The following is a 57,671-nucleotide window of genomic DNA, read 5'->3' on the forward strand; positions in this document are numbered from 1 at the left end:
TGCTAACAAATAATAAACAGAAAGGCCGGAGTAGAAACACTGTGCGTTCAACAGGTTTTTCTACAGGCTCGTTATGTGAAATCAGGAATCACGAAATGGAACTAAAACTTGATGCTGACAAATTCGATGAACACCAAGCAATATTTATAGGTGAAATAATCGAGCAGATAAAAGGCAAACTTGAAGAGGCTGGTCTCACTGGTGAAAAACTAAAAGAAGTAACTGGTAATATAGCTTTTAGCATTGCGTGTACTATTGACGATACCGCTGGTATAGAGTTTGACGGTATTGAAGTTAACCCTTACTTAACGTTTCTTGCCGGTGAAAATGAGCTTATGCATTGTGGCGGAAATTCTTTTACACATGAATATGTCTTCGGCATACTTGATGAAGTTTTCGGTGAGTAATCACATAACAATCAGCTCCACCGGACTCCGTAATGTTTGCACCTTTCCTGCAAAGTCACGCAGTAAAGTCGCCAACATTACTGCGCGCGGTGAGCTGGGCGTTATACAACCTCGGTAGAAAGGAGTTCGAATTGAGATATTTTTTACTAATTCTAGTTGGTGCCATTTCCTTTGGAGCCGGTGCATTTTGGTACAAATGGCAGTTACTAGAGTCTGATCCTGTATCCTTAACTCAAACTCTTTCGGTACAAACGTCGCCAGAAAATATTGGTATGTTGCCAAAAGGTACAGTTCTTTACCCATACTCAAATGGCCCCGACATTGAAACTTACATTATTTTTGTAAATTCAAAGTATTTAAATGCTATAGAACCTGTGCAATTCGAACACAGGCTTACGGTTGCGCCGTTGGATGGTTACAGTGAATAGGTTGTATAACAAGTTACTTAATTTCGTTCCGGCCACACACAGCGTGACCTCCACTGGACTGCCTACGCTACGCTGCGGCAGCCAATTAGTAATGCGTTATGCGCCCAATCAACAATGGAGTGTTCCGATGAAATATTTATATATTCTACTGACGCTGATGACGTTCAGTATCAATGCTACAACTTGGGGGGCGTCAGAAGTTGAAGACCCAATAAATTCAGACGCAAAGTGTAAAGTTAATGAACCAGTAAGTTCAGGGAGTTATATATATCAATGGCCTTCAAAATATGATCAAGTCTTTTGGCCATTAACTTCCCCTGAAGGAATTTGGTATTGTGAAAGCTCAGGTTTTATTGCTTTCATTGGTGATTTTGATGATATAACTGAAGAAGAAAAAACAAAAATATCTGATTATCTGGCCGCCAAAGAAAAAAAGCATCCTGACAGCCTGATTCAGAAGCTTGAGTTACTTGAAGTTCTATATTCGTTTCGAAGTAAAGATGATGAATTCAATAATAGAATAATAAGAGTCTTTGCATATTTATATGAACAAGAAGGAAAGTTAGAGTTAGCTAATAACTACCGTAAAATAGCTTTAAGTCAAATCAACGAAGCCTTAAAAACAGAGTTACCTGAATACAAGAAACTTGAGTATCTGTTCGTAGCAGCAAACTACGAAAGGCAACTAGGAAACGTCAGCTCAAGTGAACGAAGGTTATCTGAATTAAAACAATCAATTAAAAGTATGAAAGACGAAAATCTTGAAGATTTTGGTAGTTATCTAATGGATTTAAGCAAAGACACATTACGCATAGATACTGGCGGAGTTTTAGCCCCCAGCACTGAAGATAAAGGCGCATAACAAGGTGCTGTTGTCGCCACTATCGTGGCTGGGACGGCTTATGCTGCGCTCCAGCCGCCCCAAAGCTTTGCGTTAAATGGCAATTATGAAATCATGTGCAATGCTGTCACTCCTACTTTTAATAGGGTGTAGTAGCTCAATACCGTACGACGAGATACGAAAGGATAGCTACGGTCATGATGGGCCAGGCTACGCCGATGAAAAATTATCTGAGGATTCATACAAGATCCGAGTGTTGGGTTACGATGATACTGATGAATCGGTATTTATGCTTTTCTTTCATAAAAGGGCTTCTGAGCTATGTGGAAGAAATACATACTTAGTTCTCGAATATAACGAGACCATAATTATTATATCCCACACTGCTCAGGGTTATGCGAGTAGAGGTGTTACCGGTATAGTAAAATGCATTTAACAAGGCCAGTCAGCAACGCCCACTGCGTGGGCTGGACCTCAAACCCGCTGCGCGGTTTTTTCGGCCGCTGCTGGCTGCGTTAAAAGGCATTCATGAACCACGAGCTAAATTTCAGCGGGAAAGCCCTAATATGCAATTTTGAATGGTACGAATGGCCTTATGGAATTGCTGTAAATGCTATCTTTACTGATAAAAATCATGAAGTTGGTGCTATTAAATTTTTGTGTGATGAATCGAATGAAAAATATAATGAAATTAGCAACCTTTCTGATGACGATATTCTAGATAGATTGGTTACAGCGCTAAAAAATGGGAAATTGGATTCTTCTATTCAAAATATGTTTACGTGGCAGAGTGAAGTTGCTAAGAATGGTTTTAATAAAATATCACCAATCATTGCTCAGCTTTCGGATGCCTTTTAACAAGCAAAGGCATCTGACGCGTGCCGCGCAGCTGCTTTGAGCGTTATATGGCAAAGAGGATTCAGTGAAAATTTCTGCCAAAGTTACCTTTTTGGTTATCGAAAGACCACCGCATGGTTTCAGATATAAAGGGCAAAATACTTGGCCTAGAATTCACTATCTTGGTGACGTGAATACAAGTTGTAGATTGCTTTTTAACGAGGGATGTGAAGCCTTTGACGGAGATAGTATTGAATTACTTATCGAATTTCTAGACGATGAAATACACGAAGCGAGAATGTATGAAGGCATGCCATTTGAGCTTTTTGTCACGGATATAAAAATTGCCGAAGGGCAAGTATTAGGTTTGGTGAAATAAACATATAACAAACAAAGGCATCTGACGCGTACCGCGCAGCTGCTTTGGGCGTTAGGCTGAAGAGCAAAGAATGAACAAGGAAGTTATGCGTACAAATAACAATTGTCTTTGCCAGTCTGAAAGTTCGCGTCGTTCGTTCGAGTCCGCGTCGAAACATGTGCACCAACACACTCAAATACGCGTCGAGGTAGTAGGGCATTCCGCGTATGTCGGCATTTTGCATTCCCATGCGCTTTTACCGGAAGCCTTGCACGCGTATGCTCAAAGCCCAATACCCAGCAACGAGTCGTTTCGTGCTTTGCGCTTGGCGTGGCACCGAAGCCTAACCAGGCATTCAAGCCACTCGCTGCGCTCGTTGGGACGGGCTAAAGCCCGCCCCTTAATTTAGCGTTATGTTGAAAAAGGAATTTAGATGGTATTTCCATCACTAGAAACTGATCGGCTATTACTTACGGAACTTCGTGTTGATGATGAAGCTGATCTGTTCAAATTGTTTTCCAATCCATCTGTGGTTGAATATTACGATTTAGATGTGTTTCGCGAACATAGCCAAGCAGCCGATTTGATTAGTCTTTTTAAATCAAGATATGAGGAGCAGCAAGGTATCAGGTGGGCAATCCGGTTAAAGTCATCTGGTCGATTGATCGGCACCTGCGGCTTTAACTCGTGGAGCAGCAAAATGCATAATGCCGTCATTGGTTATGACCTGCTTCCTGAATTTTGGCGACAAGGTTATTCCTCAGAAGCTGTTCGCGCGATTATTAGTGCTGGATTTGCAGGAAAGCTTCCGTGTGGTGAATTGCATCGAGTTCAAGCAGATACAGTTCCAGGTAATCGTGCCTCTGAATCATTGCTTCGTCAGCTTGGATTTAAAGAAGAAGGGCTTCGGCGTGAGTGTGGATATTGGAAGAATAAGTTTCATGATCTCAAATGTTTCGGCTTGCTCCGTTCAGAGTTCAGTACAACATAACAATCCGCGTCATTCGGGGCCTTCGGCCCCTGCGACGCTCACAAGTTCGCGCGCATGCGCGGGGCGTTATAAAGCATGAATCAGTTCACGAGTGAAGAATTAAATACACTGAAAAATGCGATTCAATATTGGATCGCGAATTGGGATTTTGAGTGCCCAACATTATTTGGTTTAGAAAAGTCCGATTTAGAAGAGGTCAGTGCTAATTGGCCCAACGCACTTAATGATGATACAGAGCGGGCATTAGTAAGTTGCCTGGGAAGTTTAAGAGAAATGTTATACGGTGCGAGTGCAATTAATGAGCAAGCAGTGGCGGCTACACTTGGGGTTTCTTATGGTCAAGCATCAGTTCTATGTTCAGTGATCCACAGTCAGTGTCAGCATGCTTTATAACAAGCGCAGTCACAAACGGCCACTGCGTGGCCTGGACCTCAACCGCTGCGCGGGTTTCGGCCTGTGCTGCGAGCGTTATGTGCGGTAACTCTGCAGGTGTCGGCTTACTGTCGGGTAATTTACGTACCTGACAGATGAAAATATAAGTAACACTCTTGGTTCGGGAGTACAGGAGCTATCTGATGATTATAAAAGAACTGCGACTTAGTAGACATATTTCTCAAGAGCAATTAGCGCAAATGTCGGGATTAAATGTCCGAACAATTCAGCGCATTGAGAGTGGTCATAACGCTAGTTTCGAATCATTAAAATGTCTTGCTGCGGCTCTTGATGTCGATGTGACAACACTAAACCAGGAGACTTTTATGATTGATAAAAACACTGCTAATTGGCAAAGATTACCGTTATTTTTGAAAATTTGGTTTTCGGTAAATTTTTTGCAGATTAGACCCGCTCGAAAAACGGCTGAGAGAGTTGAAAAATTATCACACTTTTTTGGCTTTCTATTTTGCTGTTTTGGGTTTGTTAGCGAAGCGGCTTTAGCTGGCGGTATTATCATGCTTGCAACAGCCTACTTGTTTTACTTCTTGAAGTGGCAAGGTGACAAATATGGTATTTGGTATGAGCCTGATGCAATATCTACCAAATAACAATCGCAACCAAAATGGGCTATCGTACTCGACTCGCTGCGCTCGCATTTGTTGCGTGCATTAGCCAAAATATGAGTGCCCTATGAGCCCTAAGAGATATATCGTTGTCAGCTCACATAAGAGTGAGTTTCCTAAGCCAATAACCTTTAAAAAAGGTGATCCTCTGCTCGTTGGTGAAGAATACAAAGGTGCCGAAGACTGGAATAACTGGTACCTGTGTACTACGCCAGGCCAAGAGCCTGGTTGGGTTCCTGATCAGATTATCGAGCGATTTGAGCACTCACAGGGTAGAGCACTTGATGATTACACGGCAAAAGAGCTAAATGTGCAGGAAGGAGAGCTGCTGACTGGTTCCAGGGTTTTAAATGGCTGGCTATGGTGTGAAAAAACGCTCAGTACAGAATCAGGGTGGTTACCATTGGAGAATGTTAAAGAGATCGCGCAGTAGCAACCGTGGCTAGGCGGACGCAGGCGGTAAAAACGTAAAAAAGTAATGAAGTAAGTAAATAGTACTGGCGGGCAGTGTCGCTAATCTCAACTATGATATAGGTTTCAGGAACGGAGGAACTATGCTTAATAGCTACTTAGTTGTTAATACTGCACGCACATCTTTTCGTTATCTATGGCTGGCTGTTTGGGCGTTGTTGCCCTTTGTGGCATCTGCAGATACCAGCCAGAAACCGCTTAACAACCCGCAGCCTGTAACGGCGCAGGCGCAATGGCAAACACAAAATACCAAAGGGACAGCTGCTGAGCGGCATGAGAATGGTTTTGTTGCTGTGGCGGGCCGCCTATATTTGCTGGGCGGGCGTGGCGAACGGCCTTTAGATATTTTCGACCCGGCAACCGGTCAATGGCAGCAAGGAGCAAAGCCACCGTTTGAGCTGCACCATATGCAGGCAGTTGCCTATGATGACAAATTGTATGTATTAGGCGCCTTAACCGGTGGTTTCCCGGAAGAAAAATCTATTGCCAATATACTGATTTATAACCCGGCGACTGATACCTGGCAAACCGGGCCAGAGATCCCGGCGCAGCGGCAGCGCGGGGGCAGTGGCGTGGTAGTGCACAACGGGCTTATTTATCTTATTGGCGGCAACAACCGCGGCCATATGAGTGGTTTTGTCGCCTGGCTGGATGTGTTTAATCCGGCAACCGGACAATGGACCGCATTGGCTGATGCGCCGCATGCCCGCGATCACTTTCATGCCGTTGTTATTGATGATCAAATCTATGCGGCGGCCGGGCGTATGTCGTCACATGATACCGGCGAGACGATGTCACTGACAGTTGCAGCGGTAGATGTTTATGATATTAAAACCCAGCGTTGGCATACGCTGGATACGCCGCTGCCCACGCCAAGGGCCGGCACCGCTGCAGTGGTAGTTAACGGGCAACTGGTTGTTATAGGCGGCGAAAGCCTGCGCCAGGTAAGTGCGCATAATGAAGTTGAAGCTTATAACCCGGCAACGAAGCAATGGCAAAAGTGGCCGGCGTTACCAACAGGGCGGCACGGTACCCAGGCTACGCTACTAAATGGTGTTGTGTATATTGCTGCTGGCAGTGCCAACCGGGGGGGCGGGCCGGAATTAAAAGATTTGTTGCTATTGCCTATGGCTGCTTTTTAGCTTGTTAACATTGCAAAAACGCGGCTTTCTGTTTAGATTGAATAGCGATGAAAGTGGAATAACAGGAAGTCATAATGAAAAAATGGGTGAGCGCCGCTATTGCTGCGGTGGCAATGTCAACAACAGCCGCTGCTAATGCACAAGATTATAAACTGATAACCGTAGCCGGTTACTTAAACTTTTATCTGCTGAACCTGAATGCTTGTCAGGATTTTCATCCGCCGGTGCGCCAGAGTGCTTATGATGCCGAAAAGACGTTGTATCCTTATCTGGATAAACTGTACGGCAAAATGGGTGGTGCTGAAGGTGCTAACCAGAAAATGATCGCAGATATTGTTATGAAACGCCGTGCCATATTAAATGGCCAGATTGCAGAAGGTGATTTTACCGTGGAGCATTGTCAGGCTATTGTGAAAATACTGACAGAAGATGGTTTAGATAAAACCTTGCTCAGTGCATTGGAATAATACATCTGCTACCGCCAGCCTGATGCTGGCGGTTTCATTTTTGATTGCCACTATTTAAATCTGCTACACTGCGCCTGCTTTGGTGCGGGATAACTCCCGCTTAAAAGGGAAGCGGGTGTAAAGCCCGCACTGTACCCGCAACTGTAATAAGCGCTGCAATCAGATGCCACTGGTTATACTCCGGGAAGGCGATTGTGGGTTACCGCTTTAAGTCAGGAGACCTGCCATAGCTTAATGTCTTTTTTACCTGCGTGCGGGAATTCACTGCAGTGGCAACTTACTGTTTTCAGCAAGTTGGCTGCTGCTATTGCCAGGAGTCAGTGTTGCTTGAACTTTCAGCGGTGTGTTTGCGCTTTGGTGCGAAACAGGTTCTGCATAACATCAGTTTCTCACTGCAAAAAGGTGAGTTTGTTGGCATTATCGGTCCTAACGGCGCTGGTAAAAGCTCATTGCTGCGGCTGATTCAGGGCGCGCTTAGCGCACACAGCGGGCATATATTGCTAAAGCAACGTGAGATTGGCCGTTTTACTACGGCCGAACTAGCCAGAACACTTGCCGTAGTAAGCCAGACGTCTGCGCCCTTATTTGCGCTGACAGTAGAGCAAGTGGCTACCATGGGGCTTTTACCGCATAAAAACTGGTTTGAGCTAAACAGCAGCTACGACACTGCCCAGGTTGCACTGGCGTTGAAAAAAACAGGCCTTAGCCATAAGAGTTCAGATGCTGTTGATACCTTATCCGGTGGTGAAATGCAGCGGCTTTATATCGCCAGGGCTTTGGTGCAACAACCTTCATTATTACTGCTGGACGAGCCGACCAATCATCTTGATGTACAGTACCAACACCAGATCCTGCAACTGGTTAAAGCGCTGGATATTCCGCTGCTGGCATGCCTGCACGATTTAAACCTGGCTGCGATGTATTGTGACAAGCTGCTGTTATTAAATAATGGTGAACAGGTAGCCTTTGGTACACCTGCTGAGGTACTGCAACCCCAGTTACTGCAGCAGGTATTTGGTTTGCCCTGCCAGATAGCGTTACATCCGCTGATAAATAAACTGCAGGTAACTTTTATTCCAGCCTCAACAGGGTTGGCCGCGGAGCAGGCTGCATGTTAAAGCGGCATTATTCGCTGGCAATGTCTGTTGCTTTACTGATGCTGCTGTTTAGCCTGCTGCTGAGTTTAACTATCGGCAGTGCCAGCTTAACACTGGCAGATATTGTCCGGGTATTGTTTGGCAGGGAAGGTGTTTCGCCGCTGGCCGAAACCATTGTCTGGCAAATCCGCTTGCCGCGTTTAGTTTGTGCTGTGCTGGTAGGTGCAGGGCTGGCGGTGTCTGGCGCAGTATTGCAAAATGCCAGCCGTAACCCGCTGGCCGATCCGTATTTATTTGGCTTAATGGCCGGTGCCGGTTTGGGTGCTACCCTGGTTAGCGTAGTGCTGCCGCCTCAGCTTATCAGCCTGGCGCTGGGCGCCTTTGCCGGAGCTTTATTTGCAGTAGCCCTGGTATTTGCCGTATGCGCCGGACAGCGCTGGCGTAAGGTTGAAATTACTTTGCTGGCTGGGGTAGCGGTATCTTTTATGTTAAGTGCGATCAGTAGTTTTATTTTGTACTTTGCCGAGCCTTTTGCTGCTAACCGGGTGATATTCTGGCTAATGGGCAGTTTAAGCCGCACCGACTGGCACAGTGTCATGTTACTGGCGCCGGTTGTCGTAGTGGTGCTACTGCTGGCACTGGCGCTGCGCCGCCAGCTGGATGCTCTGCTGCTAAGTGATGAAAGCGCCCGTACGCTGGGGGTTAATACGCTGCGCTTGCGGTTGGTATTATTGCTGGCGACAGCCTTGCTGACAGCCTGCATAGTGTCGCAGTGTGGCGGTATCGCTTTTGTTGGCCTGATGATCCCGCATATAGTGCGGCATTTCTTTGGGGTTACATCCGCGCGCTTGCTATTGGGCTGTGCGGTGGTGGGGGCACTGTTTATGATCTGGGTAGACAATCTGGCCCGTACTTTGCTGCCGCAACAGGAAATTCCGCTGGGGGTTATTACCTCGTTAGTGGGCAGTGTATTTTTCTTACTTATTATGCGCCGGCAACGGCTATAGCGATGTGTAATGGCAACAGATGAATTAAAACAACAGCGCCACCGTGAACGCCAGCAGCGGCTGAAAACGCAGGTTGATAGCGCAGTGGCTGCAGCTACCGATGAAAAAGGCTTACTGCTGGTGATCACCGGTAATGGCAAAGGTAAATCTACCTCTGGCTTTGGTACTGTCGCCCGTGCTGTTGGTCATGGTTTTACTGCGGCAGTCGTGCAGTTTATTAAAGGCAGCTGGGACTGTGGCGAGCGTAACTTATTGCAGCAACATGGCGTACAGTTTGCTGTAATGGCCACCGGCTTTACCTGGGATACACAAGATAAAGCAGCAGATATTGTCGCTGCAGAGCAAGTGTGGCAGCAGGCCGAACAGTTTTTGGCAGACCCGGCCATAGATGTGGTGCTGCTGGACGAGCTGACTTATATGTTAAGTTATCATTATCTGCCGCTGGAACGTATCGAACAGGCATTATTGCAACGCCCGGCAACACAGCATGTGGTCATTACCGGCCGGGCCTGTCACCGGCGTTTAATTGAGCTGGCCGATACGGTAAGTGAAGTGCAAAACATTAAGCATGCGTTTGATCATGGTATTAAAGCACAGCGGGGGATTGACTGGTGAAAACTCGCTACTGGCCCTTATTATTGCCGCTGTTAATGCTGCTGGCCTTGCCGGCGCTGGCTAAACCCCAGCGTATTATTGCACTGGCGCCACATATTACCGAGCTGTTGTTTGCAGTGGGGGCGGGTGAGCAGGTTGTGGCCGTAAGTGATTACAGCGATTACCCTTTAGCAGCACAAGCATTACCGCGTATTGCCAGTTATGCCAGTATTAATTTGGAAGCCGTACTGGCGCTGCAACCTGATTTAGTTATTGCCTGGCGTAGCGGAAATCCGGCTGCTGATATTGCCCGCTTGCAGCAGCTAGGTATTAAAGTGGCGTTTTCTGATCCATTAACGCTGGATGATATTGGCGCAGAGCTGCGGCTAATCGGTCAGCTTAGCGGTTATCCGGAGCAGGGCAAACAACAAGCGCTGCAGTTTGAACAACAATTGGCACAGCTACGCCAGCAATATCAGCATAAAACACCGGTAACGGCCTTTTTTGCTATGGGTACAGCACCACTGACAACGATTGCCAACCGGGCCTGGCCGCAGCAGATATTACAGTTATGCGCCGTTAACAATCCCTTTGCCAGCGCCAAGGGTGATTATCCGCAGGTAGGTATTGAACAGGTTATTCAGGCGCAGCCCGATGTGATTATTCAGCCGGTAGCAGAAAAAGTGCTTGCAGATTTTTCATACTGGCGCCCGTTCACTGCGTTGCCTGCAGTTAAAAAAGCGCAATATCTTAGTGTGAATGCCGATTTTATCTACCGCACCACGCCGCGCACTTTGCTGGGTATTACGCAGTTGTGTCAGGGCGTAGATGCGTATCGCTAGCTGTTAAGGCTGCTCATCAGTTCATTTGCGCGGCGCATTAGCCGCTCAGCATTGCGCACCTGATTGGTTTTTAACAGCTCACCTGACAATGCCAGATATTTATCCGCCAGTTTACGGCGCAGCGCTTTGTGCAATGAAAAGTCTGTCGGTACTTCAGCATCATATTGTTGCAGTTTGGTATAAACGGCATCTATTTGCTCAGCAGCTTCGCTGACTGCCAGTTCATTTTCCAGCAATGAAAAGCTGTGCTGGTAAAATAGTTCTGCCGCCTGATAAGGAAAGGTCGCCGGCTCGCCACTACTTTGTGCCAGCCGGTACGCAGCCATTGCATCTACTGCTGCAGCCAGTTGCTGGCCTTGCTCTACCAACTTGGCGGTATCGCTGTGGCGTGAAAATAATAACTCACCGACACTAATAAGACGCTGCAGTGCCACTGCATCATTAGTGGCGACGGCTTGCTCAAATGCCGACACATATACCGCAGCTTCTGCGTTGTCAGGTTCGGCCTGATAACGGCTGTCAATACGCTTTAGTTCGGCAATAATTTTGTATGGGTCCTGGGCATCGCTTTGTTGCTGATATTGCTGGTTTAGCAATAGCTGGCTTAACTGCGAGCGTAAAACATCAATAGCAGTTTGCTTACTGCGCTGCATATTGCTGCTCAGGCCAGCCAGATAATGAGAATCAGGATACAGCTCACTGGCCTGCGCCAGGATACGTTCTATCTCCGGGTAATTAGGGTAATTAAAGCTGCGATCAGTGATAATGTTGTCAATTTGCTGTTCAAAATGCTGCAGGATCTCATTCTGCTGTAATCTTAAAATGCCTTCAGTCTCTAAAGTCCTGTTGTTATTGGTGTCAAGTGCCGCCAGCAGCTCTGCCGCTGAAGCCTGGTTAAGCTGTTGGTACTGCTGCTGCTTTTGCTGTAAAGCACTGCTTTGGTTACTAAGTTCAGCTATGGTTGATTGTTGTTGCTGATGATATTGCCAGCCGCCCCAGCCAACCAACAGCACCGCTGCGGCGGCAACAGCAGGCTGCCATACAGGTTGCTTAAACTGTTTAATAATACCGCTAATACTGACAGTGCGCTTTGCGCTGTCAAACTGCAGTGCGCGCTTTAATGTTTGCCATTGCAGCAGGTTTAAATGCGCTGGTTTTGTCGCTTGTTTATTTTGCTGTTGGGCTTTATCTGCCGGTAAACGCTCAAAAGGGTGTTTACTGGTCAGTAACTCATAACTTAAACAAGCAAACGAGAATATGTCGTCGGCAACGCAAGGGGTATTACCCGCCAACAGCTGAGGGCTGGCGTAAGCCGGGGTATAGCCACTTAACGGTGCTGTCTGGCTTTGTTGCTCTGCAGCGTAAATATCGTGGTTTAGCTGGAGCTTTTGCGCCACGCCAAAATCCAGTACTTTTACTTCGCCTGAGCGGTTAACCATAATATTGGCTGGTTTTAAATCGGCGTGAACTATGCCGGTTTTGTGCGCGAAATCCAGTGCATCAGCAATCTGACACAACAGGTTCATGGCAGATTTAAGCGTTAAACCCTTTGGTTTATACCGTTTAATAACCTGATCCAGGCTTTCGCCATCCAGGCACTCCATAACAATAAAGTAGTGCTGCTGATCGGAGTCAACGTCAAATACCCGCACTATGTTCGGATGAGACAGTTGTTGGGTTTTATGTGCTTCCTGTAGTAACAGCTGCAGTGCGTCTGGCTGATCAACAAACTGCTGCTGCAACACCTTTATAGCAACGGTACTGTTGCTTACCCCGGCTTGTTGCAAAAACAGATCAGTGGCCCGGTAAATATCACTCATACCGCCCGAGCCAATTTTATTCTCCAGCAGGTAGCGCTCTTTTATCAACATACCACTTTGCAGTGCCGCTACCGGCGCAGAATCTGACGGTGCGGTTTTTTTTACGGCATAGCGCGTTTTGTCTGCATCTGCTGCCTGTTCGGTGGCAAAGTTGTCGACACCTGTCGGGTTCTGATCCGTCATCGTTTACTCCTTGTTCAGCTGGCTACTGCGAAAAACATCGCACTAATTTGTTACTGGCATTGGCACTGAATAGCGCAATTATTTCACAAAAAAGTGGTCAGGTCACCAGCATATTTTGACTAATTGTTAATTTGGTTTCTGTTGACGCAACATTAAATTTAACTTAATCTATTTCGCCGATTTATAGTGAATAAATTGTGTTTTATTGCAGTGCTGCAGGAGGTAGTATGGGACAAAAGGACAGGTTGCTTGAATTGTCAGTGTTGAGTTATCACCGGTTATCACCCAAGCAGGTAGCGGTAAAACGCTTTGATACTACTGGTGGCACACTGGGCCGCTCGGAGCGTGCAGATTGGTATTTGCCTGATCCTGAGCGTGTAGTGTCAGGCGTGCATGCCAGTATAAGCTGCAATAAGGGTTTATTCAGCATTACTGATCAGTCAACCAATGGTTTATTTGTTAACAGAGCAGTTGAGGCATTAGGGCAGGGCAATAGCCATCAGTTAAAGCATGGCGACGTGTTATGCATGGGCGACTATGAAATTCAGGTTGCACTCATCGATGCTCTACCTGACAGCACACTGGTACCGACAGCTGTCGAGCACAAAGCTCCGGCAAATGCTCTTTCTCATGCGGCTGTTGCGCAAAAAGCTACCAGCGCTCATCAGGCTCCCGCTTACAGTACAAACGAACACACTGACAGCGGTTTTTCGGTTGCTGAGCTGGCTGGTCCGGCTTTTGGTTTGGCCAGTGCTCATACTGCCACCTCCGCCAGAGACAATAGCCATGAGATGACAATGGATGAGCATTTTCTGGCCCCGTCTGCATTAATCCCCGATGACTGGGAGGCGCCATGGCAGCAGAAAATACCGGAGCAACCGATACAGGACACCGCCAGCACCGCTGTTAACACAGATGTTGTGCACAACCTGGTTAAAGATAAACGTAAAAGTGCAGCCCCGGCTATGGCCGGTGACAGTGCGGCTTGCCTGCAGGCTTTTCTTCACGGGCTGGGGGTGTCGCAAGCCAATATACAGTCAGTGGATTCCAGCCAGTGGTGGGAGCAATTGGGACAGGCTTTGCAACAATCGCTGTTAGGCGTAATGGATGTCATGCGCGCCCGCTCTGAAGTTAAAAACAGCTTCCGGGTTAATCAAACCACCTTCCAACAGCGCGAGAACAACCCGCTTAAATTTTCTGCCAGCATTGATGATGCCTTTCACAATTTATTTAATCGCCCGGGTTCCAGTTTTATGCCCGCCAGGCAAGCTATTGCCGAGGCTTTTGCCGATATCAGCCAGCATGAGGCCGCCATTATTGCCGGAGCCAGAGGTGCTATGGCCGGCATGTTAGTGCAACTGGCACCACAGAAAATAGAAGCCGCAGATTTTGGCGGCAGCTTTGTTGACAAATTAAACCCGGCACAGCGCCAGGCAAGATACTGGGCACAGTACAAAGCCTTGCATACAGAGCTGTCAGCGGAGCTTGGCAAGAAAAACCAACAGGGCGTAAATGACGACTTTATCAGTGCTTATGAAGCCTATTTACGCTCGAAATAATAGAAAACCATACACAAGCATATTTAGCAGGAGCTGTAGTAATGAAAACAATAAAGACATTGGTTTTGCTCTGGTTGAGCCTGGCTGTTCTGGCTGGCTGCCAGGCGGTTTATGCCACTTTTCCACCCTCAACCAAATTACATTTCCGTGTTGCTGCCGACATCAATCCTGATGCCGATGGTCGCCCGTCTCCGGTCATTATTAAAGTGTATGAACTGGCATCAAAAACGGTGTTTGAAAACCAGGATTTTTTTGCGCTGTACGACAGCCCGGAAGTGGTTTTACGCACCGATCTACTGAAAAAAGATGAACTGGTGTTTGAGCCAGGCCAACGCACTGAATATCGCATGACATTACAACCGGCAACGAAAGCTGTGGCTGTTGTGGCAGCATATCGTGATATTGAAGGCGCAAGATGGCGTGCAGTGGTTGATGTAAAACCGACGGGTTATGACAGCTTCTATGTGTATGTCGACAAATTGGCGGTTTATATCCGCGAACATGATCTGGAACGTAAACAGTAAATTGCGGTTTTAAGGAATTCAATATGAGTGACTACAGCCGGATTGCCTGGTCTGAAGGCTTGTTTTTACGGCCACAACATTTTCAGCAACAAGAGCGTTACTTCGATTATGCCCGTCAGCAGCAAATGACAATGCAGCTACCTTATGGCTGGGGCGTGCGTCGCTGCGAAATTGATCAGCAAAGCCTGAAGTTTGCCCAGTTTGGCCTGGCAGAGCTCGAAGCCGTGCTGCCAGATGGCACTGTGCTGCAATTACCTGCAGTTGAAGCCTTACCTGCAGCTATTCAGATCCCGAAAACCTGTCGTGATCAACAAGTGTACCTGTGCTTGGCGATGGATAAAGCTAACGGGCAGAATATCAGCTCTGATGACGGCTCTCACATCAGCCGTTACAGTTATGCCGAACATAGCGTGGCAGACAACAGCTTGTCTGAGGATGCAACCGAGGTATTACAACTGGCCAAGCTAAGGTTATTGCTAAAGCTGGAGTCGGAAGATCGCGGTGGTTTTATTTGCATACCGCTGGCACGTATCCGCGAGGTGTCGGAGCAAGGCGAAGTAAAACTGCTGAAAAAGTATATTCCACCGCTGCTGGATATCCAGCAAGACTCTGAGCTGTCAGCCTTTTTAACTGAAGCTCTGGGTATGCTGTGTCAGCGGGCCGATGCGTTAGCTGACAGGCTGGGTAAAGGCCAGGGTACAGCCAATTCTATTGCTGATTTTTTAATGCTGCAGGTACTTAACCGCTATGAACCGTTATTCCGGCATTTAAAAACCGGTGTACTTGAGCATCCGCTCAGCCTGTACCGGTTAATGATAAGCATGTTGGGCGAACTGGCTACGTTCACCGCACGGCAGAAAAGACCACCGCAATTTCCGCAGTATCAGCATGATGATTTAACAGCGGTATTCGGTAATTTAAGCGTCATTATGAACCAGACGCTAAGCGTGGTACTGGAGCAAACCGCACAGGCGTTGCCGCTGGAGCAAGCCAAGTTTGGCATTCTGGTGTCGCCACTGACCGATAAAACCTTGTTGGAGTACGCTCAGTTTGTGCTGGCAGTCAGTGCAGATTTACCGGCTGAAGATATTCGTAAACATTTGCCGTCGCGGTTAAAAATTGGCCCGGTAGAGCATATTCGTGAATTAGTGAATAACCAGCTACCCGGTATTGCGGTAACCGGTTTGCCTGTGGCTCCGCGCCAGGTGCCATATCACGCTGGTTACCATTATTTTCAGCTGGATAAAGGCAGTATTTACTGGGAGCGGCTGGCAAACAGTGGTGGTTTGGCATTGCATTTGTCCGGTAATTACCCCGGCTTGAAAATTGAACTGTGGGCGATTAAAGCCTGACGCCTGTAAAGGTTGTTATGACTAACATGGATGACAAAAAATGTCTGATAAAACCGTGATGAAACCCCGTCCGGGTGGCCGGGCTCCTGCTAAAAGCAATGCTCCGGCACCGGTGCAGGAACATACCGGAGATCCGGATAAAACACGCATGGCAGCTCATGTTAAAGCGCCAGACAATATGCAGCGTATGCAGGTGCTGTCTATCAGTGACAATATTCTGATTGATGAGGCCGGTGCACTGTTCTCACTGATCCAGCCAATACGCAACACTGTCAGCCATGCTGATGTAGCTAGCCTTAAAACGCAGTGTATTCAGCTAATTAATCAGTATGAACAACAACTCAGGCACAAAGCTGTCAGTAGCGAATTGATTGAAAATGCGCGTTACTGCATGTGCTCTTTTATCGATGAAGCGGTATTAAACACCAGTTGGGGCGGTAACAGCGACTGGGCAACAGAGAGCTTGTTGTCTACGTTTCACAATGAAACCTTTGGTGGCGAATACTTTTTCACGCTGCTTGACAGTGCCATCGCCGCACCCCGGGAAAACCTGCTGTTGCTGGAACTGCAATACCTTTGTCTGTCATTTGGTTTTGTCGGCAAAATGCGGGTGGAAGAGCGCGGTTATGAAAAATTAGAGGGCTACCGCGAACGGGCCTACAAGGCTATCCGCTCACAACGTGGTGAGCCTGAACGGGAATTATCACCTGGCTGGCGCAGCCAGGTTGTTGCAGCCAGTAAGCTTGAAGCGGAGTTCCCTTTGTGGGTATTTTGCTCGGTAATTGGTGCCGCTTTGCTTGGCAGCTACATGTACCTTAATTATCAGATAAACAGCTATTCTGATCAGGTGCACCGTCAGTTAAACAGTCTGGTTAGCTGGCAACAAGATGCGCCACAGGTGGTAACCGCTAAAGCCCGGCAAGACGCCATAAAACTGCAACAGTTACTACAAACTGAAATCCGCCGCGAGCTGCTTGAGGTCATTGAGCTACCAGACCGGGTGAGGATCCGTGTTGGGCTTGACCAACTGTTCAGTCCTGGCAGTACCGGTATTAATGAAGGCTTTGCACCCATAGCGGTGAAAATTGCCCGGGCACTGGAAAGTACCGAGGGGCGTATCCTCGTTAGCGGTTATACCGATAATTTACCCATTTTTACCAGTAAATATCCGTCTAACTGGCATTTATCGCTGGCGCGGGCCAATGCCATGTCGGATGCTCTGGCGTCAGGAGCCGATTTACGCGGCCGTCTTTGGCCTGAAGGGCATGGCGATGCCAACCCGATAGCGCCAAATGACAGCGCAGCTAATCGCGCATTGAACCGGCGGGTAGAAATAGACCTGTTACAGTAACGCCTTAAGCAAGGGAAGTGTTATGAAAGTTAAATCAGCGCTGCAACCGGTTGTGCGGTTGTTTAAATCCAGCGTCTTTATCACCGTATTGGGTCTTACGGCCTTAGCTCTGCTTATATGGTTTGGTGGCCCGTTGCTGGCTATTGCCGGTTATGAGCCGCTGGCAAGTGCCACCGCACGGTTGCTGACGTTATTGGTTATTGCTCTGGTATGGGGTGGTAGCCATTATATTAAAGGATTACGTGAAAGCCGCTCGCACAAGCAGGCGGTAGATACGCTGCTAAATGGCGAAGAGCATCAGCAGCATGATGAGCTGGCCCGGCGCGATATTGAAGTACTGCGTGAGCGCATGCAAAAGGCGCTGGACATTCTAAAGCATGCCCGTTTTAGTAAAGCGCGGGATATATACCAGTTGCCCTGGTATATGCTGATAGGCCCGCCGGGCTCAGGCAAAACGACTGCGCTGCATAATTCCGGGCTTGAATTTCCGCTAAAAGAACATATGGGCATGGATGCCATTGAAGGCATTGGTGGTACCCGTCAGTGTGACTGGTGGTTTACTAATCAGGCTGTATTAATAGACACCGCCGGGCGTTATACCACGCAGGACAGCCATGCTGCGCAGGATTCTACTGCCTGGCAGGGTTTTCTTGGTTTGTTACGTAAACACCGGCCGCGCCGGCCGATAAACGGTGTCATTGTGTTTGTGAGTCTGGCCGATTTACTGAACCAAACCCGTACCGAGCGTAATTTGCATGCCCGTGCGATTAAACAACGGGTGCAAGAGCTACAGAACCAGCTGGGGATGACTTTTCCGGTTTACGTCATGTTTACCAAGGCAGATCTGATTGCCGGTTTTACTGAGTTTTTTGATATTCTTACCCCTGAAGAGCGTGAGCAGGTATGGGGTATGACCTTTGATGTTGCTCAGGCAGACAGTGAAAAAGGCGTAGTGGCACAGTTTAACAAAGAGTTTCACGCCATCATTAACCGCTTAACCCAACGTTTATTCAGCCGGTTACAGTACGAGCATGATCAGGAAAATCGTGCTGCTATTTACGAGTTTCCGCGCCAGCTAAGATTGCTGCAAAGTGCTGCGGATGACTTTCTCAAAGAAATTTTCGCACCAAATCCATTTGAAAAAGCCACTATGTTGCGTGGTGTTTATATCGCCAGTGCCACGCAGGAAGGCGTGCCCATTGATCGCATAATGTCACAGCTTGGCAGTAACTTTGGCTTAGCTGAACCGCCACTGCGCCGCCAGACCGGCGAGGGCAAGGGCTACTTTATCAAACGCTTCTTTGAGGAAATTGTCATTCCGGAGCGCGAACTGGCTTCGGTTAATCTGCATCATAAAAATAAGCATCGCTGGATCCGTCGCGGCGTGCTTGCAGGCACTGCGGTAACAGCATGCTGGTTGCTGGTAGCCTGGACAGGCAGTTACAACTGGAACAGCCGCCTGGTTGATCAGGTTACCGCATCCGTTAATGACTATCAGCAGCTGGCGGCTTCAGCCAAACCTCAGCAGGACGTAGTCGCACTTAACGAACAACTTAACCTGTTACGTGATTTACCAGCCGGTTACTCGGGCGTGATCCCGGTTGATGGCCCGAAAAACCTCGGTTTATACCAGGGCGACAAGCTTGGACAAGCCGGTAAAACGGCCTATCAGCATGGCTTGTATCATAGTTTTGTGCCTTATTTTACCCAGGTATTAACGGAGGAAATGCAGCTGAATGCAGAGCATCGTGATTACCTGTATGAAACCCTTAAAACCTATCTGATGGTATTTCGCCCGGAGCATTTTAATGCCGAGCAGCTTAGCTCCTGGTTTGCCCTTTATACCGAGCGCCAGTATCCCGGTGATGTCAGCCAGCCACTGCGTTTGTCGTTACAAAACCACCTGCAGGCGTTGTTAGAAAGTGGCATTAAAGGTGCGACCTACCAGCAAGATGTGGTGGTTGCTGCACGCGAATTGTTACTGACAGTGCCACTGGCTGAGAGGGCTTATCAGCGGGTGCGCACCGAGCTGATGAAAAGCCATATTCCAGATTTTCGTCTGGCGGATGTACTAGGCACCGATGGCATAAAAGTGGTTAAGCGTAAGAGTGGTTTGCCATTACAGCAAGGCATTTCAGGGCTTTATACCTATAAAGGTTTTCATGGTCTGTTTAACATTGAAAAACGCCGCATTATCAGAAGCCTGATGCAGGACAGCTGGGTATATGGCGAAGCTGCAGACGGTGAAGACGGGGCGGCCGATACCACGCTGTCTGATCAGGTGAGCGAAAAGTATCTGCGTGACTATATATATGTATGGCAAGAGTTACTGGACGATATCAGCATCAGTTCTGTTAGTGACGTTGAACAGGGTGTGTTTGTTACCCGGGCACTGGCAGGGCCAGAGCAGCCAATACAAAGTATCATCCGCGCTGTGCAGCAAAATGTACGGCTGACAAGTTTGCCGGAATCAGCTGAAGCGAATATGGCAAAAGATGTGGCTGGTAAGGTTGCAGATACACAATTTTCCAGCCAGAAAGCCCGTTTAAACCGGCTGTTGCCTGACAATATGTCTGCGTTAGAGCAACAGTTACCTGGTATTGAGGTTGAGCAGGCTTTTAGCGAAGTACTGAGTATTCAGGAGCCACAGCTGGAGCAAATTGCTCAAACCAGCCGCATGTATCACGATTATCTTGAACGCTTATATGTGCCCGGCGGAATGGCCCGCCAAGCCTATGCTAATCAGCTAAATGGTGAAGGTGGCAACGAGCTTAGCGTGGCACTGCGCCGGCTGAAAAGCGATATCCCATCACCTTTTTCTGACTGGCTTGGCGGTTTATCCACCGATACTACCAGGTTGTTTGCCAAAGGTAGCCGTCAGCATATTAATGAAGCCTGGCAAGGCACAGTGCTGGCAGAATACAGAAGGGCAATTGCTGATCGTTACCCGCTGAACCGGCGCTCAAAAGAAGATATTAAGCTTAGAGACTTTGAACGCTTCTTTGGTTATGACGGTACGCTGGATGTGTTCTTCAAGGACTATTTACAGCCCTTTGTTAACACCAGTAGCAAAACCTGGACCTTTAAACGCGATATTGGGCTGGACCAGAGTATTCTGAAAACCTTCCAGTCGGCTCAGCAGATCCGGGCAGCATTTTTTGACGGTGGCAGCCAGAAGCTGAAAGTAGGCTTTAGTTTAAGGCCGGTGTATCTGGACCGGCATATTACACATTTATTGCTTGAACTTGACGGACAAGAGCTGTCGTACCGGCATGGTCCAACCCGCTCGCGGCAGTTTTTCTGGCCGGGAGATCGCAATAAATTACAAACCCGCCTTGTGTTTACACCGGCAAACTCTGGGTTGCCATCCAACATCAGCCAGGAAGGCGAGTGGTCATGGTTCCGCTTTCTTGATGAGTTAACTGAAGCCCGGCCGCAAACCCGAACTGATAAAGTTCTGCATCTGGCGGTGCAGGGTAATAAAGCACGGGTAGAACTGGTACCTGATACCGTTAACAATCCATTTTGGAGCAGCGCATTGGAGACCTTCAGTTGTCCGGCAAGTCTATAACCGAAATAGGGATATGCGGCAAAATTCCCAGTCGCGGCGATTTTATTACCCAGGGGCTGACAGCAGATTTTGTTGATGCCTGGAACGAGTGGTTACAGGCCGTTTTAGCTGTCAGCCGTGAACAGTTAGGCGCTGATTGGCTTGACACCTATCTGACCAGCCCTATCTGGCATTTTGCCATATCGCCAGGTGTATGTGGCACCGAAGGAAAAATGGGCTGCCTGATGCCAAGCGTTGATCAGGTAGGGCGGCATTATCCGTTTACTGTCAGCCGGTCTTTGGCCTGTACACCGGTGCATGCCAGATTACAGTCTGGCTGGGCTGAGGTTTTAGAGCAGCAGGTATTACATACCCTGGATGATGATTTCTCATTTGAACCCTGGCTCGCAGCATTAAAGGCTGCAGAGTTTAACTGGCCACAGGCAGCGCAGATAAGCTGCCCTGTAATGTCGGCTAGTCAGGGGCGGCCTGCCTGGGTATTGCGCTCAGAAGAGGAACCTGATGCCGCCAGCTTATTGCATCATAGCTACCGGCAACAATTTGGCCGTTATTGCTTGTGGTGGACAGCAGGGTCTGAGCACGTCGAGCCCTGCACTTTGGTTACCAGTGGTTTACCGCAGGTCGGGCAGTTTGCTGCCATGTTAAATGGCGACTGGCAGCGCTGGCAGTGGCAACTGGCTGATATCAACTCAAACGGATCTTAACTATGAAACAGGTCGTTTCTCATGCCCAGACACACAAGGGATTAGTCAGAAAGCTAAATGAAGATGCCTGTCTGGATCTTGCCGACAGCGGAGTATGGGTTGTCGCTGATGGTATGGGTGGGCATGCCGCAGGTGATATTGCCAGCCAGTTAGTAGTAGATACCATACGTTTAGCTATGCAGCGCGGCGAAGCTGCCAGCGTAAACCTTATAACGCAAGCGTTGCATCAGGCAAATGCCGAGCTGTGTCGTTACAGCCAGCAACATTTAGATGGCCATACTGCAGGCTCTACCGTCGTCGTATTATTGCTGGATAAAGTGCATTACCACTTTCTCTGGGCTGGTGACAGCCGGGGCTATTTATTGCGTCATCAGCAATTGCGGCAGTTAACCCGCGACCATAGCCAGGTAAATGACATGGTAGAGCAAGGTTTACTGAGTAGCAGTGAGGCAGAGCAGCACGAACTGGCAAATGTGATAACCCGGGCCGTAGGGGTAGATCCGCATGTTAGTATTGATATTGTCAGCGGCGTCTGGCAACCCGGAGATCTGTTTTTGTTATGTAGCGACGGCCTGAACAAAGAGCTGACAGACGCTGAGATATGTCAGTATCTGGCGCATAACAACATTGCTGAAGCAAACCGGGCCTTACTGCATTCAACGCTGGTTGCCGGTGCCCGGGACAATGTTACCTGTATTCTGGTTAAGGTAAATAACGATCCACAAAATGTTAATGACAAGGATAGGACAATTCCGCTATTTATGAATAATTAGAAAATATTAGTTAACTGTTGTCATCATTAAAACAATAAAGTAACATATTTGGCTGGATAACGTCTCATTTGGGTTGTTGTGATGGATTACAGTGAATTAATTGACTTTGAAATGTTAATTGAGGGCGTGGATGATGCTGCGCCTGCTGGCACAGATCCGCGTACTGATATTTCACCTACTTCACAGTATTATCAGTTAAAAGATATCCGTGGCCAGGCCCGGGCTAATGAACGCGCTTTGCTGGCCGAAGATGAAGATTTTCAGGCACTGGCGTCAGACTGGCGCCCACTGGCAGAAAAAATCCCGGTAATTTTATGTAGCCAGGTTAAAGATCTTGAATATGCCGCCTGGTTAATAGAAGCACTGTGCCGCACTCATGGTTTTGCTGGTTTAAGTGCAGGCTTTAAAACAACCCGGTTATTAATAGAACATTTTTGGTCAAGCCTTTACCCGCAACCTGATGAAGATGGTATGGAGGTTCGTATTGCACCTCTGATTGGCCTCAACGGTTATGAGGGAGATGGTGCCCTCATTACCCCTATCCTGAGCATCCCACTAACTGATATTACCGCGCACGGCCAGTTTGCCTGCTGGCAGTATGAGCGAGCTTCTGATATTTCACGCAAAGACGAGAAACGTCAGAAGCAAAAAGCCGATGCCGGCATCGCCACGCTGGAGCAAATTAAAGATGCAGTGGCAGAAACGTCTGCCGGGTTCTATCAGCAACTAAAACTGCAAATTGAAACTGCCATCACCGAGTTTGCCATGCTGTCCCAAGCGATGGATGCCGCCATGAATGGCGAGCCACAGCCAACCAGCGCTATTAGCAAAGCCTTACATAAATGCCTTGATGCAGTGAATTATCTGGCGGCTGACAAGCTTGCACAGTTCGCCATAAGCGCCGAGCAGGCAATAACAACTGATGCAGACGGGCAGGTGATTAGCCATGCAGATCCGGTGCAGCAGCAGGTTCAGACGCGCGAACAAGTATTGTTAAGTCTGAAACAATCAGCCGAGTTCTTTCGTAAAACCGAGCCACACTCGCCCATTTCATATGCATTGGAGCAAGTTGTGCACTGGAGCACTCTGAGTTTACCAGAGCTGTTGCAGGAGCTTATTGATGATAACAACAGCCGTAACCATTACTTCCGGCTGGCGGGAATACCGCAACAAAAGTAATGCCCTTTGTGCGGGCATGAACTGAAATTAACAACAGCTGAGTAACAGGAGAAAGTCAATGGAAAGTATTCACAGCAAATTATCCCGGGTGCGTAAGCCCCGTGTGCATATTACTTATGACGTTGAAACAGAAGGAGCTGCGGTTAAAAAAGAACTGCCTTTTGTTGTTGGTGTAATGGGCGATTTTGCCGGCCATAACACTGAAGCGTTAAAACCACTAAAAGATCGCCGCTTTGTGCAGATTGACCGCGATAACTTCGACGAAGTGTTAAAGCGGATGAATCCGAAACTGAATTTCAAAGTGGATAACAAACTGGCCGGTGATGACAGTCAGTTCAGTGTTGAGCTGGAATTTAAGTCTATGCAGGACTTTGAACCCGCAGCTATCGTCAAACAGGTTGAACCACTGGATAAATTGATGGCAACGCGTAACAAACTGCGTGATCTGATGACCAAGATCGATCGCTCAGAAGAGTTAGAAAATATTCTGGAACGTGTGCTTAATAGTAACGAAGATCTGCAAAAGCTGGCGCAGGATCTCAGCATAGAGGATAAATAACATGAGTACGGAAGCTTTACTGGAACAGCATGATAATGCTCAGGGCTCAGCCAGTTCTTTGTTAGAACAGGCAATCGGTGCCACCAAACAAACCGACGCATCTCGTGCTGAAGAATTGTTACGCACCCTGACCGAAGAAGCACTGAGCGGCACGGTCAGCTGGAATAAAAACTTAACGGTGACCTTTAACGAGGCGATTAACCGTTTAGATGAGCTAATCTCAAATCAACTTGCCGCCATTATGCATACACCGGCTTTTCAGAAGCTGGAAGGTAGCTGGCGTGGCCTGAACCATCTGGTAATGAATTCTGAAACCAGTGCTTCACTTAAAATCCGCATGATCAGCATGAGTAAAAAAGAGTTGTATAAGGATTTAAGCAAAGCCGTTGAATTTGACCAAAGCCAAACCTTTAAAAAGGTATATGAGTCAGAGTTTGGTACTCCAGGTGGTGAACCATATGGCGCCATTATCGGTGATTATGAATTTACTAATCACCCGGAGGACATTGAAACATTAACCTATATGTCAAATGTGGCGGCAGCGGGTTTCTGTCCGTTTTTATCTGCAGCATCACCGGCGTTATTCGGCTTTGACGAGTGGACTGAACTGTCAAAACCTCGCGATCTGGAGAAGATTTTTGAATCTCTGGAATACACCAAATGGCGTTCTTTCCGTGACAGCGATGACTCGCGTTTTGTCACATTAACCATGCCCCGCGTACTGGCGCGCCTGCCTTATGGTAGTGCCACCAGCCCGATAGAAGAGTTTGGCTTTGAAGAGTTTGAGCTTGACGGACAAAAGGGTGTGGCGAAAACAACCAATCATTCAGAATATTGCTGGATGAACGCAGCCTATGTTATGGGTTCAAAACTGACAAACGCTTTTGCCCAGTATGGTTTCTGCACGGCTATTCGTGGTGCTGAAGGCGGCGGTAAAGTTGAAGGTTTACCAAGTCATATCTTTATGAGTGATGATGGTGATCCGGATCTGAAATGCCCAACAGAAATTGGCATTACTGATCGGCGTGAAGCTGAACTTGGCAAAATGGGTTTCCTGCCGTTATGTCACTATAAAAATACCGATTATGCGGTGTTCTTTGGTGCGCAAACTGCGCAGAAGCCGAAAAAATACGACACGCCAGAAGCCACTGCCAATGCGGCCATTTCTGCCCGCCTGCCGTACCTGATGGCAACGTCGCGCTTTGCTCACTACCTGAAAGTACTAGCGCGCGACAAAATCGGCAGCTTTATGGAAGCCGAAGATGTAGAAGTGTGGTTAAACCGCTGGATTTTAACCTACGTCAATGCTTCAGAAGGCAGTGGTCAGGAAGTTCGTGCCCGCTATCCGTTGGCCGATGCCAAGGTTCAGGTTCGTGAAATCCCTGGTCGTCCTGGTTCTTACAATGCAGTTGCCTGGTTACGGCCATGGCTGCAACTGGAAGAGCTGTCTACGTCGCTGCGTCTGGTAGCAAAAATCCCTGAGATGGGTGGTTAACACTGTTAACAACACTATTTATCACTGGCTAAGCTTGCTTAGCCAGTGAGCTGTTGGTGTTATCCAAAGCAGGTAAGCAAATGAGGATGTCATGGCCGACGCAGTAAAGTTTGTGTCTGAGGATGTATTTACAGCATCCTTTGCCGATGCGCAGCAGGCAGAATTTAATCAGCCTGCCTATACCCGGCTGGAGCGAAGTGGTGTACTGGCCCGGTTTCTACGTGAACCCGAGCCTTTAGCGGCTATTTTATACTGGCTGCAACATGTCGCCTGTACTCAGGTGCGTAGCGCTAATCTGGTCAGTGCTATGCTATGCCGTGCTATTGCTGATATCGACCGCCTAATAAACCTGCAACTAAATGACATTATTCACCATAGCCAGTTACAGCAACTGGAAGCCAGCTGGCGGGGTTTGCTGTATCTGACTGAACAAACCGAGCGCCATGATCGGGAGCAAAAAGTTAAAGTAAAACTATTGTCGCTGTCGTGGCCTGAATTGAGCAAAGACATTAATCGTGCCATCGATTTCGACCAGAGCGACTTTTTCAAACTCATTTACGATAACGAATTTGATATGCCTGGCGGTGAACCTTTTGGAGTGCTGATTGGCGACTATCAGATTAGCCACAAAATACGTCCCGGCCAGTTAACGAACGATTTGGATACGCTAAAAGAAGTGGCCCGCACTGCGGCAGCGGCCTTTGCCCCTTTTATTTGTGCAGCACACCCGTCGCTGTTTGGTGTTGATCATTTCTCTGAGCTTGGTCTGGTATCTGATATCGGCAGCCAGTTTAAGCAACCGGAATATGTAAAGTGGCGGTCGCTACGAGCTATGGAAGATGCGCGCTTTTTAGGCGTGGTACTGCCACAGGTATTGATGCGCAGCCCATATAAAGATGATGGCTCCCGTACAGAAAGCTTTGTGTTTCGCGAGGCATTGGCGCACCCGGAGCGCGATTACTTATGGGGCAATGCTGCTTTTGCTTTTGCCTCTGTGCTGGTAAGAGCGTACAGCGAATCAGGCTGGTTTGCGCAAATTCGGGGTATGAAGGCCGGCCAGCATAATTTTGGTCTGGTCAGTAATTTGCCGGTTAGCCGTTATGAAACGGAGAAGTATCAGAAGAGCAATAAACCGTCAGTTAACTTGCTGGTAGGGCACAGGTTTGAAGCTGAGTTATCAGATAACGGTTTTGTGCCGTTATCTGTGGTGCCCTACAGCGATTATTTTGCGTTTTATAACAATGCATCGGTGCAACTGGCTAAGAGTTACGACGACAAACTGTCTACCGTTAATGCCAGGCTATCGGCCATGCTGCAATATATTTTGTGCGTGGCCCGTTTTGCTCATTATATAAAAGTGATTGGCCGCGATAAGGTTGGCGGTTATCACTCTGCCGAGCAATGCGAGCAAGAGCTGCAACGCTGGCTGCACAACTATACCACTGCATCAACAGATGCTTCTAACGATGTCCGGGCCCGCCATCCTTTGCGTGAAGCACGTATTCAGGTTAAAGAAAAACGCGGCGAACCGGGACGTTACTATTCGATTATTCAGCTGCAACCACATTTTCAGTTAGATCAGATGATTACAACAGTAAAGCTGGTTGCTGAGCTATCACCTAAACAAGCCGTTACGGCGTGAGGTTAACAGTGAAACAATTACAGGCATTAATAAAACAGGGTGAATTAATTTCTGCTACTGAGCGGGCAATGCAACTGCTACGTGATGATCCGGCCAATGCCGATGTACGGGCTGTTTATATTGAACTGTTATGTATTCAGGGCGCGCTGGAAAAAGCCGACCAGCAGTTGGATATGATGGTGCGCCAGCATCCCGATTTCCTTGTCGGCGCCGTTAATTTGCGCCAGTTGATCCGTGCGGCGTCGGCAAGGCACGATTTTTATAACGGTGGCATGACAGCAACGTTGTTTGGCGAACCTGATGCGATGTTTGAAGCACTGTTATCGCTGCGCCTGGCATTAAAAGAGCAGGATACCGATGCCGCAGTGAAAGCTGCAAACACACTGGAGGATCTGCGTGGCGCAGTAGCGCTGGATATCAACGGCGAAACAGCAGCGGATGTGCGCGATCTGGACGACAGCCTGGCTGGTTATCTGGAGTTGTTTGGTACAGATGGCCAGTATTATCTGGCTAAGTTCAGCGAAATTGACAGTTTGCAGCTGAAAAAACCAGAGTCACTGTTGGATACCGTCTGGCGCCGTGCAGAAATTGTGATTAAAGACGGCCCGCAAGGCGAGGTTTTTGTGCCGGTAACTTATGTCGACAGCTTAAAGGTATCAGAGCGGCTGGGCAAAGACACTAACTGGCAGCAGCATCATGAGCAGCTGGTTACCGGCGCAGGCCAGAAGATGTTGCTGGTTGGCGAAGAAGCGCTGACCTTAACTGAGGTCCGTCAGTTGTCACTGTCAGACTCTGCAGTTACTGCCTGAGCGGGCACGGAGCTAACCTGGTGAAAGTGCATCACAAGCAACCGCTGCAACAATCACTACTCGATCGTTTGATTGACGACACGCCGGGGCAGAAAGACAGTGGCCGCAGCCGGCGCGGTTTTGATTTAAAAGCCTTGCGCCAGAGTGTGCGGCGCGATCTGGAGAATTTGCTCAACAGCAGAGTGCAATGGCATACCTGGCCTGACAGTTACACCGAGCTGCCGCAAAGCCTGCTTAACTACGGCCTGCCGGATTTTTCTGTGATGGTTGTTGACTCTGATGAGGGCCGTTTGCAGCTGTGCCGTGCGGTTGAGCAAACCATTCGCCGGTTTGAACCGCGCTTTGTTGACGTTGAAGTAACAGTACCAGAGCAGGAACACGGCATGGAGCGCGTGCTTAAACTGCGTATTCAGGCACTGTTATACGCAGACCCAGAGCCGGAACATATTATGTTTGACTCAGAAGTAGAACCGGTACATCTGGGGCTGACAATCAGGGATTATCAGGCATGAATGATGAATTATTAAAGTATTACAATCGTGAACTGACTTATATCCGCCGTATGGGCGCTGAATTTGCCGAGCAATACCCGAAAATTGCTGGTCGGTTACGCATCAGCGAAGAGAATGTTGAAGATCCACACGTATCCCGTTTAATTGAAGGTTTTGCGCTGTTAACGGCGCAAATCCGCCAGAAGCTGGATGATAGCTTTCCCGAGTTGACCGATGCTTTGCTCGGCCAGTTATACCCGGATTATCAGGCACCCATACCTTCAACATCGGTATTAAAACTTACCAGCCAGAACCTGTCGAACTCGGGCATTACCGTCAAACGGGGCACCGAGTTTGAAACCCGTACCGATGGCCTTAAACCCTGTACGTTTCAGGCCTGCTACGACACTGATGTCTGGCCATTAAATGTGGTTGCTGCCGAGTTTAAAAATACGCCATTTCATGCACCCAGGCCGCCGGTGCAGCAAAGTGCTAAAGCATTGTTAAAGCTGCAATTGGCGTGTGAGTTTGAAAATACTGCCATGCACGAACTGGAGGTGCCGGTATTACGGTTTTATTTAAATGGCCAGCGCCACCATGTCTATCGTTTGTATGAGCTATTGCTAAGCAAACTGCTGGCTGTCGGTATTGCACCTGCAGGTAAACCTGAAGCAATAACGTTTTTATCAGCGGCTCAGTTACAGGCGGTGGGGTTTGCCGATGAGCATCAGGTTGTTCCTTACAGCCAGCGTAGCTTTGCCGGTTATCGTTTACTGATTGAACAGTTTCTGTGTCCGGAGAAGTTTCTATTTGTTGAGCTGCAACAGCTTGACCCGGCCTGGCCAGATATTGACGATAAGTTTGAATTGTATTTTTACCTCTCTGAAGGCGCTGAAGAACTGGAGCGGCATATTACTGCCGACAGCATGCTGCTTAGCTGTACACCGGTGATAAATTTATTCAGCCAGAAGCTGGAGCCGGTAAACCTGGATGCTTCGCAATACGAGTATCGCCTGGTGCCCCGTTATCTGGATGCAGATGTGTGCGAAGTGATCCGCATTGAGCAGGTGCAGGCGTTCGACCCTTTTGGCAACGAAGTAACACTTAACCCTTATTACAGCCAGGGCCACCCGGATTATTTGCAACAACAGGATATGTTCTGGCACAGCCGGCGTGAATTTGCCGATTGGGCCGGAGGCTATTCGGAAACAGGTACCGAAATGTATTTGTCGGTGGTTGATCGTAAATTTAACGGCGTAAATGCCACTGACACACCCAAAGACTGGGTGGTGCAGGTGCAGGCGTTGTGCAGCAACCGTAACTTACCGGCTTATTTACCTTTTGGTGGTGGCGAACCACGCTTTTTAATCCGCAAACATGCTGATGTCATCAAAGAAGTGCGTTGCTTACACGCACCCACACCCAGTGTGCGCCCGGCATTGCAGGAAGCCAGCCGCTGGCAATTGGTGAATCATTTAACCCTGAATCACTTTACCGGCGACGATGCCTTAAATCGGCTTAAAGAAACCCTGCAGTTATATGACTTTCGCTGTACGCCTGAATCCAAAGCGCTTATTGATGGGATTTGTGGCCTGCGGATCAGTACTGGCACTGCCAGAGTAAGCCACAATGGCCGGGTTGCAGTATGTAGCGGTAGTGAAATTTTGCTGGAGTTTACCCAGTCATCTTATGCTGGTAGTGGTATTTACTTTTTTGCCAATATTCTGGATGTGTTTTTCGCACAGTACGCCACTGTAAATAGTTACACGCGATTGACAGTAAAGTTGAAAGAACATGAGCAGCTATACCATCGCTGGCCAGCGCGTTCTGGCTCTAAGGTATTGCTGTGAAACTGGAACAGTTAACCACTAATCCGTCAGAGTTTGATTTTTATCAGGCGGTATATTCTCTGGAGCGCCAGTTTGGCAGTGAACAAAAGCGCTGGCAGGGTATTGGCCGCGATGGTTTTCCCAAACAGGAATTAGTGCGTTTTAAAAGTGTGCAACATTTGGGGTTCCCCGGCCAGCCGATTATAAAAGTAGAACCGCGCGCAGCAGAAAAACTGCGCAGTGGCGCCCAGGCTGTTGCTATGCACGTTAGTTTTTTAGGCCTAACCGGCCCCAGCGGAGTGTTACCACAACACTATACGGAAATGGTGCTGCAGCGCCTGAAGCAGCGCGATAAAACCATGCGCGACTTCTTTGATTTGTTTAATCACCGTTTAATTTCATTGTATTACCGCGCTTGGGAAAAATACCGCTTTGCCTGTCAGTATGAAATTGCTGCGCCAGAGCAGGATAGTTTTAGCGCGGTGTTAAAAACCTTATCTGGCGCGCGCAAAACACTCGGTTTGTATTATGCCGGCGCCTTTAGCCAGCACAACCGCAGTGCGCAGCAGTTAACACAAATTCTGACCGAGCTATTAAAAACCAAAGTAGAGCTGGAGCCATTAAAGGGCCGCTGGCTTACCTTGGGTAAAGATGAGCAAAGCCGGCTGGCAATGAAGTTTCTGCCGCACGGCCAGCATGCAGGCCTTGGTCAGTCGGCAATGCTTGGCAGCCGGGTATGGGATGTCAGTTCAGCTATTGAACTGATCATCACTGCGCCACCAGGGCGGGGTGATCAATTACTGCCCGGCAGTTATCAGCATGCATTGATTAGCAGCGTACTGGCAGACTTTTTGCCAGCAGCACTTAAAGTGCGGGTTACGCTGGTAGGCAAGCACCAGGATTTCCCTACCGCACAGTTGGGCAAACGCCAGCTTTGTCTGGGCCAAAGCGGCAGTTTGGCTGTCAGGACTTCAATACAACATCAGTTGACCCGGCTTAGCTATCAGCTGGCCCGGGCCTAGTTAATGCACAGGAAGCAATTATGTCTACTACCACGTTAAAAAGTCTGGTTGAAAAACTTAACTCTGCCAGCCGTCAATCGCTGGAAGCGGCGACAGCACGTTGTCAGTCACGCTCGCATTACAGTGTCGAAACCGAACACTGGCTCGATGCCATGCTGGAACAAGGTGATGGTGATCTGCAATTGTTATTACGCAGTTTTGGTATTAATACCGATACGGTAAAGCAGCAACTGCAGCAAGCGCTGGAGCAGATGAAAACCGGTAATAACGCCTTACCAAGCATTTCGGTGCAGCTGATTAACCTGTTACGTACCAGTTGGCTTAGCACCACTATTGAATTTGCCGACCAGCAGATCCGCTCTGCCTATATTATTTACACCTTGCTTAAAGATGACAGCATGGCTGCGCTGTTAAGCCGCCGTGTTCCGGCGTTGGATAAACTGGATGCTGCAGAGTTGCTGCGGGTATGGCCAGAGCTGGCCAAACAAAGTGGCGAGCAGCAAAATGCAGCTGCGGCATCAGCCAAAGTGACCGGCGGTAAAACACCGTCATTGGATCAGTTCACGACCGATCTTACCGCCCAGGCCCGGGCTGGTAAAATTGACCCTATTGTCGGGCGTGATTATGAAATCCGCCAGATGATCGATATTTTAACCCGGCGCCGGCAAAATAACCCGATCCTGACCGGTGAAGCGGGTGTAGGTAAAACGGCTGTGGTTGAAGGCTTAGCGCTGAAGATTGCTGCCGGCGAAGTGCCGGATAAACTTAAAAATATCAGCTTACGGGTGCTGGATCTGGCATTACTGCAGGCCGGTGCCGGTATGAAAGGTGAATTTGAAAACCGGCTGAAAAATGTGATTAAAGAAGTAAACAACTCTGCCACGCCGGTTATTCTGTTTATTGATGAAGCTCATACCATGATAGGCAGCGGCGGACAGGCAGGGCAGAACGATGCCGCCAACCTGTTAAAACCGGCACTTGCCCGCGGTGAGCTGCGCACTATAGCTGCCACTACCTGGGCTGAGTATAAAAAATACTTCGAAAAAGACGCTGCGCTGGCAAGACGTTTTCAGGTAGTTAAAGTAGAAGAGCCCACTCCGGCACTGGCTGCCATTATGATGCGCGGTTTGTTGCCCGTTATGGAGCAGCATCACGGTGTATCAATAACCGAGCAGGCGTTGCAGGCTGCCGTTAACTTATCGCATCGTTATATCAATGGCCGTCAGCTACCGGACAAAGCAGTAGGTTTACTTGACACCGCCTGTGCCCGGGTTGCGATGAGCCAGGATGCGATACCCGGTCCGGTAGAAGATCAGCAGCGTAAAGTGGCGCAGCTGCAGCAGGAAATCGCTGTATTAAAACGCGAGCAATGTCTGGGCGTGGATCATGCAGAAGCGCTGCAGGCGCTGGATGAAAAATCGCAGCAAGCACAGCAGCAACTTGAACAATTGCAGCAAGACTGGCAGCAACAGAAAACGCTGGTAGCTGAAGCAAGAGACTTGGCGCAGCAACTGACCGCTGAGCCGCAAGCTGAGCACTCGCCGTTATTACAGCGTTTACTGGAAATTAAAGCAGATTTTTCGGCTATTACCGACCCCATGGTGCACTGGCAGGTAACTGAAGAGTTAATTGCTGAAGTGGTATCAGACTGGACTGGTATTCCGCTGGGTAAAATGCAGGCTGATGAAATTAATACCGTATTAGCGCTTAATACCTTTTTACAACAACGGGTAGTAGGGCAAGACCATGCGCTTGAACTTATCGCCCGCACTGTGCAGACATCCCGTGCACAGCTGGCCGATGAAAACAAACCCAATGGTATTTTCCTGCTTACCGGCCCAAGCGGGGTAGGTAAAACAGAAACCGCACTGGCACTGGCTGAGCAGGTTTACGGCAGCGAAGAGCAGCTTACTGTTATTAACATGTCAGAGTTTAAAGAAGAGCATAAGGTGTCGTTATTGCTTGGCTCTCCACCGGGTTATGTCGGTTATGGTGAAGGCGGTGTGTTAACTGAGGCGGTGCGGCGCAAACCGTACAGCGTGATCCTGCTGGATGAAATGGAAAAAGCCCATCCTGGGGTGCAGGACATCTTTTATCAGGTGTTTGATAAAGGCACGATTAAAGATGGTGAAGGCCGGGATATCGATTTTAAAAACACCATCATCATTATGACGTCAAATGTTGGCACCGACACAACCATGCGCTTGTTTGAAGACCCCGATACTGCGCCATCGACAGAGGGCTTAGCCAAAGCACTTAAAGATGATTTGTTAAAAGTGTTTAAACCAGCTTTTCTTGGCCGCTTAAATCTGATCCCCTATCTGCCGCTTGATAATGACAAGTTAGGCTTGATTACCGGCCTGCAGTTAAAACGGATTGAAAAGCGCTTGCAACAACATTACCGCGCTGAATTTAGTTATAGCCCGCAGGTTACTGAGCTGATTGTCAGCCAGTGTCAGGATGCAGGCTCAGGCGCCCGCACTATCCATAATATTCTGCAAAACCAGTTGTTACCTGAGCTATCGGTGCGGATTTTACAGCGTGTGGCGCAGCAACAACCCGTTACGGCAATTGAACTACAGGCGGCTGACGGCGTGTTTAGCTACGCGGTAAATTAATATTTTGCTGCCTGTTGTAGGTACCTAAGTGACTGGTAGCAAAGAAAAGTTAAAAATTAGCGCGTTAAATAGTTAATTTGTTGTTGTCAATATTTTATTTGGCGATATAATTTGTGAAGTTTAAAAACTTACTGGCGATATTTAATGTTTTTGTAATAACACTAAATATATATTAAGTGCTTATTATATAAACTTTGTGGTGGTTTTTAACGTTTTGTCCGGGTTGATTAGTTACCCAGGCTAACCTTGATGTCCAATGTTGGGCACCTGTTTAAATATGCAAAAGGAGCATAGCATGCAAGCAAATACCTACCTGAAATACGGCGCGATCAAAGGCGAAACAACCGCTGAAGAGTTCAAGGACATGATCACTGTGTTATCAATGGACTGGGGCACTCAGCGTGAACTGAGCTCATTCACTGGTACTGCAATGGACCGTGAAGCCAGCGCTACCCGTTTAAATGATATCGTTATCACTAAACTGCAGGACAAATCTTCTCCGGATCTGTTCAAAGAAGCGACTATCGGTAAAGGCCAGAAAGCCGTATTCCACATCACCAAGCAAGGCGATAAAGTGGAAGAGATCATGAAAATTGAACTGACTGATGCGATGATCAGCAGCTACCAGATGTCAGTATCTGGTGACCGTCCAACAGAAACTATCGTTATCAGCTACACCGAGCTGATGATGACTGTTACTCCTACAGACGACAAAAACAACGTTACTGCTCCGTTGGTATACGGTTACAGCGGCGTTAAAGGTTCTAAGCTGTAAGCTAAACCCGCTGGTGTGGATTACCACACCAGCTTTTTATCTGCTTTTTTACCAATCATCTTATCAGTAACCAATTGAGGCGAATGGATGCAACAGGCAACCCAGGACGAGAACAGCATCAAGATCGACACGCCGCTTGGCAAAGATGCTTTGATTTTAACCCGGTTTGTATACAGGGAAGCATTGTCACAGTTGTTTAACGTTGACGCTGAAGTGTATGGCAACGGCCGGGAAATTAAACCGGATGAGCTGATCGGTAAAGAAGTCACTATTACCTTAGAGTTAGGTGGCAATAAGCAACGCTATTTTCATGCTGTGGTGGCAAATGTAGCGGCTTTAGGCGCCAGAGTAAGTAAAGACGCTGCCGATGCTGAGTATCGTGATTACAGTCTGCATTTGGTTGCCAGTGCCTGGTATATGAAACACCGGGTAAACAGCCGTATTTTCCGGGCTAAAAATGTGCTGAAAATTGTTGAGCAAATAGCCGGTGAGCATAGTGTAAAAGTGGATGTAGCGGCAAAGGTTCAGGGCAGCTACCCCGATTATGATTTTAAAGTGCAATATGAAGAGAGCGACTGGGATTTTATTCAGCGCCTACTGCAGCAAGAAGGTATCTTTTACTACTTTGACCATACGCAAAGCAGCCATAAGCTGATTTTAGCCGATAAGGCCACGGCTTATGAGCCCTGCGCTGAGGCTCAGGTTAAATTTCAAAGTGGCAGCTTATCAGAGCCGCATATTCATCAGTGGCAAAAAGCCCTGATAATGGCACCGGGTAAGTACGTGCAGCGTGGCTATGATCTGAAAAAGCCAACCTCATTACCTACCGGTGAGGCCAACAAAGGACAGTTGGTGTCAGGCCATGCCAATTATGAAGTGTTTAGTTACGAGGCCGAATCTGAGTTTCATCCGCGGGTTAAGAATATTGCCGATATCCGCCTTGAAGCTTTGCAGCGTGATATAGAGCGGCGCAAAGGCAGTAGTAACTGCCGTAGTTTCAGCATTGGCAAAACTTTTACCTTATCTGAGCATGAAGACAAAGCCGAAGCTGGTAAACAGTATGTGCTGACCGACGTTATTCTTACCGCTGAAATTGCCAGCCAGACGGGTGCCAGTAAGTCTGCCACACAGCAAATCAGCAATAGTTTTCATTGTGTGCCAAAAGAGGTTGCCTACCGGCCAAGGCTTACGGCAAACAAGCCGGTGATTACCGGTGTGCAAAGCGCTACCGTTACCTGTAAAGGTGGAGAAGAGATTTCTGTCGACGAGCTTGGCCGTATCACGGTGAAATTTCACTGGGATCGCAGCGATATCAAAGATAATGAAAGCTCATGCCCAATTCGTGTCAGCCAAAACTGGGCGGGTAAAAACTGGGGCGCTTTTTTCTTTCCGCGCCGCGATCAGGAAGTATTGGTTGAGTTTTTAAATGGTGATCCCGATCAGCCTATCGTGATTGGTGCTGTGTACAACTCAGATCATATGCCGCCTTATGCCTTGCCGGATGATAAAACCCAAAGTGGTATTAAAACCCGCTCCAGTAAAGGGGGCGGTGCGGCAAACTTTAACGAACTGCGCTTTGAAGATAAGAAAGGCGAAGAGCTGTTATATCTGCATGCAGAAAAAGATTTTGAACTGCAGGTAGAAAATAACCAAACCGATATGGTCGGTAATGATCGCCTTACCACGGTAAAAGGCAATGATACTGAAACAGTCAACAAAGATCGTAAAAACACTGTTGATGGTAGCGATAGCCTTAAAGTGGGTAAAAAGCTGCTGATTGATGCCGGTGATGCCATCACCATTAAAACCGGTGCGGCGTCGATATCAATGAAAAGCGACGGCTCTATTGATATTAAGGGCGTTAATATCACCATTAAAGGCAGTAAAGTCAGTATTAACTAAGCGGTATTATCGCTCTACTTCGCCAGACAGGATAAAACAAAATGGCCAAACCCGCAGCGGTAATAGGTTGTATGCATGTTTGCCCTAAGGTAGATCCGGGGCCTAAACCGCATATTGGCGGGCCGGTAATACAAGGCTCGCCGAATGTGTCTATCTGTGGCATTCCTGCCGCACGTAAAGGCGATAAGTTAGTGTGTATAGGCCCGCCAGATACCATTAGTGGTGGGTCGTCGACAGTTTTTATTAATGGCAAAAATGCCGCCAGACTGGGCGATGACACCGAGCACGGCGGCAAAATTGTCGTGGGTGTGCCTACCGTATTTATTGGCGGCTAGTGATTATGCTACCGGCAGAAAACCTGCTAGAGCAGGCACATTTACTGATTAATCAGCGTTTGCAACTGGTGCAAAGCCGCTACACCGGCGTAGCGCAGTTGCGCGCACATGATTATCAGCTGCTTGATTGCCTGAAACTGCTTTCAGCTATCAGTACTACTGCCGGTAAACCGCTTACCGGATGGTTGCAGTGGTTACAGGCTCCGGTATCGGCTATTGCCCTTAATACTAACGATACCGCTTGTTTTATGCAGCCACAGCAAGCTTTGCTACTGCTAAGCCAGATAAAATGGCATCAGCACTTTGCAACACCCGGCGGTAGAGCGCTATTACAGCAGCAAGCTTTGTCTGGCAGCGACATTGGCTGGCAACTGGCATCTTATGCCGGGTTAACATTAAATCCATTTAGGGCAGATGCGGCGCTGACCTGTGCTGCGCTCTGGTATCTGGCGTGTAGCGCGCAAAACAACTTATTAGCGGAGCTGGTTACAATGCGTAATGCTCTGGCTGCAGATGATCCTTTAGTTGTGCATTGTACGCTGGCTGAGTATGCGTTAGGCCAGCGCACACAGGAAGATATTCTGGTAAGCCAGTTGAGTGTGCAGCAAGAATTAACTGCGCCAGCCTTAATGTTATTAGTAGCCGGTGCATCTGATGCTATGCAGGCCAAAATTATTAATCAGCTGGCCGGTAATCAAGCCACACTTAAACAGGCTATTGCTGCTATGGGTTATAGCGGCCAGCTAAAATTTGTGCCGCTATTGGCCGAGTTGGCACAACAGGATGAGTTAAGCAACATTGCAACAGATGCCATGGCGATGCTGCTGGGTGTGATAGAAAGCGATAGCTTGTTATCGGATCGAGCGGCTCTGGCTCAGTTTCAGTTGCAACCGCACAGTGCCCGTCAGCTTGCCGGTGCCAGTATCAATGATTTACAGCTTAGTGCGGTCTGGCGCACTGGTAATGTGCAGCAACGCCAGTTAGCAGCCTGCTATCGCAGCCTGGCCACCCCTGCGACGAAACTACCTGCCACTGATATGTTACTGGGGGCGGGTTTATAATGGCAGCTACAGCTTTTTGTATAAAACAGCACGCCATGGTGCTGGGCTATGCCAGCGATACGGTGGCGGCGGCCGCATTGCAGGTGCTGCAGCCTGAACCGGTTTATCTGAACTGGCGTGGTGAAACATTAGCTGCAGCCTTTGTGTTTGCGCCTGTGCCAGAGCAGCCGTTTGGCGAGCGCTTACTGGATTTACTGGCAAGCTTACAGCAACAGCTTGATGGTGCGTTAAATAATCAAACCGTGTACCTGATTTTGCCTGAATATACCGAGCCCGATAGCAACGCGCTTAATAGTTTGCTACAGCAACTGATGCGCCGTTTTCCGGAGTTTATACAATCGCAGTCTTGCCGGGTGTTTCCGCATGGCAGTGCCGGGGTATTAATGGCACTTAATGCCGCACAGCAACATATTTCAACACAAGGCAACGAGCCGGTATGGCTGGTGGCAGTAGATTCGATGGCTCAGGCATCGGTGCTTGATGCCTACGCCACCGGCGAGCGAAGCGGGGTGCCATCAGAAGGGGCAATTGCGCTGTGTTTAACCGGTTGCCACCGCGGAGTAACGTTGCAATTTAGCGCCTCAGATGCTCAGCCGGCTACCACTGTGCAAAGCGCGGTGGCAGCGCTGTTTTTGCAACTGACGGCAAACCTGAAAACGCCGCTTAAGCAGTTGTATTTTCCTGATAGTGGCGACGCGCAAGTAACCGAGCAATGGCTGGCGCAGTATCAGCATTTGCATGGTGTGGTAGATAGCGAAACCAGCCTGATATTTCCCTCTTATGCTACCGGTGAGTTGGGCGCCTGCGGTGGTTTATACAGGTTATGGCATGTGTTGCATGCGTATGAACAGGGCCGTATTAGCGGCCAGACAGTGCAATGTGAATTGTCGGCACGATTATTTCGTGCTGTTGCGGTATTTAGCCCATCACAAGCACTATTGGATAACAAGGATGTGTAACTAACATGGCTATACAATCAACTGAGTTAAAAAGCCGCTACGGTACAATGTGGTTGTTTAGTACCGGTAAAACGTCAGCAAAGGGCGCATTACAGAGTTTTGCTTCCGTTGCAGACGCTGCCGCCTTTTTACAAAAGGATTTTCCTGATTCTGCCACTTCCGGTGGCGCTATTACGCAGGTCTATCAGTGGATTACCGGCGCGAGTGCTAACCTGCGGGTGCGCAGCAGCAAAGATAGTGTGTACCAGACACTGGCCGAAGCAATACAAGGCGGTAAGTTGTTTGTTTTTGCGTTGCCAGAGACTAAGCCTGATATTGCCTCAGCGTCTGCAGCACCAGCGCCACGCAAAGAAGCTAAAGCCGCTAACCCGGGCGGTGCAAGCAACAAAGCTGCTGACAATGATGCGCAAAATGCAGTAAATAGCCAAAGTGGCACCAATGCCAATGGCACAAGCTCGCCCAATATTGATAACTGTGTACTTGAAGGCGATCCGGTATCAATGTGCACCGGTGAGGAAATTCTTGAGCTGCAGGACTTTGAGTTGCCAGGCCCATTGCCACTGGTGTTTAAACGTACTTACCGCTCCAGCCAGAGTAATGAAAATATCGGTTTAGGTTTTGGCTGGCGCAGTAACTTTCATCTTCAGATAGTCAGTACTGAAAATGCACAGGGCGAGGTGCACCTGGTACTGCATGATGATGAAGGGCGCCGTTTACCTTTTACTCCTGTTGCTGCCGGGCAAACCAGTTATCAGCTAAGTGAAGGGTTATCGCTGCGCCATGAAGAAAACGGCAGCCAGGTTTTGCTTCGGCCGGATAATACCCATTGGGTATTTTTACCGGTAAAAGTTAACACCGGGCAGGCTGCACGCTGGGCACTGCATCAGGTATTTGACAGCCTGGGCAATTATTTGCAGCTCTATTATGACCGTGTTAACCGTTTAAGCCGGATTGATTACACCCGTAAGCGCGGTATTGAGCTGTATTACAATACTGCCGGCCAGTTAAGCCATATTGAAGCGGTAGAGCAAACAAGCGAAGGGCTTAAACCCCTTGGTGTTGTGCTGGCCCGTTATCATTATGACGAGCAGCGTGATTTAATCAGCGCAACGGAGCAGGCCGGGCAAACCGAACATTACGCCTACAAAGGCCATTTACTGGCCGTGCGCCAGCGCGCCAGTGGCTTTAAGCATTATTTCAGCTGGCAGGGTGAAGGCCCGTCAGCACGCTGCAGCCGCAACTGGGGCGATGATGGCTATTACGATTACCGCTTTGAGTACGATGACAGCCAGCGGCTGACTACCAGTACCGACAGCCGCGGCCAGCGCTGGCAGTATTTTCATAACGACCGTAACCAGCTGATTAAAAAAGTGGCCCCGGATGGCGCCACCTGGTTATACAGTTGGAACAGCCTGGGCAAAAAAAGCGCAGAAACTGCGCCCGATGGCGGTGTTACCCGCTACTACTTTAATGAGCAGGGGCAACTGATCACCGTTGAACAGCCCGACAGTGCTATCAGCCACTTTCAATATAACGAGTTAGGCCAGCGCTGTGGTTACACGGATGCCGAAGGGCGCAACTGGCAGCGTGATTACACCGCAGGTGGTTTACTAAAAGCAGAAACCGGCCCGGATGGCAGTATCAGCCGTTATCAATACAATCAGGATGGTCAGCTGGTGCAGCTACAACATGCTGATGGCCGCCTTGAGCAGTATTTATGGAACGACGAAGGCCAGTTGCTGGCACGTAAACAGGGTGATGCACTAAGCCGCTTCAGCTACGACAAGCTTGGCCGGTTAAATGGCATGGTAGATGCGGCTGCCCTGGTTAGCGAGTATCAGCGTAATGACGCAGGTAAAATAATCAGTGTGCGCCAATACCCGGAGCAGCAGCCTGAACTTGCTATTGCCGAGCAGTTCAGCTACGACCCCGCCGGGCGTTTAACCAGCAAATGTAATGCAGCTACAGAGCAAACACAGTGGCTGTACGAGGGCTTAAGCCAGCCTGCGCAGCAAGTATTGCCCGATGGCAGTACCTTGCAGTATGAATACGATAAAGAACGTAACCTGACGGCAATAATGCGCAGCGATGGCGCACGTTATCAGTTGGATTATGACGGCCAGGAGCGGCCGGTAAAACTGCAGGGCTTTGATGGCCGGGTACAGCAATATCAGTACGACATTTGTGGCAAGGTTAGTGCTTTACAAGACGGCAGCAAACGCCAGCTTAGAGTAAAGCGCGACAGCCGCGGCCGTATTATCGAGCAAACTGCGTTGTATGGTCAGCAGTTGAGCAGTAACCACTTCCACTATGACAAACTGGGCCGGCCACTGCGTGCCAGTAACGCCCAGCGCAAACTGCGTTTTGCCTATCATGCCAACGGCCAGTTAAATGAACACTGGCAAGATGATTGGCGCACAGCACACCAGTATGACAACGCCGGCCTGCGCCAAAGCACATTATTACCCGATGGTACGGTGCTAGATTACCGCTATAACGAGCAGGGACAGTTAGCGCAACTGGCGCTAAACCAGCAGCCGTTGCTATGGCGCAGTTTCGATACGGCCGGGCGGGAAATAGCACGCGAATACAGCAGCGGTTTGCAGCTTAAGCAGCAATTTGATGCGTTTAACCGTTTAACTTCCCAGCAATGGCACAGTGCAAATAACGGTGCAAATACTAGCGAAGCCCCGCAGCGCCAGTATAGCTACAGTGCCTTACATCAGCTGGTAAAAGTAACGGATAACCAGCAAGGTGATACCGAATATCAGTATAACAACCTGGACCAACTGGTAAGCAAAAGCCACAGTAGCGACAACAACCAAAGTGAGCAACACCAATGGGACAGTTTCGGCAACCCAACAGGTGACGGCGTAGAGGTTAAACAAGACCGTTTATTACGTTATCACGATAAACAATATCAGTACGATGACAGCGGTAATCAGCTAACGGCTACCGGGCCGGGCAACCGCCAGCAGCGCGAATTTAATGGCTTTAACCAGTTAACGGCACTTAGTAGCACTAACTCGGTAACACGTTACGAATATGACGCCTTTGGCCGGCGCAGTGCCAAGATAACTGCCGCCGGCCGTACCGATTATCTATGGGAAGGTAATACCCTTATCGGTGAATACTGTCAGGGCGAATTCAGCTGGTATATCTATGAGCCAAACAGCAATAAACCCCTGGCATTGGTTAAACAGGGCCGGGTGTATTTTTATCAGTTGGACCAACTTGGCACACCGCTTAGCTTAACCGACAGCCAAAACAATATCGTCTGGCAAGCGCATTACAGTGTGTTTGGTAAAGCCACGGTAACAGTCAACAACATCGACAACCCAATCCGCTTTCAGGGCCAGTATTTTGATAGCGAAAGCGGGTTACACTACAACCACTTTAGATACTATGACCCCCAAACTGGCCGCTTTATCAGCCAGGACCCAATAGGGCTGCTGGGTGGTATAAACCACTACCAGTACGCACCGAATCATATCAACTGGATAGACCCGCTGGGGTTGTGTCCAAAAGAAAGCGAACACAAATATGTACTTATTGGCGAAGGGCAAGCTGCAGTAGAATTGTATGCTCAACTTATGAGAGATAAATATCCGAGCATGGAGTTTCGAACGATAGGTAAAGATTGGAAATCAATTGTGAAAAAGTCGGGAGCTAATCGGGAGCAACTGGGATCTGCAGAATGGGAACGAAAAGCAGTTGTTGGAAATGTAGAGTGGATAAAGGATATGCACAAAGAGAACTATACATTCATTGACTTGGGAGAGGATTCATCGTCGAATAGGAGCTCATTCTATCTTGCCGAGAAAGAAACATTAAAAGCAATTGATGCTAAAGTACTTAAAGCTAATAAGAAAAATATAGATATTGCTAGAGACAATGCTAAACCAAGTGGACGGCCACCATCAAAAATATTATAGGTAATATACATGGATTATAATTGCGTGCTTTTGCCAGTTTCAAACCTTGACGAAGCTGACTTTTTTTACAGTAAAATTATTGGTTTTGACATCCAAGACGACTGCTATATAGTACCTTCAGAATCACTTGATATGAGGCTGCTGGCTCAACGGGTAGACGAAGCAGAGTTAAGCAATGATGGCCATTTCCCTTTATTCAGGTTTTATTTTAAGGATGATTTGGTTTTTTACTGTGACAGCATTGTGAGTAAAGGTGCTAATGTAATCCTTTTTGCGGAGTATCCCGGCGGATATTTTATGCGGGTAAGGGACCCTTTTGGAAATGTGTTCGAAGTGACAAGTGATAACTTCCAACACTCCGGAGATATCAATCCGCAAAAATGGGACTTTTACAAACGATTTTAGTGTTGTTGATTATTTAATCTTCAAATCCCCAGCGGCCCGTTCGGCATGCTGAATGCTGGCACCATATCGGTTGCCATATTTCATGATATGGTGGTGTAGTCCAGTAAGTCCAATGTTAATATGGTGTACAGGCCCTGCCGGCGGCAAGCGCTATAATGATTGCTGCTTCATAAATGGATAATTGGTAGCCTGGTGATGAAATCCCCTATGATTGGGATGATTTTGAGTAATGAATAATATAACAAAAACAGATGCAAGCGCTCTGTCGCTAATACTTTACCCTTATCAATTTGAAAAAATCAGTGCAGATTTTATTTGGACTGATAAACATTTATATAAGCTTTCTAAGCTATATGACTTGAAGAAATTACAATTAATAGGAGTTCACATAGATCATTATCTTTTGAATAAAGATGTAGATCTTTCGCAGGTTTTACCATCTATGAAAGCAACTGTTTTACAAAAAGAAATTTTACTAACTTATATTCGAGATGGAATTAAAACTCTTTAAATGTAAGGTAGTGTTTATTACACCAACACCGCCCGTCCGGCGATGCTAAACGCCAGTATCATACCGATAGCCCATACGGTTGATCTGAGGGTGGCGTAGTCCAGCCAGTAGCAAACTAAGTAGGCCACCCGGCTTGCAACAAATAACCAGCCTAACGTTACGGTGGTGCTATCGGCGGTGCCGGTGGCTACTACTATAATGATAGCCGCAGCGTAAATAGCCAGGGCTTCAAAGCTATTGTAATGCGCGGCGTTGGCGCGCTGGCCAAAGCCTTTTAATGCCGCCTGCTGCGCTCTGGGGTTGCTGTTATCGTAGCCACCGGATTTTTGCATAGCAAAGGCCAGTGGCGCTTTAGCCAGATAGGGCAGTAACATGGTAATAAACAGGCTGAGCAATAATGAATCGAGCATAACTAACCCCCTTGATTGATGCAGTGCAGGAAGAAAACGGATTAACAAAAGGCAGCCAGTTGGCTGCCTTGCTTACTTTAACTTCAGCGCAGTATTCTGGCTTCAGGCCGTTGCAACAGTTGCAATAGCGGGTTTTGCGCCAGTACTTTTTGTTTTAGCATAACGCCAACCACTATGCCGGCTGCCAGGCCGCCTAAGTGCGCCCAGTATGCCACGCTTAAGTCTTCTGATAGCAGACCAAAGATATTAAGTGCGGCCCAGATAGCAAAATACCAGGCCGGGTTAAGCTTTTTCTGCCAGACAATAAACATAAATGTCAGGCTGGCATGGCGGAACCACAGCAAATACATACCGAAAAGGCCGGCAACGGCACCACTGGCACCTACCATTAATAAGTCGCGATCGACCAGGTAGCACATCAGCATTTCTACTAATGCGGCAACGACACCGCAGAGTAAATAAACAGCAAGAAACTTCCATGGCCCCAATGCATCTTCCAGGTTGTCGCCGATAATCCACAGAAAATACATATTGCCAACCAGGTGCAGTAAGCCACCGTGCAAAAACTGGTAGCTGAGCAGGGTCCACCATTGCTGGCCATCCAGTATCGAAATGGAATCCAGCGCGAAATGGATAAATACCCACTCTGTGCTGGTGTCGCTAAAACCATATAATACAAAGATTAGAATATTCAGTGCCAGCAGTGCCCATGTCATCACGGGCGTGCGGTGCGGCTTAATATTGTACTCTTTAGGCATCTGGGTAAAAAATTGAAACAGCCAGCTTTTGGCACATACTTTTTGATTCAACTGGGCTAACGCTGCCTGTAATTTCGGTGCCGCCAACACTTGCTCTGCCTCATCACCGTCTACCCAAATACCTTTACAGCGCCCGCATTTATCTACGGTAACCTGATAGTCTTTTAGCAGGTGAAACTGTTGCATGCTCTGATTGCAGCGATGACAGTGGTATTGATGTTGCTCCAGCTTTTCACCAAAACTTTGTTTTATGCAGTAGGGATCAGTTAATTCACTGCTGTGTGCTATAGCGTCGCTTAATTCTCTGTCGTCAAACCAGAGGCCATTACAACGCTGGCAACGATCAACCTGCTGGCCATGCAACTCGATGGTTTGCAGGGTCTGATCCTGGCAACACGGGCAATATAATTGGGGCTTGGTCATATTATTCTACCTCAACATCCTGCTGGGCCAGCGTTTGTTTTAGCTGACCGGTATCTGCTTCAAACATCGGCAGAACCACGGTTTTCATATGCTCCACTTGTGCCAGCAACAACTTAGAGCCGTATGGAATACTGTAAAAGCTACTTAGAATTTTATTATGAATGTCATTAACTTCGCGATAGAACTTACGGCTTTCACTTAACAATGCCGGAGGGGTTTCTAATGTAGCGGGGGAAAATTTCATGCTCTCCCAAACAAAGGTATCCAGCACGATGGCATGGCGTTTAACATTGTGCGCGCCTACACCTTTGATTTGCTCGGTAAAGTCTTGAATCAGCACCAGATTGTCACTGAGCTCTTGCTGTAATGACTTACGTAAATAATAGTTATTCTTATCGCTTTGAATTTGTTCAAACAATACAGCTTGTTGTAAACCTTGCTGTGCTGCCAGATAAACACCCAGCACAGTAGCAATAATCATTGAAATCTGGCTTACCCAGAAACTCAGATTGGATATTTCGCCTTGCTCCAGCGGTATAGCTTTTTTAGTCTTCTGATGCTGTGTGGTTTCATTGATATGTACGGTATTGGTTAGTGGATCGCGGGCGGGCATAACACGTCCTTGTTGTGGTGAATAAAAAGTGACGCAAGTGTAACCCGAAACCCGGTTGTGATTACAGCTGGTTGGGTATCAGGTACGTTTGAGTGCTTGTTTTTTGCGCAAAAATGTAAAACTCAAAGCGGTTCAAGGGTAAAGTCATCTTGTTTTAAGGCGTTAGCCAGCTCATGCGAACGTTCGATCACCTGCTGCCAGTAGGGGATCCTGATATCGTCGGGCAGTTTAAAATCCTTGCGGTCGGGTATTTTGCCAAAGGGTAATGATTTTACCCAGCTATCAGAGGGGCAAAGCAACACCACATTATGTAAATAAGCCGGATTGGTTTTACGCCATTTTAGCGCCTTATCAAACCAGCCCGGGGTAAGGCTCGGGTAAAAATGCGGATACAACACCAGGCCGTTATCGGTAAAGGGCAGGTCAAAATGGTAATCGGTTACGCCCCCGTCGTAATATCGGCCAACGCCTGCACCGGCAATGTCTTCTACCGGGTTTAATACCAGCGGAATAGAACCACTGGCCAGTACGGCCTGGCGTAAGTTAGCGGTACTGAGTTCAGTATGCTGGGTGGGTAGCAGGCCGGCATAATGAAACGGCGATGGCTCACCGGGGGCGTGAAACAGCACGCGCTGGAAAAAATACTGTAGATGTTTACGGTTAAGCAGGTTGGCGCCGGCAGCCAGTGTTAAACCACCGGCTTGCAGCAGTTTGCTGCGTGCTGCAGACAAGCGGCGCGCTTTAGCCACAACCAAATTAAGCTTAATCAAGGGGTTATCTATCACCTGTTGCAAATGCTGCTCGGTTGGAAAGACATCATCAATAATACGCGCCGAGATTTCGGTTATCAGCCGGGTATCGGCCGTTTTGGGGTAAGTAATATGGCAGTAGGCATGGCAAAAACGCTGTGAAGCCGCCACCGGATCAGCCTGAGCAAAGCAGGCAAAGCGCCATGCTCCGGCTGAGCTACCCAGAATATGCTGCGGCGTGCTGCGACCGGCAAAAAACTCACCAAACAGGTATTGATCCAAACCAAATAAACAAAACCACTTGGGGCCGCCGCTGGCACCTACCATAACGCTGAAATCAGCCTGTTGCAGGCCATGTTGCTGAATATGGGCAAAGGCTGTTGGCCCGGCCAGTATACGTAGTGCTGTTTTACTCAAAGCGGTAGATACCTGTTACTTAACGGTTAAACGGTCGCATACAGCCGACGGTACATATGCTCGGCGTAATCATCAGTCATGCCGGAGATATAATCGCATATCACCCGGGTTTTCAACTCGTCGGGGGCATCTGACCAGCGTTGCTGGGTATTGGCCGGCAGCAGTCGTGACGGATCTGAGCTGAACGCATCAAACAGGGCCATCAGCATATTCTGACAGCGAAAACGCGATTGCTGGATCTCCGGTTTTGAGATCACACAGCGATATACCACCTGTTTTAAACAATGCAAAATTGCCTGTGGTGCAGCAGCTAATGCTGCGTTATAGCGGATGAGAGGCTCTTGTGCCTGCGGCAAGGCTTCATACAGCGTAACGGAGCTGATCAGCAGGTTTACCAGCGAGCCTATCGCGTCTTTACGCAGGTGATGCTGGTGGCAAAACAGCGCGGCGCTGATTTGTTGCATCAGTTGCTGTAGCTCGCCGGGCAGTGCATCCCAGTTTGCCTGGGTATGTTGCTGCCATTGTGTCTGGCTAATGTTGCCAAGCACTATGGCATCTTCTAAATCATGTACACCATAAGCGATATCGTCTGCCAGCTCCATAATTGACGCATCCAGCGATTTATAGCGTGATTTCAGATAAGGTGATGTATCCAGCGTGTCGGTGCTTTGAAACAAGCTGCGGTCAGCTTCGCTTAACGGCGCCAGTATCCAGGTAAGAATATCTGCATCGGCAGCAAAAATAGCTTTTGCCGGTTTCCATGGCGTTAAGTTAAGCGGGTTAGTGGCGGCTATCGTTTCATGGCGTAAATCGGGTTGTAATACCGGGTATTTTAATAACCCCAGCAGGGTACGGCGGGATAAATCCATGCCGTGCTGCAGCGTATAAGGTTCCAGTTTGGCGACTATCCGCAGCGTCTGGCCGTTACCCTCAAAACCGCCGGCGTGAAGCATTTTATAATTCAGGGCGGTTTCGCCGCCATGGCCAAAAGGCGGGTGGCCAATATCATGTGCCAGACATAAGGCTTCCATCAAACTGTCTTCTGGCAGAAATGCTAATTGTGCCGCCTCTACTTTGCTGCGCAGTTGGCTAACCAGGCCGGTACCAATTTGCGCAGCCTCCAGTGAATGTGTCAGGCGGGTGCGGTAAAAGTCGTTTTGGCCAATACCCAGAATTTGGGTTTTTGATTGCAGGCGGCGAAACGCTGCCGAGTGCAGAATACGGGCGCGGTCGCGCTGCCAGGGGGTACGCTGATCGCCGGGCCTGCTGTTGCTAATGCCAGAGCGGCGCTCTGACCAAAGAGGGTGAGGCATAGTATTCCTTGTTAATTCAACAACTCTTTCTAATTCAAATAGCTAAAGTGCAAAACAGCAGGCATGGTGCTGAGCATATCTGATGCGCTATAGTACGCCAACTGTGGTTAAACTTCGAGCCCGGCTACAGTGTCATTGGCGGATTTATCTGCAAAAAAGCATTCGACAAGTAAAAATTTATACTGTATAAAATAACAGTAATTTAATTGGGGGGAAATGCCATGGCTGTAATTGTTAAGTATGTAGTAGAACGTAACGGAGCAGAAAAAATGACTTTTACGTCTAAAGCAGAAGCTGACGCTTATGACAAAATGCTGGATACTGCTGACGAACTGGCCCGCTTTTTAGCTGGCAGCGGTTTAGTCACTGATGAGCAGCAGACTGAAGCGCTGGCACTGTATATGGCGCAGCAGAAAGACGACTTGCTGGTGGCACTGGGCGCCAAAAAGCCTGCAGCTAAAGCAGATAAAAACGAAAAAACCACTAAAGCAAAAATTGCTGCAGTAGAGCAGGCCGCTTAACGGGCCTGCTGTTGTTGTTGCCAATAGGTTTTAAGATCGGCCTTTACTTCAGGTAACAGTAAGTACAGCGCGAGGATATTGGGTACGGCCATTAAGAAAATCATTGAATCGATAAAGTCGAATACCGCCATTACATCCGGTACGGCTCCCATAGATACAACAAAACAAAACAATACCTTATACAGTTGTGTCAGGCGTTTATCCTGGCCCACCAGATAGCGCCAGCCGGTCATGCCATAGTAAGACCAGCTGATAACGGTAGAAAAACCAAATAACAGCAATGCAACCATTAGTACCCAGGGGAACCAGCTAAATACCGAGGCAAAGGCACCTGAGGTAATTTGCACACCGTCCAGCCCCGGAGTTTGATAAGCACCGGTAAGAATAATCACCAGTGCTGTAATGGTGCAAATAACCACCGTATCTATAAAGGGCTCCAGTAAACCAATAAATCCCTGGCTTACCGGCTCTTTCGTTTGGGCGGCGGCATGGGCGATAGGTGAAGAGCCAATACCTGCCTCGTTCGAGTAAGCCGCGCGGCGAAACCCCTGGATCAGCACACCAATAAAACCGCCGTAGCCTGCTTCCGGTGTAAAGGCACCTTGTACTATCAGCCATAGCGCTGATGGAATAGCACTGGCGTGGGTAAGCATAACCAACACTGACGCTAACAGGTAAATGCCACACATCAGTGGCACCAGTTTACTGGTAACACGGGCAATACTTTTTAATCCGCCAATAATTACTGCACCCACTAAAAAGGCATAAATGGCGCCGAACAGCCAGGCGTTGTCAAAACCGGTTACGGTTTTTACCTGCACAAACCCCTGGTTTACGTGCACAAAACCAGCTGAGCCAAAGATCACAAATACCGAAAACGCCATTGCCAGTATGCTACCCAGCACTGGCAGGTTAAATTTGTCCAGTGCGGCTTTAATGTAATACATCGGCCCGCCAGACACGCTGCCGTCCGCATTAATTTGCCGGTACTTTACCGCCAGCGTACATTCTACAAACTTGGTGGACATGCCAAGCAGGCCTGCCGCTATCATCCAGAACGTTGCTCCCGGGCCCCCCAGGCTGATTGCAACAGCAACACCGGCAATATTACCGGTACCCACTGTGCCGGAAAGTGCCGTGCTCAGGGCCTGAAACGGCGTGATTTCACCATTGGCACCAGTGCGGTTGTTGTTTTTCAGCAAACTGATTGCATGGCCAAAACCGCGAACATTAATAAAACCAAGGTAACAGGTAAATACCAGCGCACCGCTCACTAGCCAGATCAGTACCATAGGTATACTGACACCATTGATATCAAAGGCATAAAATACGATGGCGGCAAGCTGGGTTGTCAGGCTTTCAAATGCCTGCTGGAAGGAAAAATCGCTATTCATTTATTAACTTCAGCGGTATGGATGGCTAATTATTGCTGCAAGATTACTGTGTTATTAGTGCATAAACAAGCGTTTGTCTAAAAGCGATCGGCAATGATTGTGTCGGCGGTTAATTACTCTTATGCTCAGTGCTCATGCCATTTATATTTACCTGGTTAAACCTTATGTCAGAGCAACACCAGCATACTTCGCATAAAAACCATGGCCATCAGCATGGGCACCATTTGGGCCATCAACATGGACATCAGCACGCCCATCATAGTGAAAGCAGTAATATTGCGCTGGCTTTCTGGCTGAATTTTGGTTTTGCTTTAATTGAAATTGTCGGCGGCATACTCACTAACAGTGTTGCCATTATTGCCGACGCTATTCATGACCTGGGAGACAGCCTGGCAATAGGTTTTGCCTGGTTCGCCAGCAAAATTGCGACCCGACAGCCCACACAAAAATACAGCTATGGTTACCGGCGTTGGTCGCTGTTAAGTGCGCTGATCAGCGGCCTTATTTTGTTAATTGGCTCGGGCTGGGTGTTGTCTGAGGCTATTCCACGGTTGTGGCAACCGCAATTGCCGCATACAGGCGGCATGTTTGTACTGGCTATTTTCGGCATAGCTGTAAATGGTGCTGCCGTATTACGCTTACGCCGTGGCAAAACGCAAAATGAAAAGGTACTCAGTTGGCACCTGTTGGAAGATGTGCTGGGCTGGGTTGCGGTATTGCTGGGCGCCATTCTAATGTACTTTACCGGCTGGGCCTGGCTTGATCCGGTGCTTTGTATCGGTTTCACCCTGTTTATTCTGTTTAATGTTATTAAAAGTCTGAAACAAACACTGGCCCTGTTTTTACAGGTTAGCCCTGATCCCGCGTTGCAGCAGCAAATTACGACAGAGCTAAATGCGCTGGAGTTTGTAAAAGAGGTACACCATTTACATTTATGGTCACTCGATGGTGAGCAACACGTGCTGACAATGCATGTAGAACTTAGCGCTGATGCTGCCCTGGCCAAACAGTTACACTATAAGCAGCGTATTGCCGAGCTCCTGGCTCCGTATAATTTAGGCCACACTACCGTAGAGTTTGAACTAAGCGGGGAAATCTGCCGAGATGCATAGGGCGTGAGGCTGTTAAGTGAAACTTCAGCATAGCAGGCTACACTCAGCCTGAACTTCTGACAGGAGCAACAAGCTATGTGGAAATATATTACAGCGGCAGTATTAGGCACGGTACTTATGTTGCAAGGCTGCGCCGGTGGCGTAAATGCCAGTGCAACAGAGCAAAAAAATGCCATAACCCAGATGCGCAGCGACGTGCTTACCGAGTTATACCGGCAAAAAGCCAGTGCCAGAGCTGAATTACAAAGTGCTCCCGGCTATGCCACCTTCAGTAACGCCAATATCAATGTCATTCTTGCCAGCTTTGGTGGTGGTTATGGTGTAGTGCGTGATAACCGTAGCGGCACCGACACTTATATGAAAATGGGTGAAGTGGGAGTGGGTTTAGGTGCCGGAGTAAAAGATTTTCGCTTAGTAATGGTGTTTCATACTGCTGAGGCGATGCAACGTTTTATTGAACAGGGCTGGGCTTTTGGTGCTCAGGCTGATGCTGCAGCAAAAGCCGGTGATAAAGGCGGGGCTGTAGGCGCTGAAGCCAGTGTGGATGATGTCACTATTTATCAGTTTACTGAAGCAGGTTTAGCCTTGCAGGCAACGTTAAAAGGCACCAAGTTCTGGGTTGATAAAGACCTTAACTAACCAGATTAAAAAGGCAGCTTGTGCTGCCTTTTTAATGTTACTGGCTGTAGCCTGGTAAAAACTGGGCTAATTTGCCAATGGCAGCTTCCAGTTGCTCTTTATGCGGCAAAAACACAATGCGAAAGTGATCCGGCTCTGGCCAGTTAAAGGCTCTGCCATGTACCAGCAACACTTTATGCTGGCGTAAAAAATCCAGCACAAATAACTCGTCATCTTTAATACGAAATTTTTTACGGTCAATTCTCGGGAATAAATACATTGCGCCTTTGGGCCGCACGCAGCTGATACCGTCAATTTGTGTTACCAGCTTATGTGCCAGATCCATCTGTTCATATAAACGGCCGCCAGGCACTACCAACTGATTAATACTCTGGTATCCACCAAGGGCAGTTTGCACAGCATGCTGGCAGGGCACGTTGGCACATAACCGCATTGACGCCAGAATGTTCAGCCCCTCAATATAATAGCGGGCTAAATGTTTGGCGCCGGAGATAAACAGCCAGCCTACACGAAAACCGGCAATACGGTAATTTTTAGATAAACCGCCAAAGGTCAGCATAACTAAGTCGTCGGCCAGCGACGCTGTACTGACATGCTCTGTACCGTCGTACAGCACTTTATCGTATATTTCGTCGCTAAGTACCACCAATCGGTGCTCGCGGGCTATTTTCAGCAGCTCCAGCAAAAAGGTTTTATCGTATACGGCGCCGGTTGGGTTATTCGGGTTTATCAGTACAATGGCCTTGGTTTTTTTGCTGATTTTTTCTTTAATATCGGCCAGATCAGGATACCAGTCTTGCTGCTCGTCACAGCGGTAATGCAGTGCCTTGCCACCAGCCAGGTTAACTGCGGCTGTCCACAACGGATAATCGGGCGAGGGTACCAGCACTTCATCACCGTTATTTAGCAATGCCTGCAACGACATTAAAATCAGCTCGGACACACCATTGCCAATATATACGTCATCGGCATCTGCGCCCAGAATGCCGCGCTGCTGATAATACTGTGCTACCGCCACCCGGGCAGGGTAAATGCCTTGCGAATCAGAATAGCCCTGTGCTGTGGGCAGGTTATGAATAACATGCTTGAGAATTTCGTCCGGTGCTTCAAAACCAAAAGGCGCAGGGTTACCTATGTTGAGTTTGAGGATGCGATGGCCTTCCTCTTCCATGCGTTTGGCTTCCTGTGCGATAGGACCACGGATATCGTAACAGACTCCGTCTAACTTTGATGAGCGCTCAATGGGTTTCATAACAACGACCTGATGTCTCCGTTTTATCCGTCCAGACAGCTAAATTGCTGTGGAACACTGTTTTTACATAACTATCGCCACTTTGCAATGGCTACAGCGGCGTTTACAGAAAAAAATTAACCGCTTTAAGTTTTTAATCGTATAAAGCGCGGTGTACAGGTAAAATGTCGCCGTCTTGTTGTAGCAAACCGGTTGCTGCCATAGCAAAGGTGCTATGCAGGAAGAGTAACCTACAGGTGATAGATGTTATTGAAAAAAATCATTATTTCAGTTTTTTGGCTGTTAGTTTTTGTGGCCGTTTTAAGCCCTTTTACTGAGCTTGAACCGGTAAAACAGCTGGATTCATTGGAAGAGTGGCAAAAGCCCAGCCGTATTACGGCACTAAACCGGGCCGATCAAAAAAATGTGCTGCAGCGTCTGGCTTATACCCAGCCGTTACCTGCCTTTAAAAGGCTGCCTGATTTTAATCTGATTAATGACACTACTGAAAAAAAACGCAGTTTTTTTAACTACTTACGCCCCTATGTTAAACGTGAAAATGCCCGTTTACGCGCGCTACGCCAGCAATTACTGGAAATTCAGGATAAAAAGCAAAAACATCTGCGAATGTCTGTAGAAGAATACGCTTTTTTATACAGCTTGTATGATGAGTTCAGAATGGAGGTCGCAGAAACCGATGAAAATATGCTTGAAGAGTTACTAAGGCGGGTAGATGTGATCCCCGAGAGCCTGGTATTAATGCAGGCGGCAAACGAGTCAGCCTGGGGTACCAGCCGTTTTGCTGTAGAAGGCTATAACTTTTTTGGTCAGTGGTGTTTTCGCGAGGGGTGTGGCCTTATTCCGCAGTCTCGGCTGGAAGGACAAACCCATGAAGTGGCCAGGTTTGACAGCCCGGCGGCAAGTATTAATAGCTATTTTTACAACTTAAACGCTTTTCATACCTACGAGCCATTGCGCGCTATCCGAGCCCGTTTGCGCCGGGAAGGTAAACCGGTTCGCGGTGAAACTCTCGCCGCCGGCCTTGGCGCGTACTCAGAGCGCGGAGAAGAATATATTGCTGAAATCAGCGGCATGATCCGCTTTAACCGCAAACTACTGGAAGAATAATATGCGTAACATGTTGCCATTGTTGCTGGTGCTTTGTGCCCCGGCATCTGCCGACTTATTGCTAAGCTACAACGGTTTTTACAACCGGATGAAAAAGCTGCAACAGCCTGAATATAGCGACATTACGCTGGCATTTGCCCTGACAGGCGAGCGCAGCGGCCAGGCGTGTAAATACTACAGCCTGGGCCTGAAAAGTGACTTGCATGATATAACGCTGGATATTGCCGGTAATGGTGAAATCAGTTTGCCGTACGATGAAGCGTTAAAAGACAGCAATGCCATACTTGAGGTGTTACAGGCCGATAACGCTGAGCCCTGCCAGGTGCAATTTCGTTTGCGTTCACGCATGCGGCTGGCAAATGACTTAACTTTGCCGCAATTACAGCACTACCGCAGCCAGTTTGATGTGCTGCTGGATGATATGGCCGGGTTAAGCAAATACTGGTTACCGGAAGTGAGTGGCGTGATTGTTGAATTTGCTGATGACGTGGTAATGCCGCAGTTAGATGCTGCTACTGCTGCAGCAACCCAGTGTCAGGCAAAACGCTGTCTTATTCACCTCAACACTAAATTACCAGAAAACAGCCATTGGCAGTTTAGCCAGCGCCCCAGTTACCTGTTACCACTGATCAATAGCAGCGCTACCGATTAACAGCAGCGCTACTGATTAATAGCAGCGCTGAGGTAAACTAAGCTGTGGCATGATTAACTTAACGCGATAACCTGAACACTGTTATCGCTGTGTTGCTCGTCTTCGTCGTCATTAATCAGCCCGACGGGAATGGCTGGTATAGTGGGTTTATCAAACGCCGTATCACGTTCTGGTAATTCAGTATTTTTGCTCAGGCCGGCAAAATCGAACAGGTTTTTGTCAACCATATGTGAGGGTACGATGTTCTGCATGGCCTGAAACATGGTTTCAATCCGCCCCGGAAAGCGTTTGTCCCAGTCTTGCAGCATTTCTTTCACTACCTGACGCTGCAGGCCATCCTGAGAGCCACACAAATTACACGGGATAATCGGAAACTGGCGCGCTACTGAGTATTTTTCAATGTCTTTCTCTTTGCAGTATGCCAGCGGCCGGATCACGATATGCTCGCCATTGTCACTAACCAGTTTGGCAGGCATAGACTTCATCTTGCCGCCATAAAACATATTTAGAAACAGGGTTTCGAGCATATCATCGCGGTGGTGCCCCAATGCTATTTTGGTTGCACCCAGTTCTTTGGCGGTACGGTACAAAATGCCACGGCGCAGGCGGGAGCACAGCGAGCAGGTAGTTTTACCCTCAGGAATTTTGTCTTTAACAATAGAGTAGGTATCTTCAGTGACTATTTTATAATCAACACCAATGCCGCTCAGATATGCCGGTAACACATCTGCCGGAAAGCCTGGCTGTTTTTGATCCAGATTAACCGCAACCAAAGAGAAGTTGATTGGGGCAGATTGTTGCAGGTTCAGCAGAATATCCAGCAAGGTGTATGAATCCTTGCCGCCGGACAAACACACCATGATTTTGTCGCCTTCTTCAATCATATTGAAATCAGCGATGGCCTGACCAACACCACGACGCAGGCGTTTATGCAGTTTATTCAGATTATATTGAGCTTTAGCTTGCGCTGCGTGAGTCATAAACACTACTACCAGAAACAAAAATGGCGCACATTATAGCCAAAGGTGCGCCAATACCAAAGCTGTGCTGCAGGATAAAACTCAGTCTTTCTGCAACGGGCAAACAAAGTTGGCAGGTTTTACCGCCAGTACGTCACAATCCAGCCGATCTATAACGTGCTCTGCAGTATTACCAATAATGGCTGCCGACAGGCCGGTGCGGCCGATAGTACCAATTACCACCATTTCGGCGTCCAGTTTAGTGGCTATTTGCGGTAACACATCTTCAGGCATACCTTCGAGCACATGACAGTGCTGGCTGTCGATATCAAACTGTTTGGCCAGGGTGGCTACTGCATCAGCATGATGGTGTTTCATTGTGCTGTTATATTCCTGCGGATTAAACTCGGGAATTTCTATCGCGATATTTACCGGCGTGCCCGGAAAGGCATTAACCAGATGGGTGCTGGCGTTAAGCATTGTTGCCATCTGCCGTGCTTTGGCGATTACCCGCTGATTTAGCGATAAATGATGCTCCTGCTCACTGCCGGCATTTACCGCCGCAATAATATTACCGCCTTGCGGCCAGTCATGATCTTTAACCATCAGCACCGGGCAGGGGCATTTACGCAGTACATGCCAGTCGGTGGGGGTGAAAATCATAGATTTAAGTACGTCATGATCATGGGTGCCTTTAATAACCAGATCGTAGTTATCTTCCAGTACGGCATGCACAATGGCTTCAAAAGGGCGGCTGTGCCACACCACTTTAATAACGATATTTAACCCGGCGGCACGGTGGCGCTCTGTCAGTTCGCTGATCCACAGCTCGCGATCTTTAATAACGGCCTGGCGCATAGACTCGCGTTCTTCGCCGGACAGCATAGTGGTCATTTCGTAGGAAAAGTCGTATACCGATAAAAAGGCGGTAAGTTTGCCACCTTGTAACCGGGTTAGCTCTATGGCCCGGTTAAGGGCTTTCTGTTGTTCTACACTGGGGTCCAGTACAACCAACACATTATTGTAAGCTGACATAAACTGCTCCACGTTGAGACTTCGCCTTTAAGTGTAGTCAAATTAGCACTGTTTGCCCGTGTTTAACTTGCGCTGGCGCAAGTTAAACACGGTGTATTTCAGCAATGCGCCGTAAGGGCGGCCAGTTTGGATAAGGCGTGTTGGTCTTTAAGACTAATCAGTTTGCCGTCTACCTGAATTAACTGCTCTTTGTCCAGCTTGCTCAGTAAGCGGCTAATGGTTTCTACTGTCAGCCCCAGATAATTGCCAATGTCGCTGCGTGTCATGGTTAAACGAAACTCATCGGCTGAAAAACCACGGCTGGCATAACGTTGGCCCAGCTGAGATAAAAAGGTTGCCAGCTTTTGCTCTGCAGTTTTGCGGTTTAACAACAGCATCATTTGCTGATCAGCTTGAATATCTTCACTCATCAG

The 57,671-nt window shown here is 48.2% G+C and carries 55 protein-coding genes and 1 riboswitch (1 of these 56 running past the window's edge); of the genes, 44 read left to right on the forward strand and 11 right to left on the reverse strand.

Going from position 1 to position 57,671, the window contains the following annotated elements; genetic code table 11:
- From MJX74_RS15400 to MJX74_RS15470, 15 genes are all read left to right on the forward strand, one after another.
- On the forward strand, positions 1-407 hold a 407-nt coding region (locus MJX74_RS15400), incomplete at its 5' end, for a hypothetical protein (RefSeq protein ID WP_240223792.1).
- 32 nt (positions 408-439) lie between these two features.
- Positions 440-835 (forward strand): hypothetical protein, encoded by a 396-nt coding sequence (locus tag MJX74_RS15405; RefSeq protein WP_240223794.1) that lies wholly within the window; start codon positions 440-442, stop codon positions 833-835.
- A gap of 127 nt (positions 836-962) precedes the next feature.
- Positions 963-1,697 carry a hypothetical protein gene (locus tag MJX74_RS15410; protein WP_240223796.1) on the forward strand — a complete coding sequence of 245 codons (735 nt, stop codon included), beginning with the start codon at positions 963-965 and terminating at the stop codon, positions 1,695-1,697.
- A 507-nt stretch (positions 1,698-2,204) separates the two neighbouring features.
- Positions 2,205-2,534, forward strand: a complete 330-nt coding sequence (locus MJX74_RS15415) for a hypothetical protein (RefSeq protein ID WP_240223797.1) — start codon at positions 2,205-2,207, stop codon at positions 2,532-2,534.
- Between the two features lie 64 nt (positions 2,535-2,598).
- On the forward strand, positions 2,599-2,892 hold the full coding sequence (locus MJX74_RS15420; RefSeq protein ID WP_240223798.1) for a hypothetical protein: 294 nt from the start codon (positions 2,599-2,601) through the stop codon (positions 2,890-2,892).
- Positions 2,893-3,304: 412 nt separating this feature from the next.
- The gene (locus MJX74_RS15425; RefSeq protein WP_240223799.1) at positions 3,305-3,862 is read left to right on the forward strand and encodes a GNAT family N-acetyltransferase; all 558 of its coding nucleotides are present in this window, start codon (positions 3,305-3,307) and stop codon (positions 3,860-3,862) included.
- A gap of 75 nt (positions 3,863-3,937) precedes the next feature.
- On the forward strand, positions 3,938-4,255 hold the full coding sequence (locus MJX74_RS15430) for a hypothetical protein (RefSeq protein WP_240223800.1): 318 nt from the start codon (positions 3,938-3,940) through the stop codon (positions 4,253-4,255).
- A gap of 182 nt (positions 4,256-4,437) precedes the next feature.
- Positions 4,438-4,905, forward strand: a complete 468-nt coding sequence (locus tag MJX74_RS15435; protein WP_240223801.1) for a helix-turn-helix domain-containing protein — start codon at positions 4,438-4,440, stop codon at positions 4,903-4,905.
- An 82-nt stretch (positions 4,906-4,987) separates the two neighbouring features.
- Entirely contained in the window at positions 4,988-5,353 is a 366-nt protein-coding gene (locus tag MJX74_RS15440) for an SH3 domain-containing protein (RefSeq protein WP_240223803.1), read from the forward strand.
- Between the two features lie 121 nt (positions 5,354-5,474).
- The gene (locus tag MJX74_RS15445) at positions 5,475-6,533 is read left to right on the forward strand and encodes a Kelch repeat-containing protein (protein ID WP_240223805.1); all 1,059 of its coding nucleotides are present in this window, start codon (positions 5,475-5,477) and stop codon (positions 6,531-6,533) included.
- 74 nt (positions 6,534-6,607) lie between these two features.
- Positions 6,608-7,000, forward strand: a complete 393-nt coding sequence (locus MJX74_RS15450; protein WP_240223807.1) for a hypothetical protein — start codon at positions 6,608-6,610, stop codon at positions 6,998-7,000.
- A 63-nt stretch (positions 7,001-7,063) separates the two neighbouring features.
- Positions 7,064-7,243, forward strand: a riboswitch (cobalamin riboswitch).
- An 80-nt stretch (positions 7,244-7,323) separates the two neighbouring features.
- Positions 7,324-8,118 carry an ABC transporter ATP-binding protein gene (locus MJX74_RS15455; protein ID WP_240223809.1) on the forward strand — a complete coding sequence of 265 codons (795 nt, stop codon included), beginning with the start codon at positions 7,324-7,326 and terminating at the stop codon, positions 8,116-8,118.
- Positions 8,112-9,104, forward strand: a complete 993-nt coding sequence (locus tag MJX74_RS15460) for a FecCD family ABC transporter permease (protein WP_240223811.1) — start codon at positions 8,112-8,114, stop codon at positions 9,102-9,104. The genes MJX74_RS15455 and MJX74_RS15460 overlap by 7 nt, the downstream gene beginning before the upstream one ends.
- A 9-nt stretch (positions 9,105-9,113) precedes the next feature.
- Complete coding sequence (gene cobO, locus MJX74_RS15465) at positions 9,114-9,719, forward strand: cob(I)yrinic acid a,c-diamide adenosyltransferase (RefSeq protein ID WP_240223813.1); 606 nt, start codon at positions 9,114-9,116, stop codon at positions 9,717-9,719.
- Entirely contained in the window at positions 9,716-10,540 is an 825-nt protein-coding gene (locus tag MJX74_RS15470; RefSeq protein WP_240223815.1) for a cobalamin-binding protein, read from the forward strand. Before cobO ends, MJX74_RS15470 begins: the two co-directional genes overlap by 4 nt.
- Here the strand turns inward: MJX74_RS15470 and MJX74_RS15475 are convergent.
- A complete protein-coding gene (locus tag MJX74_RS15475; protein WP_240223817.1) occupies positions 10,537-12,543 on the reverse strand; it encodes a serine/threonine-protein kinase in 2,007 nt (668 codons plus the stop codon). The genes MJX74_RS15470 and MJX74_RS15475 overlap by 4 nt on opposite strands.
- A gap of 227 nt (positions 12,544-12,770) precedes the next feature.
- On the opposite strand from MJX74_RS15475, the gene tagH reads away from it, so the two are divergent.
- The 24 genes from tagH to MJX74_RS15595 all read left to right on the forward strand — a co-directional run bounded on the left by tagH (position 12,771) and on the right by MJX74_RS15595 (position 43,904).
- On the forward strand, positions 12,771-14,102 hold the full coding sequence (gene tagH, locus MJX74_RS15480) for a type VI secretion system-associated FHA domain protein TagH (RefSeq protein ID WP_240223819.1): 1,332 nt from the start codon (positions 12,771-12,773) through the stop codon (positions 14,100-14,102).
- Between the two features lie 41 nt (positions 14,103-14,143).
- Positions 14,144-14,626 carry a type VI secretion system lipoprotein TssJ gene (gene tssJ / locus MJX74_RS15485; protein ID WP_240223820.1) on the forward strand — a complete coding sequence of 161 codons (483 nt, stop codon included), beginning with the start codon at positions 14,144-14,146 and terminating at the stop codon, positions 14,624-14,626.
- 23 nt (positions 14,627-14,649) lie between these two features.
- Positions 14,650-15,978, forward strand: a complete 1,329-nt coding sequence (gene tssK, locus MJX74_RS15490; RefSeq protein ID WP_240223822.1) for a type VI secretion system baseplate subunit TssK — start codon at positions 14,650-14,652, stop codon at positions 15,976-15,978.
- Between the two features lie 40 nt (positions 15,979-16,018).
- Positions 16,019-17,329, forward strand: coding sequence for a type VI secretion system protein TssL, long form (gene tssL / locus MJX74_RS15495; RefSeq protein ID WP_240223824.1), 1,311 nt, complete (start codon positions 16,019-16,021; stop codon positions 17,327-17,329).
- 22 nt (positions 17,330-17,351) lie between these two features.
- On the forward strand, positions 17,352-20,900 hold the full coding sequence (tssM, locus tag MJX74_RS15500; RefSeq protein WP_240223825.1) for a type VI secretion system membrane subunit TssM: 3,549 nt from the start codon (positions 17,352-17,354) through the stop codon (positions 20,898-20,900).
- Complete coding sequence (tagF, locus tag MJX74_RS22015) at positions 20,882-21,604, forward strand: type VI secretion system-associated protein TagF (protein ID WP_240223826.1); 723 nt, start codon at positions 20,882-20,884, stop codon at positions 21,602-21,604. The genes tssM and tagF overlap by 19 nt, the downstream gene beginning before the upstream one ends.
- A gap of 2 nt (positions 21,605-21,606) precedes the next feature.
- Complete coding sequence (locus MJX74_RS15510; protein WP_068231686.1) at positions 21,607-22,377, forward strand: PP2C family protein-serine/threonine phosphatase; 771 nt, start codon at positions 21,607-21,609, stop codon at positions 22,375-22,377.
- A gap of 81 nt (positions 22,378-22,458) precedes the next feature.
- On the forward strand, positions 22,459-23,556 hold the full coding sequence (gene tssA, locus MJX74_RS15515) for a type VI secretion system protein TssA (protein WP_240223827.1): 1,098 nt from the start codon (positions 22,459-22,461) through the stop codon (positions 23,554-23,556).
- A 58-nt stretch (positions 23,557-23,614) separates the two neighbouring features.
- Positions 23,615-24,115 (forward strand): type VI secretion system contractile sheath small subunit, encoded by a 501-nt coding sequence (gene tssB, locus MJX74_RS15520; RefSeq protein ID WP_240223828.1) that lies wholly within the window; start codon positions 23,615-23,617, stop codon positions 24,113-24,115.
- A 1-nt stretch (position 24,116) separates the two neighbouring features.
- Positions 24,117-25,610, forward strand: a complete 1,494-nt coding sequence (tssC, locus tag MJX74_RS15525; RefSeq protein ID WP_240223829.1) for a type VI secretion system contractile sheath large subunit — start codon at positions 24,117-24,119, stop codon at positions 25,608-25,610.
- Between the two features lie 91 nt (positions 25,611-25,701).
- Entirely contained in the window at positions 25,702-27,252 is a 1,551-nt protein-coding gene (tssC, locus tag MJX74_RS15530) for a type VI secretion system contractile sheath large subunit (RefSeq protein ID WP_240223830.1), read from the forward strand.
- 8 nt (positions 27,253-27,260) lie between these two features.
- A complete protein-coding gene (locus tag MJX74_RS15535; protein WP_240223832.1) occupies positions 27,261-28,061 on the forward strand; it encodes a type VI secretion system accessory protein TagJ in 801 nt (266 codons plus the stop codon).
- A 20-nt stretch (positions 28,062-28,081) separates the two neighbouring features.
- Complete coding sequence (gene tssE, locus MJX74_RS15540) at positions 28,082-28,573, forward strand: type VI secretion system baseplate subunit TssE (protein WP_240223834.1); 492 nt, start codon at positions 28,082-28,084, stop codon at positions 28,571-28,573.
- The gene (tssF, locus tag MJX74_RS15545; protein ID WP_240223836.1) at positions 28,570-30,402 is read left to right on the forward strand and encodes a type VI secretion system baseplate subunit TssF; all 1,833 of its coding nucleotides are present in this window, start codon (positions 28,570-28,572) and stop codon (positions 30,400-30,402) included. Before tssE ends, tssF begins: the two co-directional genes overlap by 4 nt.
- Positions 30,399-31,403 carry a type VI secretion system baseplate subunit TssG gene (tssG, locus tag MJX74_RS15550; protein ID WP_240223838.1) on the forward strand — a complete coding sequence of 335 codons (1,005 nt, stop codon included), beginning with the start codon at positions 30,399-30,401 and terminating at the stop codon, positions 31,401-31,403. The genes tssF and tssG overlap by 4 nt, the downstream gene beginning before the upstream one ends.
- 20 nt (positions 31,404-31,423) lie before the next feature.
- On the forward strand, positions 31,424-34,021 hold the full coding sequence (gene tssH, locus MJX74_RS15555) for a type VI secretion system ATPase TssH (protein ID WP_240223839.1): 2,598 nt from the start codon (positions 31,424-31,426) through the stop codon (positions 34,019-34,021).
- A 295-nt stretch (positions 34,022-34,316) separates the two neighbouring features.
- Positions 34,317-34,796, forward strand: a complete 480-nt coding sequence (locus tag MJX74_RS15560; protein ID WP_068232097.1) for an Hcp family type VI secretion system effector — start codon at positions 34,317-34,319, stop codon at positions 34,794-34,796.
- Positions 34,797-34,883: 87 nt separating this feature from the next.
- Complete coding sequence (gene tssI / locus MJX74_RS15565) at positions 34,884-36,698, forward strand: type VI secretion system tip protein TssI/VgrG (protein ID WP_240223840.1); 1,815 nt, start codon at positions 34,884-34,886, stop codon at positions 36,696-36,698.
- 41 nt (positions 36,699-36,739) lie between these two features.
- On the forward strand, positions 36,740-37,033 hold the full coding sequence (locus MJX74_RS15570) for a PAAR domain-containing protein (protein ID WP_068231704.1): 294 nt from the start codon (positions 36,740-36,742) through the stop codon (positions 37,031-37,033).
- A gap of 5 nt (positions 37,034-37,038) precedes the next feature.
- Positions 37,039-38,094: a hypothetical protein gene (locus tag MJX74_RS15575; protein WP_240223841.1), complete on the forward strand. Its 1,056-nt coding sequence runs from the start codon at positions 37,039-37,041 to the stop codon at positions 38,092-38,094.
- Positions 38,094-39,053: a hypothetical protein gene (locus MJX74_RS15580; RefSeq protein ID WP_240223842.1), complete on the forward strand. Its 960-nt coding sequence runs from the start codon at positions 38,094-38,096 to the stop codon at positions 39,051-39,053. Before MJX74_RS15575 ends, MJX74_RS15580 begins: the two co-directional genes overlap by 1 nt.
- Positions 39,054-39,058: 5 nt before the next feature.
- The gene (locus MJX74_RS15585; protein WP_275692811.1) at positions 39,059-42,988 is read left to right on the forward strand and encodes an RHS repeat-associated core domain-containing protein; all 3,930 of its coding nucleotides are present in this window, start codon (positions 39,059-39,061) and stop codon (positions 42,986-42,988) included.
- A gap of 9 nt (positions 42,989-42,997) precedes the next feature.
- Positions 42,998-43,393 (forward strand): VOC family protein, encoded by a 396-nt coding sequence (locus MJX74_RS15590; RefSeq protein WP_240223843.1) that lies wholly within the window; start codon positions 42,998-43,000, stop codon positions 43,391-43,393.
- A 229-nt stretch (positions 43,394-43,622) separates the two neighbouring features.
- The gene (locus MJX74_RS15595) at positions 43,623-43,904 is read left to right on the forward strand and encodes a hypothetical protein (RefSeq protein WP_240223844.1); all 282 of its coding nucleotides are present in this window, start codon (positions 43,623-43,625) and stop codon (positions 43,902-43,904) included.
- A 17-nt stretch (positions 43,905-43,921) separates the two neighbouring features.
- Here the strand turns inward: MJX74_RS15595 and MJX74_RS15600 are convergent, their stop codons facing one another.
- The 5 genes from MJX74_RS15600 to MJX74_RS15620 all read right to left on the reverse strand — a co-directional run bounded on the left by MJX74_RS15600 (position 43,922) and on the right by MJX74_RS15620 (position 48,587).
- The gene (locus MJX74_RS15600; RefSeq protein ID WP_240223845.1) at positions 43,922-44,314 is read right to left on the reverse strand and encodes an MAPEG family protein; all 393 of its coding nucleotides are present in this window, start codon (positions 44,312-44,314) and stop codon (positions 43,922-43,924) included.
- Between the two features lie 83 nt (positions 44,315-44,397).
- Positions 44,398-45,495, reverse strand: a complete 1,098-nt coding sequence (locus MJX74_RS15605; protein WP_240223847.1) for a rhomboid family intramembrane serine protease — start codon at positions 45,493-45,495, stop codon at positions 44,398-44,400.
- 1 nt (position 45,496) lies between these two features.
- Complete coding sequence (locus MJX74_RS15610; RefSeq protein WP_240223849.1) at positions 45,497-46,108, reverse strand: hypothetical protein; 612 nt, start codon at positions 46,106-46,108, stop codon at positions 45,497-45,499.
- A gap of 122 nt (positions 46,109-46,230) precedes the next feature.
- Positions 46,231-47,274, reverse strand: coding sequence for a patatin-like phospholipase family protein (locus tag MJX74_RS15615; protein WP_240223850.1), 1,044 nt, complete (start codon positions 47,272-47,274; stop codon positions 46,231-46,233).
- Between the two features lie 26 nt (positions 47,275-47,300).
- Positions 47,301-48,587: an anti-phage deoxyguanosine triphosphatase gene (locus MJX74_RS15620; RefSeq protein ID WP_240223852.1), complete on the reverse strand. Its 1,287-nt coding sequence runs from the start codon at positions 48,585-48,587 to the stop codon at positions 47,301-47,303.
- A 221-nt stretch (positions 48,588-48,808) separates the two neighbouring features.
- Between MJX74_RS15620 and MJX74_RS15625 the strand changes: the two genes are divergently transcribed.
- Positions 48,809-49,108, forward strand: coding sequence for a YebG family protein (locus MJX74_RS15625; protein ID WP_240223854.1), 300 nt, complete (start codon positions 48,809-48,811; stop codon positions 49,106-49,108).
- Here MJX74_RS15625 and MJX74_RS15630 read toward each other — a convergent pair.
- Positions 49,105-50,502, reverse strand: a complete 1,398-nt coding sequence (locus MJX74_RS15630) for an alanine/glycine:cation symporter family protein (protein ID WP_240223856.1) — start codon at positions 50,500-50,502, stop codon at positions 49,105-49,107. The two genes, MJX74_RS15625 and MJX74_RS15630, sit on opposite strands and share 4 nt — an antisense overlap.
- A 164-nt stretch (positions 50,503-50,666) precedes the next feature.
- Here MJX74_RS15630 and MJX74_RS15635 point away from each other — a divergent pair, with 164 nt between their 5' ends.
- Both MJX74_RS15635 and MJX74_RS15640 read left to right on the forward strand, forming a co-directional pair.
- Positions 50,667-51,614 carry a cation diffusion facilitator family transporter gene (locus MJX74_RS15635; protein WP_240223858.1) on the forward strand — a complete coding sequence of 316 codons (948 nt, stop codon included), beginning with the start codon at positions 50,667-50,669 and terminating at the stop codon, positions 51,612-51,614.
- A gap of 75 nt (positions 51,615-51,689) precedes the next feature.
- Entirely contained in the window at positions 51,690-52,253 is a 564-nt protein-coding gene (locus tag MJX74_RS15640; RefSeq protein ID WP_240223860.1) for a lipid-binding SYLF domain-containing protein, read from the forward strand.
- Positions 52,254-52,290: 37 nt separating this feature from the next.
- On the opposite strand, the gene MJX74_RS15645 is transcribed toward MJX74_RS15640, so the two are convergent.
- Positions 52,291-53,505, reverse strand: a complete 1,215-nt coding sequence (locus MJX74_RS15645) for a pyridoxal phosphate-dependent aminotransferase (RefSeq protein WP_240223862.1) — start codon at positions 53,503-53,505, stop codon at positions 52,291-52,293.
- A gap of 243 nt (positions 53,506-53,748) precedes the next feature.
- Here MJX74_RS15645 and MJX74_RS15650 point away from each other — a divergent pair, with 243 nt between their 5' ends.
- Together MJX74_RS15650 and MJX74_RS15655 are read left to right on the forward strand one after the other, a co-directional pair.
- Positions 53,749-54,612, forward strand: a complete 864-nt coding sequence (locus tag MJX74_RS15650) for a glucosaminidase domain-containing protein (protein ID WP_240223864.1) — start codon at positions 53,749-53,751, stop codon at positions 54,610-54,612.
- Between the two features lies 1 nt (position 54,613).
- A complete protein-coding gene (locus MJX74_RS15655) occupies positions 54,614-55,264 on the forward strand; it encodes a DUF2987 domain-containing protein (protein ID WP_240223866.1) in 651 nt (216 codons plus the stop codon).
- A 53-nt stretch (positions 55,265-55,317) separates the two neighbouring features.
- Here the strand turns inward: MJX74_RS15655 and ttcA are convergent, their stop codons facing one another.
- The 3 genes from ttcA to fnr all read right to left on the reverse strand — a co-directional run.
- The gene (gene ttcA, locus MJX74_RS15660) at positions 55,318-56,244 is read right to left on the reverse strand and encodes a tRNA 2-thiocytidine(32) synthetase TtcA (RefSeq protein ID WP_240223868.1); all 927 of its coding nucleotides are present in this window, start codon (positions 56,242-56,244) and stop codon (positions 55,318-55,320) included.
- Between the two features lie 81 nt (positions 56,245-56,325).
- Complete coding sequence (uspE, locus tag MJX74_RS15665) at positions 56,326-57,258, reverse strand: universal stress protein UspE (RefSeq protein ID WP_240223870.1); 933 nt, start codon at positions 57,256-57,258, stop codon at positions 56,326-56,328.
- 98 nt (positions 57,259-57,356) lie between these two features.
- Positions 57,357-57,671, reverse strand: partial view of a fumarate/nitrate reduction transcriptional regulator Fnr gene (fnr, locus tag MJX74_RS15670; RefSeq protein WP_240223872.1) — the end only. Its footprint extends 399 nt past the window's final position; only the last 315 of its 714 coding nucleotides appear in the window; its start codon lies off the right edge, out of view — the gene reads right to left on this strand; its stop codon occupies positions 57,357-57,359.

The sequence above is a fragment of the Rheinheimera hassiensis genome (genome assembly GCF_022436675.1).
In the GTDB taxonomy this organism is placed as follows: domain Bacteria; phylum Pseudomonadota; class Gammaproteobacteria; order Enterobacterales; family Alteromonadaceae; genus Alishewanella; species Alishewanella hassiensis.

What these genes read in the sequence shown, in the direction of transcription:
- MJX74_RS15620 (WP_240223852.1), bottom strand. Translation starts at nt 48,587, where the DNA reads ATGCCTCACCCTCTTTGGTCAGAGCGCCGCTCTGGCATTAGCAACAGC.
- tssC (WP_240223829.1), top strand. Translation starts at nt 24,117, where the DNA reads ATGAGTACGGAAGCTTTACTGGAACAGCATGATAATGCTCAGGGCTCA.
- cobO (WP_240223813.1), top strand. Translation starts at nt 9,114, where the DNA reads ATGGCAACAGATGAATTAAAACAACAGCGCCACCGTGAACGCCAGCAG.
- MJX74_RS15600 (WP_240223845.1), bottom strand. Translation starts at nt 44,314, where the DNA reads ATGCTCGATTCATTATTGCTCAGCCTGTTTATTACCATGTTACTGCCC.
- MJX74_RS15570 (WP_068231704.1), top strand. Translation starts at nt 36,740, where the DNA reads ATGGCCAAACCCGCAGCGGTAATAGGTTGTATGCATGTTTGCCCTAAG.
- tssC (WP_240223830.1), top strand. Translation starts at nt 25,702, where the DNA reads ATGGCCGACGCAGTAAAGTTTGTGTCTGAGGATGTATTTACAGCATCC.
- MJX74_RS15640 (WP_240223860.1), top strand. Translation starts at nt 51,690, where the DNA reads ATGTGGAAATATATTACAGCGGCAGTATTAGGCACGGTACTTATGTTG.
- MJX74_RS15410 (WP_240223796.1), top strand. Translation starts at nt 963, where the DNA reads ATGAAATATTTATATATTCTACTGACGCTGATGACGTTCAGTATCAAT.
- uspE (WP_240223870.1), bottom strand. Translation starts at nt 57,258, where the DNA reads ATGTCAGCTTACAATAATGTGTTGGTTGTACTGGACCCCAGTGTAGAA.
- tssJ (WP_240223820.1), top strand. Translation starts at nt 14,144, where the DNA reads ATGAAAACAATAAAGACATTGGTTTTGCTCTGGTTGAGCCTGGCTGTT.
- MJX74_RS15635 (WP_240223858.1), top strand. Translation starts at nt 50,667, where the DNA reads ATGTCAGAGCAACACCAGCATACTTCGCATAAAAACCATGGCCATCAG.
- tssI (WP_240223840.1), top strand. Translation starts at nt 34,884, where the DNA reads ATGCAACAGGCAACCCAGGACGAGAACAGCATCAAGATCGACACGCCG.
- MJX74_RS15430 (WP_240223800.1), top strand. Translation starts at nt 3,938, where the DNA reads ATGAATCAGTTCACGAGTGAAGAATTAAATACACTGAAAAATGCGATT.
- MJX74_RS15475 (WP_240223817.1), bottom strand. Translation starts at nt 12,543, where the DNA reads ATGACGGATCAGAACCCGACAGGTGTCGACAACTTTGCCACCGAACAG.
- MJX74_RS15575 (WP_240223841.1), top strand. Translation starts at nt 37,039, where the DNA reads ATGCTACCGGCAGAAAACCTGCTAGAGCAGGCACATTTACTGATTAAT.
- MJX74_RS15435 (WP_240223801.1), top strand. Translation starts at nt 4,438, where the DNA reads ATGATTATAAAAGAACTGCGACTTAGTAGACATATTTCTCAAGAGCAA.
- MJX74_RS15425 (WP_240223799.1), top strand. Translation starts at nt 3,305, where the DNA reads ATGGTATTTCCATCACTAGAAACTGATCGGCTATTACTTACGGAACTT.
- MJX74_RS15460 (WP_240223811.1), top strand. Translation starts at nt 8,112, where the DNA reads ATGTTAAAGCGGCATTATTCGCTGGCAATGTCTGTTGCTTTACTGATG.
- MJX74_RS15510 (WP_068231686.1), top strand. Translation starts at nt 21,607, where the DNA reads ATGAAACAGGTCGTTTCTCATGCCCAGACACACAAGGGATTAGTCAGA.
- MJX74_RS15625 (WP_240223854.1), top strand. Translation starts at nt 48,809, where the DNA reads ATGGCTGTAATTGTTAAGTATGTAGTAGAACGTAACGGAGCAGAAAAA.
- MJX74_RS15630 (WP_240223856.1), bottom strand. Translation starts at nt 50,502, where the DNA reads ATGAATAGCGATTTTTCCTTCCAGCAGGCATTTGAAAGCCTGACAACC.
- MJX74_RS15655 (WP_240223866.1), top strand. Translation starts at nt 54,614, where the DNA reads ATGCGTAACATGTTGCCATTGTTGCTGGTGCTTTGTGCCCCGGCATCT.
- MJX74_RS15440 (WP_240223803.1), top strand. Translation starts at nt 4,988, where the DNA reads ATGAGCCCTAAGAGATATATCGTTGTCAGCTCACATAAGAGTGAGTTT.
- tssM (WP_240223825.1), top strand. Translation starts at nt 17,352, where the DNA reads ATGAAAGTTAAATCAGCGCTGCAACCGGTTGTGCGGTTGTTTAAATCC.
- MJX74_RS15650 (WP_240223864.1), top strand. Translation starts at nt 53,749, where the DNA reads ATGTTATTGAAAAAAATCATTATTTCAGTTTTTTGGCTGTTAGTTTTT.
- MJX74_RS15605 (WP_240223847.1), bottom strand. Translation starts at nt 45,495, where the DNA reads ATGACCAAGCCCCAATTATATTGCCCGTGTTGCCAGGATCAGACCCTG.
- tssL (WP_240223824.1), top strand. Translation starts at nt 16,019, where the DNA reads ATGTCTGATAAAACCGTGATGAAACCCCGTCCGGGTGGCCGGGCTCCT.
- MJX74_RS15445 (WP_240223805.1), top strand. Translation starts at nt 5,475, where the DNA reads ATGCTTAATAGCTACTTAGTTGTTAATACTGCACGCACATCTTTTCGT.
- ttcA (WP_240223868.1), bottom strand. Translation starts at nt 56,244, where the DNA reads ATGACTCACGCAGCGCAAGCTAAAGCTCAATATAATCTGAATAAACTG.
- MJX74_RS15585 (WP_275692811.1), top strand. Translation starts at nt 39,059, where the DNA reads ATGGCTATACAATCAACTGAGTTAAAAAGCCGCTACGGTACAATGTGG.
- MJX74_RS15450 (WP_240223807.1), top strand. Translation starts at nt 6,608, where the DNA reads ATGAAAAAATGGGTGAGCGCCGCTATTGCTGCGGTGGCAATGTCAACA.
- tssF (WP_240223836.1), top strand. Translation starts at nt 28,570, where the DNA reads ATGAATGATGAATTATTAAAGTATTACAATCGTGAACTGACTTATATC.
- MJX74_RS15580 (WP_240223842.1), top strand. Translation starts at nt 38,094, where the DNA reads ATGGCAGCTACAGCTTTTTGTATAAAACAGCACGCCATGGTGCTGGGC.
- tssB (WP_240223828.1), top strand. Translation starts at nt 23,615, where the DNA reads ATGGAAAGTATTCACAGCAAATTATCCCGGGTGCGTAAGCCCCGTGTG.
- MJX74_RS15590 (WP_240223843.1), top strand. Translation starts at nt 42,998, where the DNA reads ATGGATTATAATTGCGTGCTTTTGCCAGTTTCAAACCTTGACGAAGCT.
- tagH (WP_240223819.1), top strand. Translation starts at nt 12,771, where the DNA reads ATGGGACAAAAGGACAGGTTGCTTGAATTGTCAGTGTTGAGTTATCAC.
- MJX74_RS15645 (WP_240223862.1), bottom strand. Translation starts at nt 53,505, where the DNA reads ATGAAACCCATTGAGCGCTCATCAAAGTTAGACGGAGTCTGTTACGAT.
- MJX74_RS15595 (WP_240223844.1), top strand. Translation starts at nt 43,623, where the DNA reads ATGAATAATATAACAAAAACAGATGCAAGCGCTCTGTCGCTAATACTT.
- MJX74_RS15560 (WP_068232097.1), top strand. Translation starts at nt 34,317, where the DNA reads ATGCAAGCAAATACCTACCTGAAATACGGCGCGATCAAAGGCGAAACA.
- MJX74_RS15415 (WP_240223797.1), top strand. Translation starts at nt 2,205, where the DNA reads ATGAACCACGAGCTAAATTTCAGCGGGAAAGCCCTAATATGCAATTTT.
- tssA (WP_240223827.1), top strand. Translation starts at nt 22,459, where the DNA reads ATGGATTACAGTGAATTAATTGACTTTGAAATGTTAATTGAGGGCGTG.
- MJX74_RS15405 (WP_240223794.1), top strand. Translation starts at nt 440, where the DNA reads ATGTTTGCACCTTTCCTGCAAAGTCACGCAGTAAAGTCGCCAACATTA.
- tssH (WP_240223839.1), top strand. Translation starts at nt 31,424, where the DNA reads ATGTCTACTACCACGTTAAAAAGTCTGGTTGAAAAACTTAACTCTGCC.
- MJX74_RS15610 (WP_240223849.1), bottom strand. Translation starts at nt 46,108, where the DNA reads ATGCCCGCCCGCGATCCACTAACCAATACCGTACATATCAATGAAACC.
- tssK (WP_240223822.1), top strand. Translation starts at nt 14,650, where the DNA reads ATGAGTGACTACAGCCGGATTGCCTGGTCTGAAGGCTTGTTTTTACGG.